At 37.1% G+C, this 57,671-nt stretch carries 50 protein-coding genes (1 of these 50 only partly in view); 4 read left to right on the top strand and 46 right to left on the bottom strand.

Features of this window, described 5'->3' with window-relative positions; all coding sequences use genetic code 11:
* From QKW49_RS25355 to lepB, 13 genes are all read right to left on the bottom strand, one after another.
* Positions 1-714, bottom strand: the 5' portion of a protein-coding gene (locus QKW49_RS25355; protein WP_282865423.1) for a TRAP transporter large permease. The gene continues 567 nt to the left of window position 1, outside the view; the window shows 714 of its 1,281 coding nt (coding positions 1-714); its start codon is at positions 712-714; the stop codon falls past the left edge of the window.
* The gene (locus tag QKW49_RS25350) at positions 714-1,181 is read right to left on the bottom strand and encodes a TRAP transporter small permease (RefSeq protein WP_282865422.1); all 468 of its coding nucleotides are present in this window, start codon (positions 1,179-1,181) and stop codon (positions 714-716) included. Before QKW49_RS25350 ends, QKW49_RS25355 begins: the two co-directional genes overlap by 1 nt.
* A gap of 62 nt (positions 1,182-1,243) precedes the next feature.
* Positions 1,244-2,320, bottom strand: a complete 1,077-nt coding sequence (locus tag QKW49_RS25345) for a sialic acid TRAP transporter substrate-binding protein SiaP (protein WP_282865421.1) — start codon at positions 2,318-2,320, stop codon at positions 1,244-1,246.
* A 496-nt stretch (positions 2,321-2,816) separates the two neighbouring features.
* Positions 2,817-3,899, bottom strand: coding sequence for a TRAP transporter substrate-binding protein (locus tag QKW49_RS25340; protein ID WP_282865420.1), 1,083 nt, complete (start codon positions 3,897-3,899; stop codon positions 2,817-2,819).
* A gap of 26 nt (positions 3,900-3,925) precedes the next feature.
* A complete protein-coding gene (locus QKW49_RS25335; protein WP_282865419.1) occupies positions 3,926-6,247 on the bottom strand; it encodes a helix-turn-helix domain-containing protein in 2,322 nt (773 codons plus the stop codon).
* A gap of 450 nt (positions 6,248-6,697) precedes the next feature.
* Positions 6,698-8,362 carry a nucleoside kinase gene (locus tag QKW49_RS25330; protein WP_282865418.1) on the bottom strand — a complete coding sequence of 555 codons (1,665 nt, stop codon included), beginning with the start codon at positions 8,360-8,362 and terminating at the stop codon, positions 6,698-6,700.
* A 70-nt stretch (positions 8,363-8,432) separates the two neighbouring features.
* Entirely contained in the window at positions 8,433-9,917 is a 1,485-nt protein-coding gene (gene hemZ, locus QKW49_RS25325; protein WP_282865417.1) for a coproporphyrinogen dehydrogenase HemZ, read from the bottom strand.
* Between the two features lie 282 nt (positions 9,918-10,199).
* Positions 10,200-10,817 carry an MBL fold metallo-hydrolase gene (locus QKW49_RS25320; RefSeq protein WP_282865416.1) on the bottom strand — a complete coding sequence of 206 codons (618 nt, stop codon included), beginning with the start codon at positions 10,815-10,817 and terminating at the stop codon, positions 10,200-10,202.
* Between the two features lie 9 nt (positions 10,818-10,826).
* A complete protein-coding gene (gene dtd / locus QKW49_RS25315) occupies positions 10,827-11,279 on the bottom strand; it encodes a D-aminoacyl-tRNA deacylase (RefSeq protein WP_282868238.1) in 453 nt (150 codons plus the stop codon).
* A 21-nt stretch (positions 11,280-11,300) separates the two neighbouring features.
* Complete coding sequence (locus QKW49_RS25310) at positions 11,301-13,475, bottom strand: bifunctional (p)ppGpp synthetase/guanosine-3',5'-bis(diphosphate) 3'-pyrophosphohydrolase (RefSeq protein WP_282865415.1); 2,175 nt, start codon at positions 13,473-13,475, stop codon at positions 11,301-11,303.
* A gap of 54 nt (positions 13,476-13,529) precedes the next feature.
* Complete coding sequence (locus tag QKW49_RS25305) at positions 13,530-14,042, bottom strand: adenine phosphoribosyltransferase (protein WP_282865414.1); 513 nt, start codon at positions 14,040-14,042, stop codon at positions 13,530-13,532.
* A gap of 60 nt (positions 14,043-14,102) precedes the next feature.
* The gene (gene recJ / locus QKW49_RS25300; protein WP_282865413.1) at positions 14,103-16,184 is read right to left on the bottom strand and encodes a single-stranded-DNA-specific exonuclease RecJ; all 2,082 of its coding nucleotides are present in this window, start codon (positions 16,182-16,184) and stop codon (positions 14,103-14,105) included.
* A 25-nt stretch (positions 16,185-16,209) separates the two neighbouring features.
* Positions 16,210-16,728: a signal peptidase I gene (lepB, locus tag QKW49_RS25295; RefSeq protein WP_282865412.1), complete on the bottom strand. Its 519-nt coding sequence runs from the start codon at positions 16,726-16,728 to the stop codon at positions 16,210-16,212.
* Positions 16,729-16,895: 167 nt separating this feature from the next.
* On the opposite strand from lepB, the gene QKW49_RS25290 reads away from it, so the two are divergent.
* Positions 16,896-17,342 (top strand): DUF523 domain-containing protein, encoded by a 447-nt coding sequence (locus QKW49_RS25290; protein ID WP_282865411.1) that lies wholly within the window; start codon positions 16,896-16,898, stop codon positions 17,340-17,342.
* A gap of 188 nt (positions 17,343-17,530) precedes the next feature.
* Here the strand turns inward: QKW49_RS25290 and QKW49_RS25285 are convergent, their stop codons facing one another.
* Both QKW49_RS25285 and QKW49_RS25280 read right to left on the bottom strand, forming a co-directional pair.
* Complete coding sequence (locus QKW49_RS25285; RefSeq protein ID WP_282865410.1) at positions 17,531-19,300, bottom strand: S-layer homology domain-containing protein; 1,770 nt, start codon at positions 19,298-19,300, stop codon at positions 17,531-17,533.
* Between the two features lie 36 nt (positions 19,301-19,336).
* Positions 19,337-21,718 carry an endonuclease MutS2 gene (locus QKW49_RS25280; protein ID WP_282865409.1) on the bottom strand — a complete coding sequence of 794 codons (2,382 nt, stop codon included), beginning with the start codon at positions 21,716-21,718 and terminating at the stop codon, positions 19,337-19,339.
* 122 nt (positions 21,719-21,840) lie between these two features.
* Between QKW49_RS25280 and QKW49_RS25275 the strand changes: the two genes are divergently transcribed.
* A complete protein-coding gene (locus QKW49_RS25275; protein WP_282865408.1) occupies positions 21,841-22,482 on the top strand; it encodes an HAD-IA family hydrolase in 642 nt (213 codons plus the stop codon).
* Positions 22,483-22,572: 90 nt separating this feature from the next.
* Here QKW49_RS25275 and QKW49_RS25270 read toward each other — a convergent pair whose 3' ends face one another.
* Positions 22,573-22,902 (bottom strand): DUF6514 family protein, encoded by a 330-nt coding sequence (locus tag QKW49_RS25270; RefSeq protein ID WP_282865407.1) that lies wholly within the window; start codon positions 22,900-22,902, stop codon positions 22,573-22,575.
* 227 nt (positions 22,903-23,129) lie between these two features.
* Positions 23,130-23,921, bottom strand: coding sequence for a sugar phosphate isomerase/epimerase (locus QKW49_RS25265; protein ID WP_282865405.1), 792 nt, complete (start codon positions 23,919-23,921; stop codon positions 23,130-23,132).
* A 114-nt stretch (positions 23,922-24,035) separates the two neighbouring features.
* On the opposite strand from QKW49_RS25265, the gene QKW49_RS25260 reads away from it, so the two are divergent.
* Positions 24,036-24,296: a hypothetical protein gene (locus QKW49_RS25260; protein ID WP_282865404.1), complete on the top strand. Its 261-nt coding sequence runs from the start codon at positions 24,036-24,038 to the stop codon at positions 24,294-24,296.
* 46 nt (positions 24,297-24,342) lie between these two features.
* Here QKW49_RS25260 and secF read toward each other — a convergent pair whose 3' ends face one another.
* From secF to QKW49_RS25190, 14 genes are all read right to left on the bottom strand, one after another.
* A complete protein-coding gene (gene secF, locus QKW49_RS25255; protein ID WP_282865403.1) occupies positions 24,343-25,227 on the bottom strand; it encodes a protein translocase subunit SecF in 885 nt (294 codons plus the stop codon).
* A 14-nt stretch (positions 25,228-25,241) separates the two neighbouring features.
* The gene (gene secD / locus QKW49_RS25250; RefSeq protein WP_282865401.1) at positions 25,242-26,504 is read right to left on the bottom strand and encodes a protein translocase subunit SecD; all 1,263 of its coding nucleotides are present in this window, start codon (positions 26,502-26,504) and stop codon (positions 25,242-25,244) included.
* Between the two features lie 89 nt (positions 26,505-26,593).
* Complete coding sequence (locus tag QKW49_RS25245; RefSeq protein ID WP_282865400.1) at positions 26,594-27,259, bottom strand: HD domain-containing protein; 666 nt, start codon at positions 27,257-27,259, stop codon at positions 26,594-26,596.
* 67 nt (positions 27,260-27,326) lie between these two features.
* Entirely contained in the window at positions 27,327-27,827 is a 501-nt protein-coding gene (locus QKW49_RS25240; RefSeq protein WP_282865399.1) for a gamma carbonic anhydrase family protein, read from the bottom strand.
* 323 nt (positions 27,828-28,150) lie between these two features.
* Positions 28,151-30,229, bottom strand: coding sequence for a methyl-accepting chemotaxis protein (locus tag QKW49_RS25235; protein WP_282865397.1), 2,079 nt, complete (start codon positions 30,227-30,229; stop codon positions 28,151-28,153).
* Positions 30,230-30,310: 81 nt separating this feature from the next.
* A complete protein-coding gene (locus QKW49_RS25230; protein WP_282865396.1) occupies positions 30,311-31,450 on the bottom strand; it encodes a glycerate kinase in 1,140 nt (379 codons plus the stop codon).
* Between the two features lie 253 nt (positions 31,451-31,703).
* A complete protein-coding gene (locus QKW49_RS25225) occupies positions 31,704-32,978 on the bottom strand; it encodes a TRAP transporter large permease (protein ID WP_282865395.1) in 1,275 nt (424 codons plus the stop codon).
* A 3-nt stretch (positions 32,979-32,981) separates the two neighbouring features.
* Complete coding sequence (locus QKW49_RS25220) at positions 32,982-33,473, bottom strand: TRAP transporter small permease (RefSeq protein WP_282865394.1); 492 nt, start codon at positions 33,471-33,473, stop codon at positions 32,982-32,984.
* A 95-nt stretch (positions 33,474-33,568) separates the two neighbouring features.
* On the bottom strand, positions 33,569-34,630 hold the full coding sequence (locus QKW49_RS25215; RefSeq protein WP_282865393.1) for a TRAP transporter substrate-binding protein: 1,062 nt from the start codon (positions 34,628-34,630) through the stop codon (positions 33,569-33,571).
* A gap of 48 nt (positions 34,631-34,678) precedes the next feature.
* On the bottom strand, positions 34,679-35,866 hold the full coding sequence (locus tag QKW49_RS25210; protein ID WP_282865392.1) for a thiolase family protein: 1,188 nt from the start codon (positions 35,864-35,866) through the stop codon (positions 34,679-34,681).
* A gap of 20 nt (positions 35,867-35,886) precedes the next feature.
* Positions 35,887-36,729, bottom strand: a complete 843-nt coding sequence (locus QKW49_RS25205) for a 3-hydroxyacyl-CoA dehydrogenase NAD-binding domain-containing protein (RefSeq protein ID WP_282868237.1) — start codon at positions 36,727-36,729, stop codon at positions 35,887-35,889.
* 26 nt (positions 36,730-36,755) lie between these two features.
* Positions 36,756-37,493, bottom strand: a complete 738-nt coding sequence (fabG, locus tag QKW49_RS25200) for a 3-oxoacyl-ACP reductase FabG (RefSeq protein ID WP_282865391.1) — start codon at positions 37,491-37,493, stop codon at positions 36,756-36,758.
* Positions 37,494-37,514: 21 nt separating this feature from the next.
* On the bottom strand, positions 37,515-39,092 hold the full coding sequence (locus tag QKW49_RS25195) for a CoA-transferase (protein WP_282865390.1): 1,578 nt from the start codon (positions 39,090-39,092) through the stop codon (positions 37,515-37,517).
* 123 nt (positions 39,093-39,215) lie between these two features.
* Positions 39,216-40,853 (bottom strand): AMP-binding protein, encoded by a 1,638-nt coding sequence (locus QKW49_RS25190; protein ID WP_282865389.1) that lies wholly within the window; start codon positions 40,851-40,853, stop codon positions 39,216-39,218.
* 563 nt (positions 40,854-41,416) lie between these two features.
* On the opposite strand from QKW49_RS25190, the gene QKW49_RS25185 reads away from it, so the two are divergent.
* On the top strand, positions 41,417-42,427 hold the full coding sequence (locus tag QKW49_RS25185) for a LacI family DNA-binding transcriptional regulator (RefSeq protein ID WP_282865388.1): 1,011 nt from the start codon (positions 41,417-41,419) through the stop codon (positions 42,425-42,427).
* Between the two features lie 138 nt (positions 42,428-42,565).
* Here QKW49_RS25185 and QKW49_RS25180 read toward each other — a convergent pair whose 3' ends face one another.
* The 15 genes from QKW49_RS25180 to QKW49_RS25110 all read right to left on the bottom strand — a co-directional run bounded on the left by QKW49_RS25180 (position 42,566) and on the right by QKW49_RS25110 (position 57,604).
* Entirely contained in the window at positions 42,566-43,567 is a 1,002-nt protein-coding gene (locus QKW49_RS25180; RefSeq protein ID WP_282865387.1) for an ABC transporter permease, read from the bottom strand.
* A gap of 27 nt (positions 43,568-43,594) precedes the next feature.
* Entirely contained in the window at positions 43,595-44,545 is a 951-nt protein-coding gene (locus QKW49_RS25175; RefSeq protein ID WP_282865386.1) for an ABC transporter permease, read from the bottom strand.
* Positions 44,542-46,041: a sugar ABC transporter ATP-binding protein gene (locus QKW49_RS25170; RefSeq protein ID WP_282865385.1), complete on the bottom strand. Its 1,500-nt coding sequence runs from the start codon at positions 46,039-46,041 to the stop codon at positions 44,542-44,544. The genes QKW49_RS25175 and QKW49_RS25170 overlap by 4 nt, the downstream gene beginning before the upstream one ends.
* Before the next feature lie 123 nt (positions 46,042-46,164).
* Complete coding sequence (locus QKW49_RS25165) at positions 46,165-47,352, bottom strand: ABC transporter substrate-binding protein (protein WP_282865384.1); 1,188 nt, start codon at positions 47,350-47,352, stop codon at positions 46,165-46,167.
* Between the two features lie 82 nt (positions 47,353-47,434).
* Positions 47,435-48,193, bottom strand: coding sequence for an N-acyl homoserine lactonase family protein (locus QKW49_RS25160; RefSeq protein ID WP_282865383.1), 759 nt, complete (start codon positions 48,191-48,193; stop codon positions 47,435-47,437).
* Positions 48,194-48,532: 339 nt separating this feature from the next.
* Positions 48,533-48,802, bottom strand: a complete 270-nt coding sequence (locus QKW49_RS25155) for a hypothetical protein (protein ID WP_282865382.1) — start codon at positions 48,800-48,802, stop codon at positions 48,533-48,535.
* 287 nt (positions 48,803-49,089) lie between these two features.
* A complete protein-coding gene (locus tag QKW49_RS25150; protein ID WP_282865381.1) occupies positions 49,090-49,437 on the bottom strand; it encodes an AMP-binding protein in 348 nt (115 codons plus the stop codon).
* 790 nt (positions 49,438-50,227) lie between these two features.
* Positions 50,228-51,211: an aldo/keto reductase gene (locus tag QKW49_RS25145; RefSeq protein WP_282865380.1), complete on the bottom strand. Its 984-nt coding sequence runs from the start codon at positions 51,209-51,211 to the stop codon at positions 50,228-50,230.
* 57 nt (positions 51,212-51,268) lie between these two features.
* A complete protein-coding gene (locus QKW49_RS25140) occupies positions 51,269-52,279 on the bottom strand; it encodes a LacI family DNA-binding transcriptional regulator (RefSeq protein ID WP_282865379.1) in 1,011 nt (336 codons plus the stop codon).
* A gap of 356 nt (positions 52,280-52,635) precedes the next feature.
* Complete coding sequence (locus tag QKW49_RS25135) at positions 52,636-54,027, bottom strand: aldehyde dehydrogenase family protein (RefSeq protein ID WP_282865378.1); 1,392 nt, start codon at positions 54,025-54,027, stop codon at positions 52,636-52,638.
* A gap of 479 nt (positions 54,028-54,506) precedes the next feature.
* A complete protein-coding gene (gene scfB, locus QKW49_RS25130; RefSeq protein WP_282865377.1) occupies positions 54,507-55,856 on the bottom strand; it encodes a thioether cross-link-forming SCIFF peptide maturase in 1,350 nt (449 codons plus the stop codon).
* 116 nt (positions 55,857-55,972) lie between these two features.
* The gene (gene scfA / locus QKW49_RS25125; RefSeq protein WP_349239064.1) at positions 55,973-56,110 is read right to left on the bottom strand and encodes a six-cysteine ranthipeptide SCIFF; all 138 of its coding nucleotides are present in this window, start codon (positions 56,108-56,110) and stop codon (positions 55,973-55,975) included.
* 65 nt (positions 56,111-56,175) lie between these two features.
* Positions 56,176-56,610 (bottom strand): TIGR04086 family membrane protein, encoded by a 435-nt coding sequence (locus QKW49_RS25120; protein ID WP_282865376.1) that lies wholly within the window; start codon positions 56,608-56,610, stop codon positions 56,176-56,178.
* 62 nt (positions 56,611-56,672) lie between these two features.
* A complete protein-coding gene (gene yajC, locus QKW49_RS25115) occupies positions 56,673-56,948 on the bottom strand; it encodes a preprotein translocase subunit YajC (RefSeq protein ID WP_282865375.1) in 276 nt (91 codons plus the stop codon).
* A gap of 149 nt (positions 56,949-57,097) precedes the next feature.
* Positions 57,098-57,604 (bottom strand): hypothetical protein, encoded by a 507-nt coding sequence (locus QKW49_RS25110; protein WP_282865373.1) that lies wholly within the window; start codon positions 57,602-57,604, stop codon positions 57,098-57,100.
* Positions 57,605-57,671 lie beyond the last annotated feature (67 nt).

The raw sequence follows: 57,671 nt of genomic DNA, 5'->3' as shown, positions 1-57,671 counted from the left end.
GGCTTCGGTAGGCGTAAACACACCTATCAGAATTCCTCCGATAATTACTACCGGCGTCAAAAGCGGAAAGAAAGATGATTTTGTCGCAGATAATATCTCTCTGAAAGTAGCCTTGCGTTCTTTCGGATAATTCCTCTTTTTACTTTGATGATATACCAAACCGGCCATGACCAATCCCATAAATAGTCCGGGTAATACCCCCGCAATAAATAGCCGTCCTATGGATACACCGGCAATAACGCCAAATACAACAGCTGGTACACTAGGCGGGATAATCGGACCAATGATGGACGACGCACCGGTGACAGCCAAACTAAAATCTTCATCATATCCGGCATCCTTCATTGCTTTTAATTCTATAGCTCCTAATCCTCCCGCGTCAGCAATTGCCGTACCGGACATACCGGAAAAAATAATACTCGCAAGTATATTCGCATGGCCTAAACCACCGGTAATATGCCCTACAAGCTTATTTGCAAATGAAAATAATCTTTCGGTAATTCCGCCCGAGTTCATAATAGATCCTGCCAAAATGAAAAACGGAACCGCCATTAACGGAAAGGAATCCCCTACCCCCATCGCCATTCTTTGTACCGCAATAAGGGGAGATATATCTTTAGTTATAAGATAGAATAATGAACTAATAAATAACGAGAAAGCTACCGGAACCTTAAGTATTAAAAGAAGCAACAATGTTCCCAACAGTGTAAGCATTATATATTTCCCCCCTTCTTCGGAATAAATACACCAATTGTCTCAATAAGCAGCCGTAAAACCACGATAATACATCCAATGGGCACAGCCGCTACTACATAGCTCATAGGAATCCCCATTGCAGACGATGCTATGCTATGCTGTTCTATCGTAAATTTTATCCCGTATGGAATAATATAAGCAAAACAAAAGATCGCTAATGCATTAGTAGTAACTGTTACTATTTTCTTCATGGTTGGAGGAAACTTATTATAAAATGCCTCCATCTCAATGTGGATATGATGTCTTACACCATAACCCGCACCTATAAACGCAAGCCATACAAAAAGATATCTGGCAAGCTCTTCACTCCATACTAAGGGGTAATTAAATATATATCTCATAAAGACCTGAACAGTCAAAACAATACCCATGACAGCAAGGGTACTGAGTACGAACCATTCCTCAATTTTATCCCAAATCTTCATATTTGCCTCCTAATTTAATAAATGGGAGGATCACTCCCCCCATATTCATTTTTACCGTATTATTATTTTACAGCCTGTATTTTCTCAAACAAACCTTGGCCCCATGTGCTTTCAAACTCTTTGATGACTGAAGCAGTGGCTGTTCTAAATGCTTCAACATCCGATTCAATAACTTCCATTCCACCCTTTTTGAATTCTTCAAGTGTTGCTTTTTCATTATCCGCAATTTCTTGATTAATGGTAGGTGCTATTTCTTTTACTGCATCCATAAGGATTTGTTTTAAATCGTCAGGCAGCTCTTTTAATTTCTTTTCAGACATAACGATTGGCGTTACTTGGACAACATGTCCTGTTAAATTAATATACTTTTGAACTTCATTAAATTTTTGGCTGGCGATTGTTGGAATAGGGTTCTCCTGTCCGTCAACAACACCTTGTTGTAATGCAAGATATACTTCCGATAATGCCATTGGAGTAGGATTGGCACCCATTGCTTTAGCATTGGCAACACTTAAAGGTTGGTCAGGAGCTCTAAGCTTTAATCCTTTTAAATCGGCCGGAGTCTTTATAGGCACCTTAGAAGTGGTTACATATCTGGTGCCATAGTACAATGCAGCTAATTCACGAATACCTGTTTCAGATGCCATTTTTTCCCACAACTCGTTCCCTACATCTCCTGTGGTTACTTTTTGCATATGATCTACGTCTCTAAATACATAAGGCGCATCAAATACCAATATAGGCTTAAATCTCTTTCCTAATTCTCCAGGTCCGATAATCGCCATATCAACGATACCATTTACGATGCCGTCTGCAATATCTTTTTCACTACCTAATTGTGCTGCAGGATAGTGATTAATCACAAGCTTTCCATTTGATTTGGTCTTGACTGTTTCAGCCAATTTGTCCATACCTTTTGAGAATGGATGATCAGGAGCATATACATGCGCGAGTTTATAAGTTACAACTTTATCTGCTGCTTTTTTCTCATCTTGCTTAGGTGCCTCTTGTTTAGGTGCTTCTTGACCTGGTGTATCCTTTGCTTCTTCCTGTTTGGGGGCACATCCTGTAAATGCAAGCGTTAATACGAATACCGCTGCAAGCACAAGTGCTAAAGTTTTTCTGGTTTTTCTAGACATCTTAATTCCTCCTTAAAATTATATATATTTATTGTAATAATCCGGCATTTAAAGGTACTATTGCAATCTCTTTAAATACTGAATTAAATTACCTTAAAAACTTTTCTGTTTTATGATATTATAATCAAAAGAAATATTAACTATACTTTCCTTTGGAATCAGTCAAATACTAATGGTTACTTTGAACAATTTTCTTTTTTTTTATAATTTTTTTTGTTGCATATTCACCAAATCCTTAAGTCAAATATATAATAAAATGCCGCATTAGTAAATTAACACTTTTATAAAGCCGCTAACCTTTTTTATTACATTCTGCTTATCTCTAGGTGTTTATACCATTTTTTATAATGATTTTTTTGATTAAAATTTATAAAAACCATGTGAATAACATTTTTTATGATTTATTAACATCTTTTATTAAAAGCACTCAAACCCGCTATTATCAAGGAATTTAAAAAATGCCCTAAGGCATTTTTTGAATTCTGCGAAAATGATATTAATTGGAGTGGTTATCTAATTTTTCTTTTTCACTTATAATTTCGTCTAATAAATCTCTCATCGTATTATTACTTGCCCACTTATCATATAAAGGCATAATTTCTTCTTTATAAGCAGCTATATCCGGATACTCCATCTCTACACCTTTACTTTTTAACGTATTAAAGATGTCTTTTTCAGCATCTTTCAATAATTCCGTCTCATAGTCCGCTGTTTCCTTAGAAGCATTTTTTATCAATACTTTATATTCTTCGGGCAGAGAAGTCCAAAACTTCTCACCCACGAGGTACATTGTAGGACTAATTATATGATTGGTAATAAAAATATATTTTTGCGTTTCATACCATCCGTTATAGTAGCTTAAAAGAGGAGGGTTATCGTGTCCGTCAACGGCTTTTTGCTTAAGGGTAATACTCATTTCCTCTACATGCGTAGGTACAGCATCAAATCCTATCACTTTAAGTGCTTCAGCATTTTCTGTTGAAAAAGTAGTTGCAATCTTATTATTCCCTTGTGATTCAAGTTCTTTCGATGACTTATCATAAGTTGATATCTGACGGAATCCGTTAAGGCTCCACGCCAAACTGTAGACCCCCAGGGCATCCAATCCCTCGGTAGCCTTATTTCCGATATCACTATTCAATATACGTTTCGCCTCGTCATAGCTGCTAAATAAGTAAGGGAACTCTATCACTTTAAATCCCGGCAGCAACTCTGCCAAAGACTGCCCCCCTATTCCCATTTCTATAGTGCCGTTTCTCACTCCTTGAATATATTCTTTCTCTCCACCTAATTGACTGTTTGGATACACTTCAACTCTTATTTTCCAATTGCTACCCTCCTCAACAAGAGGTATGAATTTCTGTACTAATGCAATATGCTGTGGATGAGACTCAGGAAAATAATGTGCGATTTTTAATATTATTAAATCTACTTTTTCTTTGTTACTTGATACGGTAATATTATTTACTCTTTGTAAGTCGGGTTCTTCTTTTTTGTAATGCGCAAGCATATTTGGAACCAAGTATGCACTTATTAATATGAGTAAAAAGAAAATGAACAGCAACCTTTTTTTTGCCACAACTATGCCTCCCTTCACTTTACACACTACATTTTATCCCTAAATTGACCTGGGGTAATTCCTTCATATTTTTTAAAAGTTCGCATAAAAGTCTGGATCGTATTAAATCCTACTCTAAAACCGATTTCTTTTACTGCCAATTGTGTATTTTTTAAAAGCTGTTTCGCTTTCTCTATACGGCTTGCATTAAGATAATCAACATAGTTCTTACCCATACTATCTTTAAATATTTTGCTGACATAGGTGGGACTAAGACCTACATAATCCGCTATATCATTTAAAGATATTTCGCTGCTAAGATTTTCGTCAATATACTCTAATATCTTTTCTACATATTTTTGAGATCTTGTTTGATTCAAATTATTAACATTGTCAATAATGGTTCCGCATATCCCCGATAACCAGAATTTAATATCTTCTATTGTCTCTTTATTAGAAAAGTCTTCATACATATTATAACCCGGCTCAAAAACCTCATCCGTTGTCATACCAAGATTTATAATTAATTCAATGATTGAACTGATTACTCTTATAAATACTTGCTGTACATAGGTATATGAAATATTTCTATTGTCCAATATTTCCTGACATAATTCATCAATTAATTGATCAACCTCTTTTTGGTGACCCACCTTGAGATTATTTATTAGCATTCTTTCTTTTTCCGAATCATAATAATACAATTCTTCAGTCTGCTGCTCTACATCATCAATATTAATTATTTCATTCTTTCCTTGATAAATCTTGTATTTGAGTGCATTTACCGCCTCATTATAAGATAATTGAACATTTGTAATTTCCTTATACATCCTGCCGATCCCAAGCGTAATGGTAAACGGAAAATGCTTTTCCACCTCATCTTTTATGTGTGCCGCCATGATAGAAGATTGTTTTTTTGCCTCTATCAATGTAATCTCTTCATTGAAATTGATAATCGCCGCCACCTTGTCAGATTCTACTTCAATGCAAACGCCCTTATGCTCACCGGATAGTCTCTCTTCTATAACATTCACTAACTGGGCTGTATACAAGTTCCGGTCTACCTCATTGAGGTTGCTGCAAAATTCGCTGTAATTGTCTATCTGCATGACGATGACAACATAGTTCTTCAAACTAAAATCCAATTCCAAAAAACTAAGCTTTTCACTTATTTCTTTCAAGCTATCCACTTTACCTAATAGGAGGCTGGTTAATAGCTTTTCTTTCATTACAGGTTTCATACTTGTGATGATATCTTCCATACTTTTATTCTTACCTACTACTTGATTATAGGCATATCCTAAGAATTCATACTCATCCTTTCCATCAAAATTTTCTTCATAGAAAGACTGCTTGGACTCTGCCAACACTAAATTCATTAGTTTTTCTATAGGATTGTACACCCCTTTTGAAATTAGAAAAGACAGTATCAAACCCAGTAAAATATATATCAGCGTCGTAATCACAATTAACCTGGAAATAATCGCAGAGTCAGTCTGCAAATACTCCAAAGGAATAGCATAAAAATATTTCCACTCGTTATAAGGAGAAGTAACATAAGTGAATAGTGTTTGCTTTCCTCCAACCTTATTAATAAAAAAGCCTCTATCATCTACTAATAACGATACACCGTTGCGATCATGTATATCTATGTTAGTATATAACTTGTCCTTTTCTTCGTGAATCAAGATCTTTCCTTCTGCATTCGCCACATAAAATTGACCCTTTACTTCCATATCCAATCCGGCAATAGTCTCATATAATTTATCTTCGCTAACATTGATAATAATGGCTCCTAATTTGCTCCATGACGCATAAGGCAGATTTCTAAAAAATGTAATACCATTATACTGATTTCCTAACGCATCTGAGATTTTACGTGTTTCCATTTGATGCGTACCTAAAATAAAATTATCATATTCCTTCAGCCATTCTTTATCATAAAACTCTTCCAGCTTGTAGACGCCTCCGCTGGAACTAATAATTGTTTGATTAAAAGCTGAGTATACATATATCGACAGTATATAGTTATTGGTTGATGCAATATTTTTCAGATTACTTATAATTTTACTATTTCTCCCTATAGAATTGATATCAGGATTAATAATTGAATTCACGATACTAGGATCTTTTGCGATTTGCTGCATTGTCTGGTCGATTTGTTTAAAGACCAAATCAACGGTTTCACTGGTCTTGCCTAACATATTCATATTTGTATTCCTGGTTTGTTTCTGGATGGTCATAGTGGATTTTCTATAAATAATTGTATTTGCCGCAACAACAGGTATAATAGAAGTCAAAATGAGTATTACAAAGGTCTTGATAAATACACTGTTAAACTTATAATTATAAATAAACCTTTTTTGCACCCAAACTATTCCCCCTTATCTATACAGATACTCCTATAAATAACTTAAAGAAAGCTTTTCCATTTAGAATCATTATAGCAAACAGCTATAGATTATAGCAATGGATTAAATGCCCATTTATTCCAATATACTTAGTGGGGAGTGGATAGTGGGGAGAGTACAAAATCTCCTCACTCTATGATGCTGATATAAATTGTTAGTCGCTATTTATAGGAGGATGTGAAAAAGTCCGATTTAGCACGAAGAGGAAATCGGACATGGGGACTGGTCTGCTGTCAGGCCTGGTTTTTGGCCGGACTGCGGCCCTGTCCCCGTGTTAGATTTCCGAATGATTAAGCACTTTTTCACATCCTCTTATATAACATATATAATAATAAAAAAGATCATGAAACGATATTCTTTCTAGGTATCACGATCTTTTAATTCAAAATATATCCACTTACAAAAATATTAATATAGCGAACTTCCTCCTATAAATTCCCGCATAATAGATATAGTCGGTATATCATCCGGTTCTATAGGTAAGAAATAGCTCAAAAAGTCTAATAATCTTCTCGCTTCAGAATAGAATTCGCAGCTTCTATCAATACTCTCTAACAAGGGCATTGCATATTTCTTCAACACTGAAAGCTCATAAACCAATGCAGAATTAAACATCACGTCTGCCTGTTCCTGAAATGGAAATATATTTCTTGTTTCTCCCCTTCTTACAGACCCCCACATTTCCAGCGTCCTTAACGCAGAGTTAGAACGGAAATTATAATCTCTTACCATCCTTCTAATCAACCGGGTATCTGTAGTGGAAATAGGATTATAATTATCCAGCCCCAATTGTGTAAGGGCACTTACATATACCTTAAACTTGTTTTTTCTGGGAATCGAAGCAGTAAGCTTTTCGTTCATTCCATGAATCCCCTCGATAATGGCTATTTGGTTGTTATCCAACTTCAGTTTTCTTCCGTGTGGCTCCCGACGCCCCAAGTGGAAATTAAAAATAGGAATTTCTACTTCCTGACCATTAATCAGCATGCTTAATTGCTTATTAAATAGCTGAATATCAATCGCTTCCAATGCCTCAAAATCCGGCTTCCCATCTTCATCTATAGGCGTATGCTCTCGATCTACAAAATAGTCGTCCAAAGAAATGGTAACCGGTTTAAATCCATTAACTTTCAGATGTATGGCAAGCCGATGTGCAAAAGTTGTTTTTCCTGAGGAAGATGGTCCGGAAATCAATACCACTTTGATATCCTCACGCCCTTTTTCTATCATATCTGCAATATAAGCGATTTTCTTTTCATGCAGGGCCTCAGAGATATGGATAACGTCTCTTGCACCTCCTGAATCAATAGTCTTATTTAATGAACCCACATGTGACACATCAAGTATTTCTCCCCACCGCTTATACTCGTCCAGCACAGTGAACAGTTTTCTACTTTCCTCAAAGCTCGGAATATCATTGGGCGAATGCATATCAGGATACCTTATTATAAATCCCGGTGTATAAAACATAAGATCAAATTTCTTAATATAGCCGGTATGCGGAACAAGATACCCATATAGATAATTTGACATATCTCCACACTTGTACAAGCTTATGGTGTCTTTTTTACAGTGCTCCAGTAAACTTACTTTATCATAGTCTTCACTCTTATAAAAGATTTCCTTTGCTTCTTCAAGGGTAATAACATTCTTATAGATTGGTATTTCCTGGGAAATCATACTCTTCATTTTCTCTTCAATTGCGTGAACTTCTATTTCAGTAATGGAACTCTCTCCATATATTTCACAATACGTGCCTCTACTGATGGAATGACGGATACTCAATTTTCTATCAGGATATAATTCCCTTACCGCCATTTTCAGTATAAAGAACAGACTTCTTTTATATACACGCACGCCATCACCGGAAGACAAGTCTACAAATTGCACCGTACAATCATTATCCAATTTATAATGAAGGTCCTTTATCTTATTATCCACTTTACCGGCCAGGATGTCCAATGGAGTGTCGTGTTTATAAAGCCTTCCCAGTTCTAAAAGAGTTGTTCCTTTCTTCACTTCAATTTGCGTCTGTTCCAAATTTACTTTGATTATATCTTCTTTTTGCAGCATATGGTTCAACCTCCATTTTAGTGTTGCTTGATGTCCAGCAATGATATTTATTTTTATCTGTATTCTTTTATTATGCAAAATAGTGGTAAATTTTATTTTTCCTCTCCAGCATTTCATCTATTCTTTGTATATACTCTTCCACATCCTTAACATTAAAAATGCGGTCGATGCGATTTTCTCTCTGATTCACCAACTTGGTTACCCCACCACAGCCCAATGCGATAATACTCTGCCGTTCTTCCATAATCTGAATGTTATAAATGCATTCATAACCAGGCTTACAGTACCCGACATTTTCAAGGTTGCCTAGTATATTTTTCTGCCTGTACATATAATAGGGGAGCATGGTATTGTCTTTCATAAACCGATGTGTAAAGTCCAGCATTCTATGAACAGCTTTTGCTTGGGTTATCGCATATTCATCTTTTTTTTCATTCAACCGTGAGGCTCTTTTAATACTCATAGTATGTACGGTAATGTTTTCCGGCGCCATGTGTTGAATTCTATTTAATGTATCTTCATACATTTCTACTGTTTCATCAGGCAGTCCTGCAATAACATCCATATTTATATTTGAAAAGCCTAATTCCCTTGCCAATTCAAAGGAACGTACGATATCTTCAGGTGAATGGCACCTGCCAATGGTTTTTAAAGTTTCTTTATGCATGGTCTGCGGATTGATGCTGATACGGTTTACAGGATAGTTTCTTATAGTTAAAAGCTTTTGCCTGTCAATAGTATCCGGCCTTCCTGCTTCTATGGTAAACTCTTTAACCTTAGTTAAATCCAGTTGCTGGAATAAGGTAAACAACAGCCTATCCATCATCTCGGGCGCCAGTACAGTAGGAGTACCTCCACCAATATATACGCTTTCTACTTTCCAGTTCAACTTGTCAATGATTGTTTTAGTGTACTCTATTTCTTTTATTAATGCATCCATATATGGCTCGATTAACTTCTGCGCTCTATGAACGGAATTAGATACAAAAGAGCAATACAGACATCTGGTAGGGCAAAAAGGGATCCCTATATACACGGCTACAGCATCCGGTGCAGACTTCTTTAGAATCTTTAATTCGTTTTTTGCAACTTCCAGCGCCAAGTCTATCTTTTGAGCGGTTACAGCATACCTCTCTGATAAAATCTTTTTTATCTCTTGGTCTGTTTTCTGCTGTTCCATTAAGTGATGTACGATTTTAGTAGGCCGTATTCCTGTGAGCGTACCCCACGGTACCTGTACAGAGGCAACCTCTTTTGCAGCATTGAAAAAAGAGAGTTTTATAATTGCCTTGCATAGCTTCACATATTCCACTTCGTCTAATTCTGTATCGTATTGTTTTTCAATCTTATATTCTTTATTTTTACCATCATATTCTATATATGTAACAGCTACTATTTGACTGCTGCTTTCTTGTAACATACTTATGATATTGAACTCTGCGTTTTCTACCTCATCTTTATTCTCAATGTATTCAATCTTCTGTTGTTCGAAGAAAATACGTACCATCTGCTCGATTTCATATCGATAGTTATGGCCTCTTAATAAGATTTTCATTTTTGCTTCCACCTCGATGGTTCATTCTGCCCTATTGTAAAAGGACAGGGAAACCTGTCCTTTTATAGGATTATTAAAAATAAAAAACTCTAAAGCTATTATCAACTAATGTGTTAATTTCCCCTTGACAATATATCTGTTTTGTATGATAGGAGTGGACGCCCCTGTCCACCCGATGTACTATCGCCATATCTACGGGCGGACAGAGTCGTCCGCCCCTACAAAATCTTAACTGTTAGCGTGATATATTACTTGGTAAATTATAAACCTAGAGTTCGTTATCTATATAAATGGATTCGATTCTTTTTCTTTCTTTATGGTTGTTTTCGCTCCGTGCCCCGGGTATACGATCGTATCATCAGGTAATGCCAGCAGCTTTTGTCTAATCGAACCAATTAACTGCTGGTGATTCCCCCCTGGGAGATCTGTCCTTCCTACCGACCCATTAAATAGTGTGTCTCCCGAAAACAGTATGCTATTTGTTAAAACACATACACCTCCCGGTGAATGCCCCGGAGTATATAGCACTTTAAAATCATATCTTCCAACAGTAAAGGTCATCGAATCTTCTAAAATGATATCGGCAGCAACCTGAACTGATTCAACCCCCATATATATGGATAGGTTTTTTTTACTATCTATTAGGCATTCACTATCGTTTCCATGAATCATCACAGGTGCTAAAGTGTGTTGTTTCAAATACTTCACTGCGCCTATATGATCAGCATGTCCATGGGTAGCAATAATATACTTCGCTTTATAACCTTTTTTCTGTAACCCATCAACAATCCTATTCCCCTCTTCACCAGGGTCAATCACCGCTACTTCATTGGTATCCTTATCTCCCACAATATAACAATTTGCTTGGATAGGTCCAACCGGTATCACTTCCAGTATCATATCATCACCTCAAAACAATTTTTCGCTGTCTAACAACAAGGTTACCGGACCATCATTATAAATATCAACATACATGTGCGCACCGAATACACCGGTTTGAACATTCTTGATGCCACGACCTCTGCATGCTTGTACAAATTCTTCGTAAATACTGTTAGCCATGTCCGGTGGTGCGGCGTTTGCAAAACTCGGCCTTCGTCCCTTCCTGCAGTCACCATACAATGTAAACTGTGAAACTACCAAAAGCTCTCCATCTATATCTAAAACAGATAAGTTCATCTTTCCTTCATTATCTTCAAATATTCTTAAATTTATAATTTTATCAACCATATATTCTATATCTTTTTGTGTATCGGCAGGGCCAACTCCCAGCAAGATCATAAGACCTTTATTGATTTGCCCCGTCGTATTGCCTTGAACCGCTACTTTAGATTGGCTTACTCTCTGTACCACCGCCCGCATCATGGCACCTCCCATCTTATATTACTGCCTGCTTCGTGTTACCTGGAATACTCCATCAATTTTACGCAGCCTTTTGATAATCTTATCCAATTGCTCCGTATCGGAAATTTCAAGCGTCAAATTAATCACAGCAACTCTATCTTTTGAAGTTCGGGCATTCATCGCTTTAAGCGGTATCTTTGAGTCTGCTGCGCTATTGGTGACTTCAACCAATAATCCAACCCTATCATTGGCCAGTATTTGAACATCCGACAAGTATGACGCATTTTGCGAAACTTCCCAAGCTACCTCTATCAAACGATTCTGCTCATTTTCCTCACTGCTTACATTGGAACAGTCCCGCCGATGTACCGATACGCCCCTGCCCCGAGTGATGTATCCGATCACATCATCCCCGGGAACCGGATTGCAGCATCGCGAAAGTCTCACCAGACAGTTATCAATACCTTTTACAATGATCCCGTTATTACTCTGCTTTCTTTTCCTGGTATTTGCATAATTCTCTGTATCTTCCGGCAATACTTCTAAAGCTTCAGGTTTTATAGTCTTTTTATATTCTTCCCGCAGCCTTGAAATAATCTTGGAGGCCGTCATCGCACCATGACCGATACTGGCGTACATATCCTCTATACTTTGGTAACTGTATTTCTTTAAGACAATTTCCACCCATTCATTCTTAAATAACTGATTATGCTGTAATCCCAGCTTTTTTAACTCCTTTTCAATCTGTTCTTTACCACGGGCAATATTCTCATCACGCTTGTCTTTCTTAAACCATTGGTTAATCTTGTTTCGAGCCTGGGAAGTTTTAGCGATTTTAAGCCAATCCCTGCTAGGGCCGTGGACTGAAGACGAAGTCAATACGTCAATAATATCTCCATTTTTGAGATTGTATTCAATAGGAACGATTTTGCCATTTACTTTTGCTCCCATCATTTTATTTCCAACTGCGCTGTGAATGGCATAAGCAAAATCAATGGGCGTGGATCCTGCCGGAAGATTGATAACATCCCCTTTCGGAGTAAATACAAAAACTTCATCGGCAAACAAGTCAATTTTAAGCGTCTGCATAAATTCTTCCGCATCTGTCAGATCACGTTGAATTTCTAATAGCTGTCTTACCCATGCAAGCTTGGAATCCAAATCGTTTTCTCCGGCTCTGCCTTCTTTATATTTCCAATGTGCGGCAATACCATATTCCGCCGTTCTGTGCATATCCCAGGTTCTAATTTGTATTTCAAAAGTTTTTCCGGTCGGCCCCATTACCGTCGAATGCAAAGATTGATACATATTCGGTTTAGGCATAGCGATATAATCCTTAAACCGACCCGGAATGGGTTTATAAAGCTCATGAACCGTTCCAAGCACACCATAACAATCTTTTACACTATTCACAATGACTCTCACCGCAAATAAGTCATAGATTTCTTCTATCCCTTTCCCTTGGGCGAACATTTTTCTGTAAATACTGTAAAAATGCTTTGACCGTCCGTCAATTTGACCTTCTATATTCAATTCTTTCAACCGTTTACTGATTGCATCTATAATAGAGCTGATATAAGCGTCTCTTTCCTGCTTCTTTTGGTCGATACTTTCAACGATTTCGTAATACGCAACCGGATCAAGATAACGTAACGATAAATCTTCAAGCTCCCACTTAATCTTTGTAATCCCCAAACGGTGGGCTAACGGTGCATAGACCTGCAGTGTTTCCCGCGCTTTCTCTCTCTGTTTTTCTTCCGGAACACTTTTTAAGGTTCTCATATTATGAAGCCGGTCTGCAAGCTTAATCAGGATGACTCTAATATCCTTAGCCATTGCTAAAAACATTTTTCTCAGGTTTTCTACCTGTTGCTCTTCTTTCGTCGTATAGGGGATTTTCCCCAGTTTTGTAACCCCTTCAACCAGCAGCATGACCTGCTCCCCAAACATCTGCTTGATCTCATCACGATCATGACTGGTATCTTCTATGACATCATGCAAAAGCCCCGCTACAATGGACTCACAGTCCAGCTCCATATCGGCGAGTATATGTGCAACTTCCAAAGGATGCATAATATAGGGTTCCCCCGAGATTCTATGCTGGCCTTCATGCGCAGTTTTTGATAAATCATACGCCCTGCTCAACATATCCCAATCACATTGAGGATTATACTTATTTATTTTTTCGACTAGTTTTTTATACGCTTGGTCCATACTCTTCCCCACTTTTACCATTTAGCTATCTTGAACCTATCATCATATCCTATATTAAAACTTTACAACAGATTGCACATTGTACCCCTGAAGTTTATCTCTGCCATTTAGAAACTCAAGCTCCACCAAATATATGATATCGGTAACGATTCCTCCTACCTGTTCGATTAACTTAATATTGGAGACAGTGGTTCCTCCGGTTGCCAGCAAGTCATCCACAATCACTACTCTTTGCCCCGGCTGTACCGCGTCTTCATGCATTTCAAGAACATCGGTACCATATTCAAGTTCATATTCAACCTGGATGGTCTTATAGGGTAATTTCCCTTTCTTCCTGATAGGTATAAAACCTTTATTGAGTGCATATGCCAAAGGTGCGCCAAAAATAAACCCCCTTGACTCAGGTCCTATGACCAGATCAAAATCTTTGTCTTTCAGCATATCACATAAAGTATCTACCGCATATTTAAAAGATTCTTTATCCTGCAGTACAGTAGTAATATCGATAAAATCAATACCTTCCTTTGGGAAATCTACAATATGCCTGAACTTTTCTTTTAGGTTCATAACCATCCTCCTTAAGATTATTCCGTCATTCCTTAGTATTATTTAAATATATTCTTTCATTCATCTGGCTGTTTTTTTCATTCTTCTTAAATTAATAAGTTTATTAGAGCTTTCGATATTCACTTTTTTACCTTTTTGTTCACAAATCAATATGTATATTTGTTCCCCTTCTATTGAATAGCGTAATAGGCCTAGCTCCTGAAAAATTTCTAAAATATTTATCATTTTTAAATAATTAAGGGGTGTATTATAGCTTTTAGCTATCCTTCTATTTAATAAAAATTCATGATCTGAATAACTGCCATTGACACTGCGCGTTTTTATATATTGATATACCATCACAAAATCCTGTCTTTCAGGAATAATGCGGTGTAATAGTTCTTGTGAAACCTCTTCTCGATCCATATGAATGTCCTTTAAATATTTATACTCTTGCAATTCTTGATCATTAAGCTTAATATCCTTCATTACAAGTTGAACTTTTTCTTGACCATTATATGCGTTTATGTCCAAACAACATGCTACATCTATAATATCGCCGTTAATAAAGTGTTGCGCGTATTCACCCATATTAAAACCTATTGCATCAACAAGCCCACCATTCTTTTCCAAAATCACCTTTAAATGTTTATTATCTCCTACCGTCCTAATATCCGCGACAACAGCATCCGTAAATGAAAAAACAGGATTCGCGTTGCCCATCCCAAAAGGTTCCAGTACTTCAAGGTCTTTAATGGTATCAATGTTAAGATCTTGAATACCCACTTCATAATCAATTTTTATGCGTGGAATCAAGTCATCTTCATTCATGTTCTTATCTGCATACTCATTAATATGCTTGATAAAGTCATCAATTTTTTCCCTTTGAACACTTAAACCGGCCGCTAATTCATGTCCTCCATATTTCACTAAATCTTGCTTACATTCATCCAATGCTTTGAATAAATTGAATCTGCTGACGCTTCTGCCTGAACCCTTTCCTTCATTCCCTTCAAATGAAATAAGGATAGAAGGCCTGTAAAATTTTTCGGTGATTCTGGACGCAACTATGCCTATCACTCCATGATGCCAGTTTTCACCGGCTAACACAATTACTTTTTTGTTATTGAAATCAAATTCTTTCTGTACAGTCTCCAAGGCTTCTTGTAAAATATATGCCTCTGTCGCTTGACGATTTTTATTCTCTTCATTTAGTTCATTAGATATCTCATCCGCCAGCTCCTCATCTTCTGTTAGAAACAAGTCTACAGCTCTTAAGGCGCTTCCGATTCTCCCGGCAGCATTAATTCGCGGCGCTACCATAAATCCCACTACACCGGTAGTAATCTGCTTGTCCTTCAGCCCTGCTATTCTAATTAATGATTTCAGCCCTATATTGCATGTGTGCTTCATCTTTTTTAGACCGTTATTTACAATCAGCCGGTTTTCTCCTAATAACGGAACAACATCCGCAATGGTTCCTAAGCATACGATATCACAATACTCATCTATGATGGAAGGCATGAACGATTGATCTGATAATCCTTGAATAAGCTTAAAGGTAACACCCACACCTGCTAAATCTTTAAAAGGATAGCTGCATTCCTTCTGTTTTGGATTTAAGACAGCGCAGCATTGAGGAATATCCTCTTTACATTCATGATGATCCGTTACAATGACATCCAATCCCAATTGCGCAGCATATTTTATTTCTTCTATTGCCGTTACCCCGGAATCTACGGTGATCACCAAAGAAGTCCCGTTATTCTTTATGATTTGAAGCGCTTGCATATTCACACCATATCCTTCATCAATTCTATCAGGTATATAGTATCCGACATCCGCTCCGCAGCTTCTTAAATACTTTACCAGTATAGCAGTACTGGTAACTCCATCCACATCATAATCCCCATACACAGTAATTTTTTCATTTTTATGGATGGCATCTTTGACCCTCTTCACTGCTTTATCCATGTCCTTCATTAAAAAAGGGCTATGAAGATCGGTAATTTCTTTTTTTAAAAAAACTTCTATATCATCATCCGCCCGGATACCTCTGTTATATACAACCGCAGCAGCGATCGGAGAAACTCCAAACGTATCGCTGATTTTTGTAATTGCCTCTATATTCGGTTGTTGATAAACCCATTTTTTATAATTCATGATTCCCACCTATATATTTTTTGTATTACTTCAATCCTCCAAATCGGTATACTGCTTTTCCGATAACCACTTTTCTCGTTATATACTTCTTGTCGGGCCACTTTCTGCAATCATAGGAATCATTCCTGTTATCACCCATTACAAAGTAACCATCTGTCGGAACAAGATAAGGACCGAAATCATCTTTCATATCTTCATAAATGTAGGCCTCTCGATATTCGTGCCCATTAATATATAATTTGCCATTTTTGATAAGTATGTTATCGCCACCTAATCCTATAACTCTTTTAACCAACTGCTTATTCTTTTCTAAAGGTGACTTAAATACCACGATATCTCCACGCTTTACCGGCTGAAACCAATAGCTGAATTTAAGTACTACAATAACATCTTTTATCTGTATCGTTGGAACCATGGAACCTGTAGGTACAATGGATAGATTAAAAATAAAAAAACGGATAAATAATGCAATTATAATATATAAAATGATGGTTTTAGACCAACTCTTCACTTCACTGATAAGTACCTGATGACTAACTTTCATAATTATAACCTCTTTTTTTATTGATAACCGTTTCAGCAATATAAAAATTATAGCACTTGCATAAAATATGTTCAACCTAAACTTTCAATCGGTTATGGATTTCTTAATGTGCAGCACATTTACAATATCCGTTTCATCTAATATAATAATCATGGAGGTGATGATGGATGATACTAGTAAGCGCGTGCTTATGCGGCCTTAATTGTAAATATAACGGTAAAAACAACTTGCATCCGAAAATCTATGAATTATTTCAAAAGGGTGAGCTTGTTCCTATCTGTCCCGAACAATTAGGAGGTATGTCAACCCCACGGGCTCCCCATGAAATCATCGGCGGAAATGGTGCAAATGTACTGGATCAGAAAGCAAGAATTGGTGATAAAAGCGGCCTTGCAGACAATACCATGAAATTCGTTACCGGCGCACAAAAAGTTCTTAAGATTGCTGAAGCACTCAATATAAATGAAGCAATCCTTAAGCAGCGCAGTCCGTCCTGCGGTTTCGGCAAGATATATGATGGAAGTTTCTCGGGTAACATCGTCCCTGGGAACGGTGTTACCGCTGAGTTGCTGCACCGTAACGGGTTTAAAATATTGACCGAGGAAGATTTTTAATTGTGAATGATGATAGTATCCGCGGGCAGACACAAGGCCTGCCCCTACAGACGAACATTAGATTTATGATCTGGGAATTCGGATATAGAATAATTTAATTTTGGCTATACATAACTCCCCCAATATACTCTTAGTATATCGTAGTGGCAGGCCTTGTGTCTGCCCTTGTACCATATTCTGACTTTCTCTTATTTCGAGATCCCCTCAAATAAAGGCATCACGTCCAAATAGTAAGGTTGTTGTCCCGGTACATCCCCCATATCCGGAATGATTCCAAGCCTCCATACCGATATCCCATCGATCCCAAACATCTCGGCTAATTGTATCTTCGCTTTAACACTCCGTACATCTTCATACCATATTACCTTTTTCACACCGGAAGACGGATCGGTAAACGTAAAGCTTGGTGATTGAAGGTTATTCCAGTATTCAAACTGCTTATCTGTTATATTCGCATCCGACATTCGATCTCGTAATATTTGATAAGAAGAAAGGGTATAAGGTATACTGTTTTCCAATGCTCCATCTTTAAAATTCCATTGCGCAGAGCCAAAGTTAATCTGCAGCATGAGTTTCTCTTTGGGTATCCCCCATTCTTGGGAAGCAACATATTTTAACGCAAAATAAATATCCTTCACAGGCGCCAATGGCGTTGGTGTTTCCGCAGTAAATGCTGATTGCTCTTCCGGCCTTATATTTTTCGGTTCATAATCATGAGCCATTAATATAACTTTATCCGCTATTTCCCCTATCGCTTTAAAGTCATACCCGTCATAATAAGCTTGCCCCTTTTGTCTAATGGGGTTTACACATACAATAAGATCTTTTCCTTCTTGTTTCAATTCTTTTTGTAATATTCTTAGAAAATCAACAAACGCTTGCTTATCTTTTCCCGAATCTCTTAATCCTTCGAAATCTACCACAATCCCATCGAAACTAATCTTAAAGCCATCTTTTTCAATATTCTCGGTCATCTCTACCATTTTTGAAATTACCTGTTGTGTAGATTGATCGTCCGAAAGCATGAACGATATTAGTCCAACTTTTTCATCGTCTACAGGAATACTCGTGTCATTGTTGGCAAAAATCATCATATATTTCTTTACATGGTTCTTCTCTGCTTCATTTACAGGTTTTTCTGCTCCTTCCGGAACCCTAAATTCCTTATTTGGAGCCTCCTTGGTATTGACTTCAACCAGGTTGGTTTGATCATTATATTCTAACCGGCTCCATCCAAAACCGACAGTATCGAATATTTTTATCTTGTCCATTTGCGTAGAAGCCTTAATAGCATAAAACCCATTCAAACTGCTGATTTTGTGATTCATGGTTTCATACATTCGTATAAGCATAGCGGCAGCTTCCTGTCTCAACGCATTCCCCTCAGGTGCAAAAGATTCTGAGCTCCTTCCGCTGATGATACCGAAATCCTTTGCAAGAGCGATATAACCTTTGCTTGATTGAACATCACCGAATTGTATCACGCCCGGCTCATCTTTCACCAGTTTTGCCAAATAATCATACCCAAGTGCCCGTATAATCATTACAGCCATTTCCTCACGTGTAATTTTTTTATCGGGCTGAAATCTATTATCCGGGTATTCTTTCGCGACAATGATGGAATTCTCTAATCCGGCACTAACATAAGGATAGTGCCAGCGGTCCGCCCCAACATCACTGAAAACTTGCTGATTGTTCGGTTGTTCCAATTTTATGTCCGCATTCAGTACTCTTATAAGAAATGTAAGAAATTCAGCACGGGAAATATTACTGTTGTAGCCGAACAGCCCATTTCCCTGCCCGCTTGTAATCCCTAATTCTTTCAGTTTATATATATATTCTTTTGCCCAACTATCTTCCGGAACATCGCTGAACATGCTATAATCCGGCACCTCCGCATAAACAGCAGTTGAAAGCAGCAGCATCAATATAATAAACAATACACCATACTTTTTCATAAATATGCCCCCAAATCAAACAAATATGTTTTGATACTATTTTAACTCCACAACGGTTACTCCTGACTCTCCTTCGCCGTATTTACCAAGACGAAAAGATTTTACATGCCTGTGACTTCTCAACATCCCGTGGACCCCGCTTCTCAACGCGCCGGTACCTTTTCCGTGTATAATTGTAACCTGCTGCAGTCCTCCTAGTGCAGCGTCATCCAGGAACTTATCGGAATTCAGCAATGCTTCATCCAGTAACTGTCCTCTTAAATCCAACTCGGTTGATACGGAAGCCGCCTTTTGCATGCGTATTTTCCCGGCACCGGTCCTACTAACGGTATGGTTGGACTCGTCTTGCGCCAGGTTCAGATTCGACACATGAACGTTGATTTTCATGATACCCACTTGCACCAACACCTCTCCGTTATTATCCGGAGGTGTAATGACATTCCCTTTCTGATTTAGGTTTAGAATGACTACCGGGTCCCCCGGCTTCAAGTTCGCAGGTGGTTTTGAATACCTTTTTTTAGGAAGAACGGAAGCCGTCAACGAATTATCCAGCTTGTTCAATGAATGCCTGAGCTTATTTTTCGCTTCTTCAAGGGCTTTATTTCTTTCCTTTTCTTCCGTATCTTGCTGAATTCTTCTAATTTCATTAATAATATCATCCGATTCTTCCTTGGCTTGCTGAACGATTTTTCGTGCTTCACGCCGCGCTTCTTCCAGCATTTTCTCTTTTTGCTTTTCAAGTTTTTCTTTTTGAATGGTCAACTGATTTTTTAAAACTTCGGTTTCCCTCTTATACCTTACAGCCAGTTCTTTTTCTTGTTCCGCGATCTGCCTGTTCTTTTCCAGATTAGATATAATGTCTTCGAATTTAACATCCTCTTGGGAAATAAATTCCTTCGCACGCTGTATGATATGATCATCAAGTCCTAGTCTGCCGGAGATGGCAAATGCATTACTTTTTCCTGGAACCCCGATTAACAACTTATAGGTAGGACTAAGCGTCTGCACGTCAAACTCGCATGAAGCGTTTTCTATTCCATCGGTAGACAAAGCAAACAGCTTCAACTCGCTGTAATGAGTGGTTGCCGCTGTTCTTGCACCTACTTGCCGGAGGTATTCAAGGATAGACATTGCAAGTGCAGCCCCTTCTACGGGATCGGTTCCTGCCCCCAATTCATCAAAAAGTACAAGCGAATGTTCATCAACATGGTTTAGTATGTTGACGATATTGGTCATGTGGGAAGAGAAAGTACTTAGGCTTTGTTCAATGCTTTGCTCATCCCCTATATCTGCAAATACTTTTTTAAATACTGCCAGTTCGGTACCGTCATTTGCAGGCACATGAAGTCCTGACTGTGCCATTAACGTAAATAAGCCAATCGTTTTTAAAGTAACAGTCTTCCCGCCTGTATTAGGTCCTGTAATCACCAGCGTATCAAAATCTCTTCCCAAATAGATATCCGTTGCTACGACGGTTTTAGGATCTAATAACGGATGTCTGGCCTTTTTGATATCAATATGCCCTTTATTGTTGATAGCAGGTTCAACAGCATTCCAGTCCAGGCTAAGCTTTGCCTTTGCAAAGATAACATCCAAGTCTATGATAATTTTAACATTGCTTTTGATTTCTTCCTTGTGTTGTTGAACCATGATGGTAAGCTCGTACAATATCCGCTCAATTTCTTCCTTCTCTTTTACCCTGAGCTGCCGTAACTCATTATTTGCTTCCACTACTGCCATAGGTTCAATAAATAGCGTTGCACCACTGGAAGAGGAATCATGTACCACACCGGCTACATCCCCTTTATGATCGGATTTAACCGGAACAACATATCTTTCGCCACGTACTGTTACAATCGGCTCTTGTAAATACTTCTGATACTTAGCCGAATGAACAATATTGTTTAATGTGTCTTTGATCTTATTATTTACATTTCTTATGTGACGCCGTATATTGCTTAATTCCGAACTCGCATTGTCGGCAATTTCTTCTTCATTTAGTATACATCCGGTGATCTCGTCTTCCAGCTTTTTTATTATTTCTAAAGCATCAATCAGGTTATCCAATATCGGATATACCTCTTCTCTTCTATCCTCTCCCGCATATCTTTTGGTATTTCGTGCAATTCTAAGTGATTGTGCAATCTCCAATAACTCTTTAGGGCTCAGTACGGAACCGATTTCCGCCTTCTTTAAGGCCCCCCTGATATCGCTTAGACCACCAAGAGGCGCATTTCCTTTTTTCACAATCATACTTACAGCTTCTGTAGTTTCCTTCTGCAGATAAGCAATCTCATGTATATTGGTGATGGGACTTAGCTTTGTTATCCTCTCTTTGCTCATCACTGAGTTTGCCAACTCTGCCAGTCTATCCAGTATCTTGTTATATTCCAGTACTCTTAGTGCTTTATCTTCCATTGGTTTCCCTCATTTTGTTAATTAATCATTTCACCTTATACATTATAACATATTTATTGTAATATTATCTAACTTGAAATATAATTTATGGGAATATTAATAAAAGTAGGGAGATGAATTTTTTGATTAATCATGTTTTATTCGACTTTGACGGCACATTGATAGATACCAACGAATTAATTATTTGCGCGTTGAAAGAATCTGTAAAAAGCGTACTTGGAAAAGAAGTAACACATGATGACTTAATGGCCGTTTTAGGAAAATACCTGGATGAACAAATGAAGTATTTCGATGAAGAAAAACACGAGAAAATGGTACAACTTTACAAGGAATACTATCGTGCTCACCAAGATACGATGGTTAAAAAATTTTCAGGCATTGACGAGCTGCTAATGAATTTAAAACAGTCGGGGCGCAAGATCGCAATTACATCCGCTAAAGGCCGCGGAGGAATCATGCATGGACTGGAACTGTTTAATATAAAGCAATACATTGATTTTATTGTTAGCGCCTATGATGTGGAAAATAACAAGCCCCATCCCGAGAGTGTCTATAAAGCCTTGGACTTCTTCAAGTGTGACAAAGAAAATATGATACTTGTCGGGGATAGCCCTTATGATATCCAATGCGGTATTAACGCAGATATTAAAACAGCATTAGTATCATGGACTATTTTCTCTCCGGAAAAGTTTGAAGGTATTCGTCCTGATTATATTTTACAAAAGCCTTCTGACCTTATTGAAATTGTAAAAGTCAAAATATAAGTTAAACTATCACTGCAACACAATTGAATCGGATAGGAGGCTGAGGCAATTTTGCCTCAGCCCCCTATGTATTCTTTCATCCAGTATATTCTAAATAATTTCTACCAGGTCTTCAATAACATTATTCAAACCTATCGGGGTAACTGTGTGATGTACTAGTTTGTCCACTAATTTTTTAATCTTGCTTTCACTGCAGTAAATATGATTTACCCTTCCATTTTCCATTACAACATTATCATTATCCGCTAGTTCCTTTTTTACAATTTCCACACCATAACTTTTTCCGCTGTAAGAAAGTTCTTCATCCACCAATTCATTTTCCAGAATATAGTACTCTAAATAAAGCCCTTTCAAATCATTTAACATAAATGAACCATCATTATTGATACTAACAGTAGCTTGTAGTTTTTTATTATACATAATAGCACCCCTTTTGTATTGATATATAAACCATCTATTCGCTGAATGGTATTATTTTCATGCCTTATTATACAAAAGGATGGGTTACTTTTCTATAGAAAAATATCGCAGTATTCACTGCTATTCGGTATTTAATGACAACCCAAGAGAGATTTTTTATCATTTATTGTCGATTTTTGTCTTTTTATAGGCTAATTTGTAAAACGAAAGTTTTTTTTCGACATGAGTTACGCGTGTATTAGACCTTCTAAATACGTTTGCGCTTTTTTAATTTGTTTTATGTCATTAAAATTATGACCGTATACCTCAATGATAAAATCACCGGAATACTCATATTTCTTTAACAAATTAATGATTGCCTTCAAATCAACTTTTCCCTCCCCCGGAAGCAAGCATACATTTTCACTGTCGGCATCATTGATATGTACATTCGCCACTCTGTTCTTCATAACATGTATATACTGGGTAGGGTCTACACCCGATTTATTTGCCTGTTTTATGTCAAGGGTAAATTTTAAATTATCCGACCGGATATGTTGTAAAGCCTGCTCTACAAAGCTTGGACATCCTGATTGACACCAGAATACATTTTCCCAAGCTAAGATTATATTATATTCCCTGGCCAATTCGGCTAAATACGTCATTTCACTGCCAAAGCGGGCATAGTCGTAGTGATCTGTGGTCATATCTCTTCGACTTCCATGAAAAGTGAAATATTGGGCGCCAAGTATCCTAGATGCATTCAATGCTTTTTTAAAGATTTGTATTGAATCCTCTTTTCTTCTATCATATTCTGAAAACAGAAAAGGCTCATAAACACTGCCAAAAGCATGAGTGGATATTACCTTAATTCCTAGTCGGTCCACTTGGTCTTTTAACTTAATGCAAAAATCTTCTTTATATTCGCTATATGATTCCATAAAAACTTCAATTTTCTTAAATCCCAATTCCGATATAATAGGTATAGTCTTCTCTGTAGGAGTGGGATAAAAACAAGCAGTAGAAATTCCGATATCCATAACAACCCTCTATCATTATTTATTTTATATTGGAAATCATTTATGGTTGAAGTCAACCGTAATATTATGTTAATATATAATCGTATCTTTAGGCGCGGGATAAGGGGGTATACAATGAATAATAGCATAAAAAAAATATTTACAACCATGGACAGCATAGGATTTCTGCCTAAAAGAATCATTATGCATGGTGTCCAATTAGCTACCGGGTTACTGTTGATTGCACTTACACTGCATTTTATCAATAACAATATCTATCATTTTGATTATAACATAAATATCATCATGTTTGCCATGGCGAAAACCGGATTGGTTATTTTTGCCGAAGCAGTCATAGGCGGTCTGGTTGTTGATTATTTATCTAAAAAAGCATAGCGATACGTTTTTAAACGGTATCGCTATGCTTTTTTATTTCACTTCACTACGCATTCTTTAGTTTGGTCTTTTTATCCTTCTGCCATTCTTTCCACATCACCCATACAGGGCTTGCTATAAAAATTGAAGAATAGGTACCGCTTAAAATACCGACAATAAGTGGGAAAGCAAACTCTTTAATTGACTGAACTCCTAACACATATAGTGCTGAGATTGTCAACAATGTTGTAAGAGATGTATTGATAGAACGCGCCATTGTTTGCCATATGCTCTTGTTTACAACATCACTGAATGCTTCTTTCCTCATGTATTTTCTGTTTTCTCTGATTCTGTCAAAAACGATAATAGTATCATTAATGGAATAACCTAAAATCGTCAGAATCGCGGCGATAAAAGAGGTATTGACCGGCACCTTGAATACCGCATAAACCGTAAGCATTACAAGAATATCATGTATTAGCGCGATTACAGCCGCAATCCCGGATTTAAACTCAAACCTTATCGTAATATAAGCCAACATCAACACCGATGCAATTAACGATGCAAGAAACGCCTGAGAACGCAGTTCACTACCAATGGTAGGACTTACATTATCGGTTGAAAACAAATCATCCTGCTGCAAGTTGTATTTTTCTTTTAAAGCTTGAAAAACCTTATCTCTCTGTACCGTATCAATTTCCTTTGTTTTAATAATTACCTCAGTTCCATCCCCAACCTTTTGGACTGTAGATGGATCAACTCCGATAGTATCCGAAACAACGGCACGTATTTCCTTATTATCAAATGTTTTTCCGATATTTACATGCATCGCAGTACCGCCTGCAAAATCAATATCTTGATTTAATCCGGTTACTAGCATGGTGACAAGACCAATGATTATAATAATGGAAGATATGGAAAAAAATGTTTTTTTCATCCCCATAAAGTTCATGTTAAATTCCCTCCTTATGCTCCATACAGCTTCGAATTTTTGATATTCATTCCAACGGTTTGTTTTAACAAGAATCTTGTTATAACGATTGCCGTAAACATACTGGCAATAATACCGATGGAAAGGGTTACTGCAAAACCTTTGATAGGGCCTGTACCAAATTTCCATAATACAGCCGCAGCAATGAGGGTAGTAATGTTCGCGTCAATGATTGCTGTAAAAGCTCTGGCAAATCCCGCATCTATGGATGCACGCAAAGTCTTTCCTAATTTTAATTCTTCCTTAATTCTCTCAAATATGACCACATTGGCGTCCACTGCCATACCTACCGCCAAAATTACACCTGCGATGCCCGGCAGACTTAGATTGACTCTGAATCCTGCCATAATAATCGCTACAATGGCGATATACGCAACCAACGCGATGTCAGCCACAAAACCGGGTACTCTATAATAAAGTATCATGAATAAGAAAACAAAAAGAATTCCTATTCCACCCGCCATAAGGCTTGTCTCCAATGCTTTTTCACCAAGCGTAGGACCTACGCTTCTAAGTTCTACATCTTTCAGAGAGAACGGCAGTTTCCCGGCATTGATCAGATTCGCCAGCCATCCTGATTCTTCTGCAGTAAAAGCACCTGTAATCACTACGTCTTGTGTAGTAATTTTTTCCTCTACACGTGGCTGTGAGATCACCGCTTCATCCATCTTAATGGCAATATAGTTCTTGCCTTCTCCTAATTTGCTAACCCGCTCTGTCCCTTCAGCAAATTTTTTGGTACCTTCATCACTGATGGTAAGAGAAACAAAGTTACCTGCCGGTTTAGCCTGATCATATTGTCCGTATTGTGCCTTGGCGCTTACAATTTCTTTTCCTGTGATAATTACATTTCCTTCCGCATCCACAAACTGCAATTCCGCTGTCGCACCCAATTTCTGAACCGCTTCTTCAGGGTTTGAGATTGCAGGAATTTCTATGCGGATTCTTTTTTCACCTTGACGTGTAATGGTCGCTTCAAAATATGTCAAATCATCTAAACGTTTCCTCAACATATCAATAGCTGTACTCATTTCTTCATCGGTGACGGTCTCAGCCATTGCTTCATAAGTAATAACCGAGCCTCCCGTTAAATCCAGCCCTCTTCTGATTCCGTTTTCAGGGTCCAATGCACTTGGAATATTCATTCCGAATAATGTAAGACCATAAAATGCTACATAAGCCAAAAAAGCAATGATAAGTGCTGCTAATCCAAATTTTACTAAACTTCTGGCCATCATTGGTATAATTCCTCCTTTTGTAAAATCACATAAAGTATTATATATCTCAGCTATAGTATAGTCAATACTTTAGAACACTTTAGAGCCTATTAGAGCAATTTTGTTCCATTGATCACTAACTCAAAATTCACATTTAAAAAGTCCGCTGCTCTTCTGCACATCAACATACGCGCAAGGAAAATCTCAAAATAATCCATCAGTGATACGATTTTGGTATCGATGGCTAATTCCAACAATACAGCGTTACGTTCGGCAATAATATGGGTATAAGATTTTTCAACGGCATAATTCACCCGATCATGAATATCAAAGGTCGCAAAGTCATTGTTTCTTACGCGGGTTCTTCTAACATCGGTCTTATCTGCCAGAATTAGCGCTGCTGAAACATTATTCACTGCCGAACCGGTGCCCTCATCATGGTTGCCTATTGCAGCAACGATGGTTGCTACTTCTTCAGCGTCCATCCCCATCCTTGTCAGCAAATTGAACGCCAATACTGCTCCGGTTTGAGCATGATCAACTCTGTTAACAACATTTCCTATATCATGCATAAACCCTGCAATTCTTGCTAATTCTGCATCTCTTTCACTATATCCGAGTTGCAGGAGGATATTGGCAGCGATTTCCCCTACCTTTACCGCATGGGCGATGGAATGCTCGGTATATCCCAAAACTCCCAAAAGCTCATTTCCTCTCTGAATATAGGTTCTAATTTCATGGTTATTCGAAATATCGTTATATGTAATATTAGGCACTTATACTCCCCCCACTCAAAATGTCTCTTAACATTAGATTTTTTGTTACTTTATAAAAAAATATTCGTTACTTATATTCCCTGCCAAGCATGACATACCTTTGCGCATTTTGATAGATTGACTCTATCTCTTCCGCAGTTAATTCCCGAACGACTTTAGCAGGGCTGCCCAATACCATCGAGTTAGGAGGTATTTCTTTACCTAACGTAACAAGTGCACCGGCGCCGATGATGCAGTTCTCTCCAATCACTGCTCCATTAAGAATGATTGCTCCCATCCCGATTAAACAGTTATCTCCGACCCGGCACCCATGTATGATAGCATTATGGCCTATAACAACATTATTCCCTATGATAGTATCCAAATTGTACCCACAATGTACGATGGACCCGTCTTGAATATTTGAGTTTTTTCCAATAATAATAGAAGCTACATCTCCCCGTAGTACTGTTTTAAACCAGATGCTTGAGTCTTTTCCAATTTGCACTTTGCCTATAACATCCGCACTAGGCGCGATAAAACAGGATTCGTGAATCTTTGGTAAAGTGCCGCTATAATTAAGAATCATGTGACTTTCTTCCTTTCATTGGTTTTTGAAGTGTCATATAACCGTTTTTGTACTACATAATGTCCCCCCCCCCTTGATTTTATACGCATTACAACAGCCCAGGCATAGCCTGGGCTGTTCATACTGCTCTTTTTTATTATTTATACTGATAAACGGCTATAGTATAATGTTTAAAATTATTTTACACATAATCCTCAATCATTATAACATATAATTTTTCTTATATAAAGTATTTTTTTCCAACTCCATATCTTAAATGCATGCTATGTTCTAAGTTATGCTTTTTAATATCTTGAGATCGACTCCACCATATATTTCTTACTTCAAACCTTAAATTTATCCAGAGATTTATTTAGTTGGTCTACTAACCCAGCAAACTGATTTGAAAGTTCTGCTAATTGCTGTGAGGCTACTGTTTGCTGCTCACTGGTTGCCATCACTTCTTCGGTAGATGCAGCAGCTTGTTGTGCTACTGTTGCTATACTATTAATAGTATTTACCGACTTCTCTTTATAGGTATCGATATCCTGCACAGCTATACTTACATCTTCAACTTGCTTAACCACTATTTCCATGGCATTCTCAATCTCCACAAATGCGTCATTAGTCATAACAACTGAAGCTTCCTGTTGTTTTAGTTTTTTATTAGCTCTATTTACTATCTCAACAGTACCTTGTGTTTCTGCCTGAATGTTTTTAATAATATTACCGATGATTACTGCAGACTCTCTAGATTTCTCAGCAAGTTTTCTTACCTCTTCCGCAACAACTGCAAATCCTCGTCCTGATTCACCTGCTCGTGCCGCTTCAATGGCAGCATTTAGTGAAAGAAGATTTGTTTGCTCACTAATTCCTTCTATAACCTCAATGATAGTTTTTATTTCTTTAGTGCTGCTGTTTAGTTGGTTAGCATGATTTTGTATATCGCTGAACATATATACCATGTCTTTTGTATTTTGGTTCAAATCATCAATTATTGTTACTGCATTATTTCCTATGGCATTTGTCTTGACAGTAATATCTATAATTCTTTTTATTGTTGCATTTACATTGTCAATTTTACCAGCCAGCTGGTTCATGATATCTGTACTATTCTCTGCTTCTTTTGCCTGTTCATTAGCACCCTTTGCAATTTCTTCTACTGCAACAGAAACTTGTTCAGCGGCTAAAGCAGATTGCACCGCTACTTGATTAATGATACTTGTATCTTTTACTACGAGTGCCAGTACTTGGCGGGTATTGATAATTAATTGCCTGATATTCTCTATCATAACATTAAAACTTTTTCCAAGCTGTCCTATTTCATTTTTTTCCTTAATTTCCGATACTGCGTTTAAATATCCCTGCTCGGCTTTCCCCATAAGGTCCATAATGTTTTGCAGGGGTTTTGAAATGCTCTGTGAAATTATCACTCCTATGAATATTGCTAATAATATAAATATGATACCTATCATTGCTGTCCATCTTCCGACTATATGCATATTTGTCATTAGCGAACTTATAGGTATCATGTTCACAATCTTCCAGCCATTTATGCATGAAGCATAGGCAACAAGATAATTATTCTTCAATATTGTTCCGTATTCATTTTCAGTAAAAATGTCTTTCTCATACTCGTCGGAAAACTGTTTACCTATTTTTTTAATATGAGAATGGGAAATAATTGTTTTACTTGTATCCAACATTATCATTTCCGTATTTTCACCTAAGCTTACATTGTTATAAATAGTTTCTATTGCGGATTTATTAATTACGAATATCAGAATTCCTACTGTCTTTCGTGTGCGGACATTTATCAATTTTCTCATTAAGTATATTTGATCGTATGATTCTTTTAAGCTTGTTACCCATACCGGTGCATTATCACCATTATATATCTCTTTGAATACTTGAGTGTTCTGGAACTCTTCTGCTCCTAACAAATCGGATATTCCTTCAAAAGATACATTAGAAAATGTCTCACCATCAGGTTTATATAGAATTATATTTTTGATATCGTGATTAGTTAGAGCAATAGATCGTAATATACTCTTTATTTCAATTGAATCTTGTAGCTTTTCCGCGCCATCGGAATATTTATCTTTGGAAATAATATCAATAAGTTTCGAATTTGTCACTAACATTGTCGTTAGCTTTTCCAGCTCCGTAATCTTAAAATTAATATTTTCTGCAGTTTGTTTTAATAACTCCTTAGAAAACATACCTATTTGATCTTCCACTGTATTCTTAGCACTATAGTATGAGAAACTACCTATTACTATTACTGGTATTATACTTAACAGCAGAAAGAATGTTATAAGTTTTGTTCTAATTGCTGTATTACTCATGAGTTTAAAATTAGAAAGTTTTACACCATTCAAGACCTTAAGCAATTTATTCACTTGGTAATATATTTTTTTCATATTTTACCTCTCCCGTACTTTATGTACATCTAGTTTTTATTTATAGGAAAAATTTCTTTTTGCTTAAACTCAATAATAATATTATGAGATATCCATACCCATTTTAATAATACGCATTATTCTTTCAGCCGCGTCTTCTAGAAGTTCAGATGATTTGGCCATTGCTTCACTAAGAGGCATTGCTTTATTTACTGTACTCATGATACCATCCACACCGTATTCGTATACCGCTGAAGCACCTTCACCAATATCTCCAACAATAGCTAAAACAGGTACACCGTATTTTTTTGCTCTTTGCCCTACTCCAACCGGAACCTTTCCATAGATGGATTGTCCGTCAATTTTTCCTTCTCCTGTAATAACCAAATCAGTTGTAGGTAAATGTCTATCTATATTTACTACATCTAATATTGTTTCAATTCCCGACTTAAGCTGGGCATTGCAGAAAACCATTAGTCCTGATCCTAGTCCTCCAGCCGCTCCTGCTCCCGAAACATCTTTAATGTCCTTTCGTAATGTCTGTTTGATAATATCGGCATATTTTTTTAGATTTCCATCCAGCTCTTTTATCATATCTGGTGTCGCACCCTTTTGCGGACCATATACCGCTGAGGCACCTTTTTCACCGCACAGCGGATTGGATACATCGCAGGCTACGATAATTTCTGTTTGGTTTATTCTTGAATCTAGATTGGAGACATTAATAGCTGCAAGCTTGCCAAGTTCTCCACCACCATACCCAAGCTCATTTCCATCTTGATCTTTAAAGGATACTCCTAGTGCCTGTGCCATTCCCAATCCTCCATCATTGGTCGCACTGCCACCAATACCAATTACAATTTTTTTGCACCCTTGGTCTAAAGCCGCTTTAATTAACTCTCCGGTACCATATGTAGTCGTTAACAATGGGTTTCTCTTCTCTTCCGAAATTAACGGTAGTCCTGACGCCGCTGCCATTTCAATTACTGCAGTGCCATTTTTCAGCACACCATATTCAGCATATATTTTTTTGCCTAACGGTCCTGTAACGTAAGCTTTCTTGATCTCTCCTCCAGTACCTATAACTAACGCATCTACTGTTCCCTCTCCACCGTCAGCAATAGGTATTTTAACTACTTCTGCATTAGGAAATACTTTCCTTATTCCTTTTTCTATCTTATTTGCAACACTAATGGTTGTATTACTTCCTTTGAAAGAATCAGGAGCTATTAATATCTTCATTGGATCACCTCTATTTATTAGTTTAAAATAAATGGCTTAATAATAATGTCCTCCATATATGAGATTAAAGTACCATAGAATTGATTCTATGGTACTTTAATACTGCTAAATCTGTTAACTTTATTAGCCTAATTTTAGATCTCTATTGCTAGTAGTCGTTATGTTAAATTGAATTCAATTTATAATAAGTCACTCATTAAGAAATGGTTTTGTTAATAATTCTTATTGCAAATAATATTAAGATCTGTTTTTACTAGCGTAGCAGTGAAGGCAGCCATGTTGATAGTGCTGGAATAAAGCTAATAATTAGAACATCGACCAATAAAATTGCAACAAATGGCATAATCGCTTTTGATATTCTTTCTATCTTTATATTGGCAATTCGCGATGCTACGAATAGATTAAGTCCTACAGGAGGCGTAATCATTCCCATTGCTAAATTCACAACCATAATGACACCAAAATGAATCGGATCAATTCCTAAAGTTTCAACAACCGGCATTAAGATTGGAACAAAAATCAGAATGGCCGCAGCTGCTTCCACAAACATTCCCGTTATCAAAAGTAATATATTAACAACTATAAGGAACGCAATCTTACTTGATGTAGCGCTTAAAACTGCTTCTGAAATCATGTTTGGCACATCTAGTAAGTTTATAATATAGCTAAATAATCCAGCGGTTCCGATAATAATCATAATTACGGCCGTAGTGACAGCAGATTCTTTGAAAATCCCTGGCAAATCTTTAATTCTCAATTCTTTATAAACAACAAAACCTATAAATAATGAATAAACTACAGCTACTACCGCCGCTTCTGTAGGTGTAAATATACCACCGTAGATACCACCTAATACAATAAGCGGCATCAATAATGAAAAAATTGCTCCTTTAAAGGCTTTCCAAATATCTTTAAGCGTGCTCCTTTCAACACCAACATACCCTCTTTTTTTAGCTACAATATAAGCTGCTAAAAGTAAAGTAACAGTGACAAAAACTCCTGGCAAAACCCCTGCCATAAATAGGTCTCCAATAGATTGCTTCGCCGCAATACCATATAATATCAGAGGAATACTTGGTGGAATAATTACCCCTAACGCTCCTGATACTGCCTGATTTGCACTAGCATAGTTTGCATCATATCCCTTTTTAATCATAGCGGGTATGAGAATAGAACCTACTGCTGCTGTTGTAGCAGCGCCGGAACCGGATATGGCTGCAAAAAACATTGAGGTAACAATAGCAACCATTGCAAGTCCTCCAGTAATATGTCCTACTAAAGTATATGCAAAGTTTACTAATCGCTTTGAAATTCCTCCAGACTGCATTAGATTTCCGGCAACCATAAAAAACGGAATGGCCATAAGAGGGAAGGAGTTAAGAGAATTAAATATTTGTTGTGCAACAATCTGTAAAGATCTTAAATCTCCCAAATATACAGTTAATGCTGTTGATAATCCTAGGGCAAGTGCAATAGGTACGCCTATTAGAAAAAAGATTAATAATGAAATAAACATAAATGCAACCACTTTTTATTCCTCCTTCCCTATAAATTCTTCTATAATTAATGCTACCGTATTAAGAAGCATCAGTAAACCACCTGCAGGCAGTGCTAACATAGGCCAAAACATAGATAATCCGGTACTAGGTGCTTTTTGACGAGAAATCGCCTGAGCCATCTCGTATCCGTTCATGATAAGAAAATAAAATAAGATTGAACATAATAAATAAATAGTAACTTTTAGTATTATCCGTGCTTTACCTTTCGCTAGATCAGGTAGTATGTCAATTGCAATTAGCGCACCTTCTCTCATTGCATATGCTGATCCTAATAAAGTCATCCATATCATTACAAAACGAGAAACTTCCTCTGAAAAAGTTAGTGGTGTCCCAACTACAAATCTAGCGAATACTTGCCAGAAAATCAGGACTGTCATTAGACCGACTATAGCCGCTAATATATAGCCGTTAATCTTTTGAATAAAGTCAATAAATCGAATATACTTTCTCAAAATTGCCTGCAATGTGTATTCCTCCTTACAAACTAATCAACAAGCTCTTTGAACATTATTGTCTAACGGGGTAGCAAATGCTTATCCGTGCTACCCCTTTAAACTAATTATTCATATTTGTAATTTCTCACGCGCTCTATTAAATCTTTATCAATTCTTGGTGCCCATTTTTCATATACTGGTTCAACTGCTTGTCTAAATGGCTCCAAATCAGGTCTGGTTACTGTCATGCCTTTTGCTTCTAAATCTTTTATGATTTCTTCTTCCTGTGCCTGATTAAATGCACGCTGAACCGGTACCGCAACAGCTGCTGCTTCAAACATTGCTTGCTGATCTTCCGGAGAAAGGGTATCAAACAATTGCTTGCTAATCATAAGTGGTGCAGGAGAGTACACATGCTGAGTCAGGTTTAAATATTTCTGAACTTCATCAAATCTTACTTCACGAATTGTTGCCAGTGGATTTTCTTGGCTATCGATTACCCCTTGCTGTAAAGCAGTAAACACTTCTGTCCATGCCATAGGTGTCGCACTAGCTCCTAAAGCTGTCCAGGTATCTAACTGAACCTCACTTTCCTGTGTACGATGTTTTATTCCAACCAAATCAGACGGTGTATTAAGCGGTCGAACATTATTGGTATTATTTCTCACGCCATTTTCCATCCAGCCAAGAACAACTATATTCGCATCTTCTGCAATTCTCTCTTCTAAGAAATCTCCGATTTCACCATCTAAGACTGCATAGGCATGATTAACATCTTTAAATAGATATGGCAAGTCAAACATAAAGATTTCTTTAACAAATCCTCCTAACGGACCAGTAGAACTAATTGCCATATCTATTGTGTTAACCATCATACCTTCTATTGCTTCACGTTCTCCGCCTAAAGCGTTATTGTAATGTGGCTTTACTGATAAACGGCCGTTTGTTCTTTTTTCAAGTTCTTCTCTGAATTTTTGTATTCCTACATCATGGTGTGAATCTTTACCCAGTGGAAGACTTACATCAAATACCTTTTCAGGCTTTTTCGCCGAATCATTATCACCTGCATCTGCATTACTTGGTGTGCCTGAATTATTCGGTTGTTTTGACCCACAACCAGTTAAAGCAATAGATAGTACTAATATTAATAAAGTAACGCATGTAAATAATTTAAAACCTTTTTTCATTTCTTAACTCCTCCTTAGTAATTAATTGATTTTGTTTACTGATTACACTTAGTTACGTTCAAAAACCATTGATATTCCCTGTCCACCCCCTATGCACATTGTTACCAGACCTAATTTTGCATTCCGCCTTTTCATCTCATACATGAGTTTTACAGGTAGTATCGTTCCACTTGCACCTACCGGGTGCCCCATTGCGATAGCACCACCATTGACATTTACTTTACTCTCATCAAGTCCTAAATCTTTTATAACTGCTACTGATTGAGATGCAAAAGCTTCGTTTAACTCGATTAGGTCAATATCTTCTACTTTTAGATTTAATTTTTCTAGAAGTTTCTTTGTTGATAGAGCCGGTGCAAATCCCATAATTTCCGCTTCATTACCTGCTACTGCAAATCCTTTTATAGTTAACACCGGTTTTAGTCCCAGCTGCTCGGCTTTTTCTCTCGACATCAATACTACTGCTGCTGCACCATCATTGATTCCTGAAGCATTTGCTGCTGTTACGGTCCCATCCTTTTTAAATACAGTCTTTAACTTTGCGAGTTTTTCAAGTGACAGGCCTCTTCTTGGATGCTCATCGGTATCAAAAACAACAGTTTGTCCTTTTCCGGCAGGAACTTCAATAGGAAGAATCTCATCTTTAAACTTTCCTTCATCGATTGCTTTGATAGTTTTCTCCTGACTGGATAAAGCAAAAACATCCTGTTCTTCTCTTGTTATGTTAAATCTTTCGGCTACATTTTCTGCGGTAACTCCGTTATGGTAAGGTCCCATTGGCCAGGTAAGAATAGTTAACAGTCCATCTTCAAACTGTCCATGTCCCATCTTATATCCAAATCTTGCACCTTTAACATAGTAAGGTAATTGGCTCATATTTTCTGTACCGCAGGCTACGGCTACTTCCGCATGTCCTGTTTGAATTGCCATAACTGCATCAGCAACTGCCTGCAATCCTGAACCACATTGCCTGTTAACAGAATAAGCTGTTGTTTCTAACGGCAGTCCTGCTTTTAGAGAACACATACGTCCTATAAATCCGCTTTCTGCAATCTGTCCTACATTTCCTACAACGACTTCATCTACTAATTTGCCGTCTATGCCTGCTCTTTTTACAGCTTCCTTTATTACGAGGCCTGCTAAATCTGCTTGGTGTATATCTTTTAAACTCCCCCCAAAAGCTCCTATAGCTGTCCTTACTCCACTTACAATCACTACTTCCTTTAAATTACTCATTTTGTATCCCCCATTTACTGTTAATTGTATTTATAAAACCCTTTTCCGCTTTTTCTTCCCAAATGGCCGGCGCTTACCAGCGTTTTAATAAGTGGACATGGTCTGTACTTTGAATCAGCAAAACCTTGATATAGTCCTTCCATAGTAGCAAGCATAACATCCAACCCTACAAAATCTGCTAACTCTAAAGGACCCATTGGTAAATTTGCACCTAATTTCATTGCTTTGTCCACATCTTCTGCTTTCGCGCCTTCCATCACGCAAAAAGCTCCTTCATTCATCATAGGCACAAGTATTCTATTTACCAAAAATCCCGGTAATTCCGGTGCTTCTACCGGTTCCTTATTTATTTTCAATGAAAATCCCTTTACAACATTAAATGTTTCTTCAGTTGTTCCTATTCCTCTGATCAGTTCGACTAATTTCATAATAGGAGCTGGGTAGAAGAAATGAACCCCCATTACTTTACCAGGCCTTTTGGTAACTGACGCCATTTCTGATATGCTAAGACCTGACGTATTTGAAATAATAATTGTATTCTCGTCTGCTATTTTATCTAGTTCACTAAATACCTTCTTCTTCAAATCCATTTTCTCCGGTACCGCTTCTATAATTAAATTAGCTTCTTTGGCATCTTGATAACTGCTACTGTATCTTAACTTGCCCAACATATCTTTTACTTCTTCAGGTGACATCTTGCCCTTTGACACCAATTTATCTAGAGTTGCAGCTACTTTTTTTTCGGCGTTTTTTATTTGCTCACCGGATATATCGATATTAGTAACTTCAATTCCAGCTCGCGCCACTGTCTGTGCAATGCCGCTCCCCATTAAACCGGCCCCTATAACAGCAACTTTCTTAATTTCCATTTGTGACTCCTCCTTCTGATTTATAGAATCATTCCACCTCCGACATTGATCACTTCACTAGTAATATATGCTGCCTCATCTGAAGCTAAAAAAGCAATGAGATTTGCTACATCCTCCGGCTTTCCAGCTCTTCCTGCAGGAATTTTACTAACCATGATGTCCCATACCTTTTCGGGTACTCCTCTTGTCATATCGGTTTCAATAAATCCCGGGCAGATTGCATTGACGGTTACATTTTTTGAAGCCAATTCTCTTGCCGCGGTTTTAGTAAGACCCACTACACCTGCTTTGGATGCTGCATAGTTGGCTTGCCCGATGTTTCCTAGCCAACTGGCTGATGCTATGTTGATGATTCTGCCGTATTGCCTTTCCCTCATTACTTTCGCCGCAGTCTGTGTGCAGTAGTATGTGCCTGTTAGGTTTACCGCTATTACCTGATCCCATTGTTCATCAGACATCTTATGCAGCATACCGTCTCTATTGATACCGGCATTGTTTACCAATATATCCACTTCACCAAGCTTTTCTGATGCTTCTTTAAACATTTGCTCCACATCTTCTCTTTTTGCGATATTGGTCTGAACTGCTATTGCTTGCCCACCGCTTTGCTGTATTTCCTTGCATGTTTCACTGGCATTATTGATATCAATATCGCTTACTACCACTTTTGCCCCTTCTTGAGCCAATTTCAACGCAATGCCTTTCCCTAAACCCCGTCCTGCTCCGGTAACAACAGCTACCTTATCTTTTAACCTCATTCAAAACCCCTTCTTTCACTTTTATTTTTTATTGATTATTTCTTTTAAACCAAACTGACCTTCTTCAAAAATCCTTGCATCCATCACTTTTAGGTTTCTATCAATAACAGGCGTAAATTCCATCAAGCTGAGCACATCTTTTTGTAAATCTATACCAGGTGCAATTTCAATCAACACGGGGCCTTCCTTTCTTAATTCAAATACGGCTCTTTCGGTTACAAAAATCATCTTTTGTCCTTTTTTTCTGGCAATCGACCCATTGTATGATATTTGACTAACTTTCTTAACCAGCTTTTTAACAGCACCTTCCTTGATAATGTGTAGTTTTCCGTCCTTAAAATCCACTTCCAATCCCTTTGCTGTAAATGTAGAACAGAAAATAACATACTTTGCATTTTGAGTGATATCTATAAATCCACCGGCACCTGTACATCTATCGCCCATTTTGGTGGCATTTACATTTCCCTCTATATCCATCTCTCCGGCTCCCATAAAGGTAAAGTCCGCACCGGCACCATTATAAAAGTCCATCTGGGCGTCATGGCTGATCATTGCGTATAGGTTTTTTCCTATTCCAAAATCTATTCCTCCGGCCTGAACACCTCCATAAATACCTGATTCCACTGTGATCATAATGTCATCGGTGATCTCTTCTTCCGCCGCGATAGACCCTATCACATCATTGGGGATCCCCGTACCAAGATTAATAATCGCATTTTTTTCAAGCTCCATCATAGATCTTCTGCCGATTACTTTTCTAATATTGAGCGGAAGAGGCTTGATGCTGCTCATTGGTACTCTAATATCTCCACAGTAAGCAGGGTCAAAGAACCATGAGGATGTTTGTTTATGATCTTCCATTGGGTTTTCACAAACTACTACTGCATCTACAAAGACTCCCGGTACGATTACCTGCTTGGGATGAAGTGTCCCGGTTTGCGCCACCCTTTTGACTTGTGCAATGACTTTTCCGCCAAAACGTTTTGCCGCTAAAACCGCAGGCAGCATTTCAAGTTTCATCGCTTCTTCTTCAGTTGTAATATTGCCCATTTCATCGGCAGTGGTTCCCCGGATGATCACTACATCAAGAGGGATCGCATTATAATGTAAATACTCTTCTCCTTTTAGTTCGACTACATCTACGATGTCAGGAAGCTCTTTTGTTCTTGCATTCATTTTTCCTCCTTCTACTCTTGGATCAATGAATGTCCCCAGTCCGACTTTGGACAGTTTCCCCGGAAGTCCGCAAGCCATCGAACGATACAGTTGCGCTATTTGTCCCTGGGGCAAGCAGTAAGCCTCTACCTTGCTGCCGGATATCATTTCCATCCATCTTGGCTGAAGGCCCCAGTGTGAACCAATAATCCTTTTTACAAGTCCTTCATGTGCAAAATGTTGAATACCAAATTTTCTATCGCTCTGCCCGGCAGAATGAACCAATGTTAAATTATTCGGTTTTCCGGTTTCTAAAAAGCTGTTTTCTATTGCTTTTAATATCGATTCCGACGCACCTATTAATGTCATTCCTATGGTTGCAATCGTATCACCATTTTTTATCATTGCAGCTGCTTCTTTATCACTAATAAAATTTGCTTTCATTCTTTCACCTCGATATTTAAAAAACTTTAAGAAATACAAAATATTAAATAAGTTCTAAAATCCCAATAAAATTATAAGATGTTTTTTGGTACCGATCCCAATTTTAATAATAGTTCCATTACATTATGCGGAACCATATAGCTCTCTAACCATTCTCTTGCTTATTTTTCCACTGGCTGTGTGTGGTAAGCTATCAACAAACTCTACATATTCTGGAACTTTATATTTTGCCATGTGTTCACTTGCCCACTTTTTAATCTCTTGTTCCGTTAGTGTATATTGTTCATTTAAAGCGGTAACCGCTTTTACAATTTCTCCATATAGAGCATCCGGGATTCCTATTACCGCTACCTCTTTAACGGCAGGATGCCTATATAAGACATTCTCAACTTCAAGAGAATAGATCTTCTCACCCCCTCGGTTAATCATATCTTTTTTCCTGTCTACTATATAGAGATATCCATCATCATCAATTCTGGCTAAGTCACCTGTCTTAAACCATCCATCCTTTATACTGCTGTCGGTAACTTCGAGATTATTCCAATACTTTTCCAACACGACTGTCCCTTTTACTAAAAGCTCACCGACTTTATTAGGAGGAAGCATATTTCCTTGCTCATCAACAGTTTTTATACTTAACCCCGGAATGGGTAATCCAGATGAGCCAATCTTACCGCCGCCGTATACATCTACCGGAAATATTGTAGCAGGGGAACTTGTTTCTGTAAGTCCGTAAACAGTATGGAAATCCATACTGGGTAACCATTTCTTAATTTTGATCAAAACTTCCGGAGGCATATTTGCACTCCCACACGCTGCCTTTTTTAAACTTCTTAATTCACCAAAATGTTCTGACTCTTGAAGTAGAAGTATAAACACCGTCGGCGATCCATGCAAAAAAGTGATATTATGTTTCTCAACACATTGGAGAACTTTTTCAGCATTAAAATACGGTTGAAGGTATATCGTACCTCCTATATGAACAAATAATCCCATAAGTGCTGCCAAACCTGTTATATGAAATATAGGAATTGCGATAACTGTGCTGTCAGCATCCGTTAAACCAAAGATTCTTTTATAACTAATGATACCATGCAAAATATTAAAATGAGAAAGTAGAACTCCTTTTGGTGCTCCGGTCGTACCGGATGTATACATAATTACAGCATGATCATGTACTTTTGGTAAATCATAACCATTTAAGATATCTAACGATTTTTCTTTATAGAGTGCCCCCAATGCGTTTGCCTCTATATCATGGCAGCACTCGCTCCCCGATACTATACAATGTTCTATACGTGTTAGATGTATGATATCTTCTACGTTTTTCCACCATTGCCTATCCAGAACTAAAAGTTTAGCTCCTGAATGCTCCAAGGGGTGAAGCAGTTCCTCACTTTTAGATTTTGTATTCAACGGTACTGAGATCGATCCCAATTTTGCTAAAGCATAAAAACATATACAAAAATCAATACTATTCACCATTAGTAGCGCCACTCTGTCTCCTTTTCTTACACCATATGTAGAATAAAGATTTGAAGCGGTCCTGTCTACTATTTCTTTGCATTGTTTGAAAGTTACCTGTCTCTCCTGCTCCACAAGAGCTGGCTTTTCCGGAAAAAGAGCTGCTGTATTGCAAAGACTTATATATAAATTCTCCGGCTGTTCTTCAAAAATATCATATTCTTTATTGCTATAAACTTCTTTCTTCATTCCCTTCACAGCTTCAGAAAGCCAAATACTGTTATCTGCTGGATTCATCAAGTTATCCCTCTTTCTACTAAAAGAAATTTAATCACTTTAAACATCTGAAACTGTTTTTAAAAAATAATACTACCTCAGATATTTAAATAATAGCCAATGAATTATTGATTGTTATAAGAGACATACAACCCTAATAAATATATTGGAATCGATCCCAATATGTTGAATTATACCTTTTGAAAACTATAAAAAATATACAAAACGGTGTTGTTTTTATATATCAAATTATACACTTCTGACCACTATTAATGCAAATATTAAAATTTGCCATTATAATAGATCTTAATGGTATCGCTCCCAATTTCTCTTTTATTCTTTAGAAAACTTCGTCATATATTTTTTTTCATCCACATCTCTATAAATGCACAATTATTTACAATGGACTGTTGAACTTTTTCTATATTTTATGATATTATTTTATAAAAGGTTATCTGAATACGAGATCGATTCCAAACTTTGATTCATTTGTATTTATAGGTAGTTTTAATTCCAATAATAAAAAACCTTTTTTCTGCAGATAGTTCTAAACATAAACTATATTTACAAAAAGGAGTATCTTAATGAAAAAAAATACTATTAACGATATTGCTAAATTAGCTGGGGTATCAAGGTCAACCGTGTCAAGAGTACTGACAAATAACCCTAATGTAAATCCAATCACTAGGGAAAAAATACAGAAAATAATAGACACTTATAACTATCATCCCAATTCTCTAGCTAGAGGCTTAGTACTTGGAAAAATAGATGTTATTGCACTCATCATCGGAGATATCCGTAATCCGTTTTACTCTGAAATGACTTGGGTCATTGAGAACATTTTAAATCAAAACGGATATATGGTTGTTCTTTGCGATAGCGAATATATGATAGAGAAAGAAGAGTTATATCTTGAAGCTGCAAAACAATATGGTTTTGCAGGTGTTGTTTTGACATCAGCTCTTGAAAATGACCGCATCAATGCCGCCATAAAATCTCTGACCTGTCCAGTTATACTTCTGAACAGATATATCAAGTCATTTGAAGGTGATGTCGTAATTACTGATAACTTTCAAGGAGGCTATATAGCCACCAAACATTTAATAGAATTGGGACATACAAAAATAGCCATTCTAACCGGTCCTATTAATTCTACATCCAGCTTAGAAAGATTTAATGGATATAAAAGCGCATTAGAAACCTTTGGCTTGGAATATTGTGAAGATTTGGTAGCCTATGGGGACCTCAAGATGGAAACGGGATATAAATATGGGTGCACCTTGCTAGAAAAAGATAAAGATCTGCCAACTGCTGTAGTCGCCGGAAATGATTTAATGGCTATCGGAATTATGGAAGCATATCAAAAAGCAGGTATGAGCATCCCTGAACACTTAAGCATCATCGGATACGATGATATTCCTATATCATCTATAACCAGTATTAACCTCACTACCGTCAGGCAGCCTTTTTATCAAATGGGTGAGATAGTACCCGAACTCTTGTTAAAACAAATTAATAATGAACAGTATAGTCATAGAAAGATTATTTTAACGCCCGAACTGATCGTTCGGGAAACCACAAAGTCACTTTATTAAGGATACCTTGCACTATGTCATTCTTTAATAAGCACTTCACGCTAGCTTTTAAATACTATGGGGAGTGGCATTATATTTGAAGAAAGTACCATAGAATAAACTCTATGGTACTTTAATACCTCTATATTTCCCTAAATCTTATTGACGTAATTTCGGAGCTCTACTATTGGAAATAAGAATAATTAATAAAGTCATTCCTTGAATAAATGAGCGCACTCCCGCAGGCATGCCGATTGCTACCAATATACTGGTCAGTAATATCAATACAATCGCACCTAAAGCACCTCCAACCAGCGTACCTTTTCCCCCGGTTAGTTTAGTTCCCCCAATAACTACAGCTGCAATGGATAATAATGTGTAATCACTGCCCATTTTAAGCTGACCGCTTCCTGTATAACCTACCAGAAGCAATCCGGCTAATATGCTTATGATTCCTGCTGCCATATATGTCGTTATTACGATACTATTTACATGAAGACCACATAACTGCGATGCTCTTCTATTACAACCGGTTAAATACAGTGATCTCCCATATACAGACTTTCTAAGAACTAGCTCCATAATGATTATTAAAATAACCGCTATAACCAATAACGTACGAATGGGACCTAGAAGCGGTTTTCCAACAGCTAACAGCAATGTGGGAATTGTAACCGAAGGTTGTCCGTGAGTAAAGCCCAATGTAAAGCCATCTACGACACTTGCCATAATTAATGTTGTTACCAATGCCGGTATTTTTAGCTTTTGGATTACAACGCCATTAACTAATCCCACAAAAGCTCCTAGAATTATTAACACGAATAATGCAAGCGGTAGTCGGGATACTTCACCTCGCGTTACCATGGGGCCTATTAAAGCACCCATTGTCATTATCGCTCCAACCGATAAATCAATCCCATCTCCTCCAGATATAATTACGATTGACTGACCAATGGTTGCAATCGCAAGTATACTGGCCATAGTAAGAATATTCCCAATATTATTAATGGATGCAAATCCCGGACTTAATATCTGCCCCACGATGATCAGAACAATACTTGCTATAATAGATGGAAAGTACGCTTTATACTGCATCAAACAAGTTTTAAAGTTTTTAACTTTTCCATTTATTTTATATCCTCCAACAGATAATTGTTCCATTTTTTCACCACCTATTATTTTATAATATTATTGTATATTTAAAGTTTTTCTTCCAACGATGGTTGCCCCGAGTACTCCGACCAGAAGAATCAAACCTTGTACAAATTCTTGATAAAAAGGGTCCACGCTTACGGATAAAACAGTAGTAATTACTAAACCTAGGAACAAAGATCCGAAAACTGCTCCCGTTGTCTCACCAATCCCTCCTGATAGAGTGATACCTCCAATGACACATGCTGCAATGGAACTCATTGAGAATGACAGACCGATTAATGGATCACCGGCTCCAACACTTCCTGTCAATGCAATAGCACCGATTCCGGAGGCAAAGGCCGCAAAAGTATATATGAAGAATTGAATCCATGTAACAGGAACCGCTGATACGTATGCTTTATTCTCATCTCTTCCGATGGAGTACAGCCATAACCTGACAGGACTGTACTTTAAGAATAGCCACAATAAGAATGAGACTAAAATAAACAGGATAGAAATAGGTATCCCCAGCCAAGTATCATTGTACCAAGTAACATAATCCATCGGAACTGCTCCCCCCGGTGTTGGCATAATCCATAATGCCAAGCCACCGAATATGGAAGAGGTTGCAAATGTCGCCAACAGTGGAGTCACACGCAAAAACCCTACAATAAAGCCATTGATAGCACCCAGTATGATAGATATGACTAAACATAGCATGATCGCAGCACCTAAATTCCACCCTAAACCAATAAGTGTTACAAATATGACATTAATGAGGGATACAACCGCACCCAGGGAAATATCTATCCCTCCGCCTATCAAAACAACAGAAACACCTATCGCAACACAAACAAGGGGAACATTGGATGAAAGGAATCCCGTAAAAAATCCTAGATCTAGAAATCCCGGAGTAATAATAGCATTTAATACTATAAAAGCCATCAATAAAAGAAATGCAGGAAATGGAGGCCATTTTAAAATATTCTTCGCGGTTTGTTTCATGCGGAACACTCCTTTTCTATCGGCATTGAAGCTGCAGCAATATTTTCTTCGGTAATATCGGCACCTGTTAATACTCTTACAATTTTGCCTTCATACATAACGATTACTTTAGAATATTTAGTGATCTGGGTTAGTTCTACTAACTCTTCATCATCACTGGATACCATAATAACAACAGAACCGCTCTCTGCTAATTGACGCATGATTTGATGTACATCCCGCCTGGCTTGAACATCAATCCCTTTTGTGGGATCATCAGCAAGCAATAATTTAGGAAGTGTTGATGTCCACCGACCAATAACAACTTTTTGCTGATTTCCTCCACTTAAAGCAGTAATCTGCTGCTTTGGCGTGTCAAATTTTACCCCGTAATCCTTCAGCAGTTTTAATTCATCAACTTTCTCTTTCTTAAGCACCAAATTCGAAACAGCCCTAAGATTTTCAGAAACCGACCGTTCTCTAAATGTGCCTTCTTGCTCTCTATTTCCCGATATAAATGCAAAACCTGCTTTCACTGCTTGGTAAGGTGATGCAATATGTCTTTGTTTTCCATGGACAGATAAATCAACAGGTCCTTCCATACCAAAAAGTTTTCTAACCAAATCTGATTGCCCATGTCCTTGTAGGCCTGCAATCCCAATGATATCGCCTTCTTTTAACTCCAAATCAATTTTGCTGTGAAACTGCGGCAACTCTATATCATTGATTGATATCACTATCTCACGTTTATCTGCTTCTTGAATTTCTATTTCTTGAACTTTATGTTGATTACTGCATATATTACGTCCGGTCATTAATGATAACAATTCATTTTCATCTTTTTCATCAATTCTGAAAGTACCGATTGTCTCTCCATTTTTCATTACTGTAACTGAATCACAGATAGAGTAGATCTCCGGCATACGATGTGAAATAAATAGTATTGAGCATCCTTTTTCTTTAAGTTCATTGATAATTTTTTTCACTACTTCAACATCTTTACGGTACAGCGCTGAAGTGATCTCATCAATAATCAAAATTTGGGGCTCTTGAACCAATGCTTTAGCAAACTCGATAAGATATTGTTCATTAGCAGGTAATGATGCTATACTTTTATAAAGTATTTCTTCAAGTCCCAACTTTTTAAGTATATATAATGCTTTTTCTTTGATTGCTTTTTTATCGGTAAAAATACTTCCGCTTACAGGAATATTGCATATGCATAGATTTTCTTCAACGGTCAAATTCATGAATAAACTCAGCTCTTGAGAAGTAATGACAACACCATTTTTTTTTGCTTCTGACGGTGACTGAACCGTATATGGTCTCCCATATACTTCAATATTTCCTGCATTAGGTTTAACAGCGCCTCCCAAAATTTTTGCCAATGTGCTTTTCCCCGAACCATTCCCACCTAGTATCGCACGTACCTCTCCTTTCTTTACGGAAAGATCGGCATTACTTATTGCAATAACAGAACCATATATTTTGGAAATTCCATCACAACGTAAATTCACTTGGAAACTCACCTCTTTTAAACATTAAATTGTGACGACTTTTATATCGGTTATTCTCTATATATAAAAGCCGTCTATACTGTTTATACTATTTATAATCTTTAATTCCCGACTCTATTTAACCTATTTAAAGAATGTACTAATCTGCTCATCAGTTAGAGATGCGTCCAATGCAGCTGTTGAAGCTTTTCCTTCACCAAGTTTTACAGCTTCATCAAGCGTAATTGCCTTTGTAAAATGAAGTCCTTCCATCCAAGGAGCATCCTGTTTTCCCTCTTTTGTTACAACATACGGAGGGTCAATCATAACCGCATTTTTCAATGACGGATTTAATGGATTTGGCTGATAAGTATCTTCTTTTATTTCTTTTCCTTGTAAAAGACCAATTGTTATTCTTAAAGCATCCACTGCGATTCCAGGTGCATAAGGTACGCCGATAGACTCCATCTCAGGTTTATCTTTCCATGCTCTTAAGAAGCTGAAGGTATAATCACCTGTCATTAAAGGCAGTTCTTTACCGACATTTTCATATGCACGAAGGACACCTTCTGCCATTACGTCTTGCATTAATATTCCATCGATCTTATTATAGGTAGATAAAAAAGTTGACATAACTTTTTGAGCTTCAGATTGAGACCAACCTCCGGGAACAGATGCAAGAACTTTAATACCAGGATATTCGCTTAGTACATCTTTTGCTGCTTCAACACGTAATGTATCAGCGGTATTTCCCGCAAGACCAGTGATTTGAACGATGTCACCTTTTCCCTCTAGTTTTTCAGCGATCCATTTGGCTTGAATACGCCAGAATGCATCATTATTACCAATAACTGCATACGTCCCTTCATATGCCGCAGGGTCATTCGTAATGACTACTAATATTCCTTTTTGCTTAGCTTTTGCCACAACCGAGCTTAAAGATGTAGCCGATACCGGATCAATCATCAAAGCATCAACACCGCTGTTAATCATTGAATTAAGCTGATTTAACTGTTGAGTAACATCTGCATTGCTATTTGCAACTTGAAAATCCTTTAGGATTCCTTCTTCTTTATATTTTTTTGCTGCATTTTCGAAATTTTCAACAAATTGTGCACGCCATGTATTTCCGATATACCCATTTGCAAATCCGATCACGAACCCATCTTTCTTTTGCTCCTTGTTATCCGCTTCTTTCTTATCATTCTGCGCAGTACCACCGGTCTCTGCTTTTTCGTTAGGCTCGGTAGCAGTTTTAGAACCACCGCATCCACCTAATGGAATCACTGACAACAATACAGCTAATAGAATTGCCAAACCCTTCACTCTCATAAAACATCCTCCTTAATTAGTTTAATATTTAGTATTTTAACTCACTCATCACGTTAAGCAATATTCTTGTGGAATGAGTGTATTAAAAACTCGTTATTGCAGGGAAATTGCTTGTCTGATATTTCCTGATAGCAGGCTCGTGCCCCGGAAGTATAAGTTGCGCCTTTTGCCTGATTTCATCCAGACTGCTGAACCATTGTTCGGTACTATTCAATATATTAGGTGGAACATTGTCGTTAATATTTTCTACCAAATTAGCGACATCCGCTGAGATGCACAGTACCCCTTCTTCCGTATTTACCAAGACTGATTGATGACCTGATGTGTGTCCTGGCGTTGTAAATACTTTAACCCCGGGAGCAACTTCCACTTCTCCTGTGACAAACTTCCAATTAAAATAGTTTACAGCTCTACAATCATATAGCTCTCTCAAATAGAATTGTTTTTGTGTAGGCAGCGAATGAAATGCATTCTTCCATTCTTCTTCCTGTAAAATAAACTGGGCATTTTTAAAGAGATGATTATTTCCGCAATGATCGTAATGCAGGTGCGTATTAATAACAATATCTACATCTTCCGGCAGCCAGTCAACCCCTTTTTTTAATGCACCAATCATTGTTTCATCATCAGCTTGCATACAGATAGTAATATTCTCGTTTACCCATTCTTGACTATGAATACCTGTATCTACAATAATCTTGCAATCTCCATTTTCAATTGCTGCTGCCCAAATTGGAATTGTAACTTGCTTGCCTAAATCTTTTGAGTAAGTGAGTGAGGACTTATCTACAACCAGATCACCCATTTTTAAAGCTGTTACTTTCCATACCGGTACCAACATTCATCTCCTCCTTCATACTTCTTTTTATTTTAAACAATATCATCTCGCAATAATATAAAAATAATGGCGAATATGCTTGATATAATAATTGTTATACCAAGCAGTTTTCAAACACTATTGCACCATCATTGATTGGTCTGAACTGCAATTGCTTGCCCACCGCTTTGCTGTATTTCCTTACACGTCTCGCTGGCATTGTTCATATCAATGTCACTGACTACCACTTTCGCCCCCTCTTGCGCTGGCTTTAACGCAATGGCCTTTGCCTAAACCCCATCCTGCTCCGGTAACACTAGCAACCTTATCTTTTAACCTCATCCAAAAACCCTTCTTCCTCTTTTATTTTTTATTGATTATTTCTTTTAAACCAAACTGACCTTCTTCAAAAATCCTTGCATCCATCACTTTTAGGTTTCTATCAATAACAGGCGTAAATTCCATCAAGCTGAGTACATCTCTTTTTAAATCTATACCGGGTGTAATTTCAATTAATACCGGTCCTTCTTTTCTTAATTCAAATACAGCTCTTTCGGTTACAAAAATCATCTTTTGTCCTTTTTTTCTGGCAATGGACCCGTTGCATAATATTTCCAGCTGCTTCTTTATCACTAATAAAATTTGCTTTCATTCTTTCACCTCGATATTTAAAAAACTTTAAGAAATACAAAATATTAAATAAGTTCTAAAATCCCAATAAAATTATAAGATGTTTTTGGTATCGATCCCAATTTTAATAATAGTTCCATTACATTATGCGGAACCATATATATCTCTAACCATTCTCTTGCTTATTTTTCCACTGGTTGTCTGTGGTAAGCTATCAACAAACTCTACATATTCTGGAACTTTATATTTTGCCATGTGTTCACTTGCCCACTTTTTAACCTCTTGTTCCGTTAGTGCATTGAGATCGATCCCAATTTTGCTAAAGCATAAAAACATATACAAAAATCAATACTATCCACCATTAGCAACGCTACTCTATCTCTTTTTCTTACACCGTATGTAGAATAAAGATTTGAAGCGGTCCTGTCTACCATTTCTTTGAATTGTTTGAAAGTCACTTGTCTCTCCTGCTCCACAAGAGCAAATTTTCCCGGAAAAAGAGCTGCTGTATTGCAAAGACTTATATATAAATTATCCGGCTGTTCTTCAAAAATATCATATTCTTTATTGCTATAAACTTCTTTCTTCATTCCCTTCACAGCTTCAGAAAGCCAAATACTGTTGTCTGCTGGATTCATAAAGTTATCCCTCTTTCTACTAAAAGAAATTTAATCACTTTAAACATCTGAAACTGTTTTTACAAAGTAAGTTCTCCAAGATATTTTAAGTAAAGATCAATTTATTATTATTGATTCCTATAAGAGATATACTACTTTAACAAGATTATTGTATTGGGATCGATCCCATTTAATTGAACTATAAAATTCAAGTACTGCAGATTAATACGTAATATACATTTATTTCAACTGTAAAATGTACTACATATAACTTATTATTTGAAAACTATGAATAATATACAAAACGATGTTCTATTTATGTATAAAATTATACTCTTTTAACGGATATTATTGCAAATATTAAAATACGTGATTATTGTAGATTTTGATGAAATTACTTCTAATTCCTCTCTTATTCTTTATAAAACTTTGTCATGTATTTTTTTACCGGTATATCTATAAACGTATAACTATTTCCCAAGTGTTGTTGAATTTTCTATATATAATATGATATTATTTTATAAAAGGTTATCTGAATACGAGATCGGTTCCAAATCATAATTTTTTATTTACAGATAACTTTGTATTTTTATGTATGATAAATAGCAAACATTAAAGTATTTAGTTTTATTTATTATAGATAGTTAAATGTTACGTTGTTGTATTATGTAGGGGTGGACAGAGTCGTCCACCCCTACATAAACTGGTATGATATATAAATTCCAAAATTGTACTGCATTTAGTTATCTATACCTAAAACCTTTCAATTTATTACAAACCTTTGCAGCCTCTAAAAGTCTAATAGATCTATTTAATACAGCTTTCCAATATCCATATTCATTTTTTCAATATCACTGTTTTCTAAAGCTACGTTTCCTGCTTTCGCATTTTCAGTAACATGTTCAGGCTTGCGACCGCCGCAAAGCGCATTGACTTTTTCAGACTGCGCTATTGTCCATGCAATTACTAGGTGGGAAAGCTCACAGTTGTACTTTTCACAGAGGCGCTTCCAACCGTTTAACATATTTATAACTTTAATACGTTTTTCAGGTTGGTACCATGAAATTTTGTTTCTTATGTCCGTATCAGGAAAAACGGAATCCATCGTTACTTTACCTGTTAAAAGCCCCTGCTCTAACGGCATATATGCCTGCATAGTAATATCATATTTTTCACAGAGAGGAAACAGATTTTTTTCTACATGATCTTTTGAAAGCATAGAATACTTCTCTTGTATGAGATCAATCTGTCCACACCTCACATATTCTTCAACCTGTTCCGGCGTTACATTTGAAATACCGATAGCCCTGATTTTACCCTCTTTTTTTAGTTCTAACAAAGCTTCCATGGTTTCACTGATGGGTGTGTTAAAGGGTTCTACTGACTGCCAGTGAGTAATGAAAATATCAATATAATCGGTACGAAGATTTCTAAGGCTTTCTTCAGCGCCCTTCTTTACGGATTCTTTTGACAGGTTGATATAAATTTTCTTACCATCTCTGGCAAACTTAAAACTTCCTTCTTCAGTATCCCAACGAAGCCCGCATTTAGTTGAAATGATGATATCTGAGCGTTGGCCTTCAATCGCTTTGCCAACCAGTCTTTCGCTATGTCCAAATCCATATGCAGGAGCAGTATCAATTAAGTTAAACCCACTATCAATACCTGTCTTTATAGCTTTTATAGCCGTTTCATCATCTCTGCCACCCCAAGCAGTGTCACCCCCTGCTGCCCAAGTCCCTAAGGAAACAACAGTAGCTTTAATGCCGGATCTTCCTATTTCTCTGTAAAACATTGCAAATGTCCTCCGATCATTTTTTGTTGTTTTATATGATATTCTCTATATTTAATATTATTCTGAATATTGCTTTACACTTTCTCTGACTATCATTTCAGGTGAAAAAACAAGCTTTTTATTTTCCACTTCACTATGCTGAATCTTACGAAGTAGCATGTCTGCGGCAGATTTTCCCATTGGATACGGATCCATACATACTGTGGTGAGTTTCACCATCCCCTGAACCGCAACAGGGGAATTGTCAAAGCAGATAACACTCACAGCATCAGGAACTCTCACACCTTCTTCATACAAGGCATCTATAAAGCCTACCGCCATGATATCATTAGCAACGAAAACTGCGCTAAATTTTTCTTCCAGTTTTAAAAAACTTTTTCCGAATTCATAAGCACTTTTTCTTTTTAAGTCTCCATAAAAAATTGCATTTCTAGATATACTCAAGTTAGCATCTTTCATTGCATCTGTATATCCTCTTAACCTATCTTGACTGGCAGTTGAGTTTTTCGGCCCTGCAATATGGGCTATATTTTTGTGCCCATTTTCAATTAAGTAACTGGTTGCCATATATCCACCCCGGTAATTATCAATACAAACTACATCAAGATCCATTGACCTTAGGTAACGATTAACCAGAACAACAGGACATCTTATCACATTAAGCAAGTTGATAAGTTCTTGTGATTCCATGGCGGTAACCATAATAACGCCTAGAAAATTACAGCTATCAGCATACTTAATGTACTCAACTTCCTTAGCTGCATTATATTCACTATTACAGAGTACAACCATGTTGCCGCTCGCATGAATAACATCACTAATCCCTTTGATCAATCCTGCGTAGAATTGATTGGTTACATCTCCTACAACAACCATTACCATCTTTATTACACTATTTTCATTCTCCTTAGCAGCTTGACTTCTGGGTGTATAACCTAGCTCTTTCAATGCTTTTTCAACAATACGTCTGGTTTCCGGGTTAACATTACTTTTTTTTGTCATGACTCGTGAAACCGTTGCTTTTGAAACACCTGCTTTTACGGCCACGTCTTCTACTGTTATTTTCATCTCTAACACTCCGCACTTTATTCATTTGCTTGTATGTCAAATATATCTTATTTCCAGTACAATATAAGGCAATATTATTATATACATAAATACGATAAAAAACAATTCGGTTATCCAACTTGTTTAGTATTTGCACATATTTATACGACAATGTGAAGAAGCGCTTAATCGTTTGGAAATCAAACATGTGGACAGTCCCTCTGTTATGCCAAAACCGCACAAACAGCAAGGACTGTCCCAAAGTTCCATTTCCTCTATATGCTAAATTCGACTTTGCCAAAGTCTCCTATAGATATCCTTTACTTCGATATCTTCATTAAGCCTTATCCGGAGACTCATTTGCATTGCTTCCATTGTCAATCCTTCATGATATCGCCAAACAATTCCTCATCGGTTGGAATAATGGCTTCAATAGGTGAGGCTACCCAAGTCGTATTGATAAAATGTTTCCATGCTATATTTTCTGAGGTAATATTGCCTCCCCATGTTCCGCACCCTAGTGTCATGGTAAACGGCATGCCATTTACCCAATCTCCTGTATTTCCATAACACTGCGGCTGTCTCACCATGATTCTGCTTACCTTTGTCTTTAAGCCAAGTTCTAAAATATGTTCCTCATTGTTGGAATGTATTCCGCAGGAATGACCTTTTCCCTGATAGCTGGTAATAGTATTTACCTTTTCAATGGCTTCTTCAAAAGCATTATATTTATACAGCGTAACCACTACCGATAGTTTTTCTCCTGAAAAAGGATATTCTTTTCCTATTCCTTGCTCTTCTACCATAATAAATTTGATGTCATCGGAAAGCTTCATTCCTGCTGCTTCACCAATGACTTGAGCCGGCTGTGCGATAATTTTCGGGTTCAAATGCCCATCCACCCATAGCGCTGCTTGAAGCCGTTCTTTTTCTTCTTTGTTCACCAGGTAGCCGCCTTCCTGCTTGAGTGCTTCAATAAACGAGTCATATATATCCTGCTGAATGAGCAGTGAATTTTCTGCTGAACAACTTGTCGCATAATCAAAGGTTTTACTTAACATGATTTTGTTTGCGGCATCTTTAATATCTGCGGTTTCATCAACAATCACTACGGCATTTCCTGTTCCTACACCATATGCCGGTGTTCCGGAACTGTAAGCTGCTTTTACCATTGGAGTCCCTCCGGTAGCTACAATAAGGTCACACTGTTTCATCACTTCATTGCTAATTTCTATCGTAGGTTCTTCAACTGTAATGATCAAATCTTCCGGTGCACCATGCTTTTTGAGCGCTTCTCTCATAAGGTCTACAACCATTTTATTTGTCTTCTTTGTTCTAGGATGCGGCGAAAACACGATTGCATTTCTTCCTTTTATTGCGCACATGGCTTTAGCCACCGGCGTACCTTCCGGATTGGTGCACGGAACCAACGCTCCAATAACACCTACGGGTTTTGCTATTTTGATGAGCCCTTTCTTTTCATCTCTTTCAATCACACCTACTGATTTCTCATCTTTCATATCCCGGAGCGCGCCCCTTATTTTCTTTTTGATCTTCGCATACTTGCCCTCATAGTTTCCCAGGCGGGATTCTTCCACAGCAAGGGTAGCTACTTTATGAGCGTTTTCTTCTTTTACAACCTCCCAGGCAATGGCTTTTATAAGCTCATCTACCCTTTCCTGTGTATAATCCTCAGCAATCTCCTGTGCTTTTCTTGCTCTTTCCACAAGGCCAGCTACATACTCTTTTGCACTCAATTCACTATTCATTTTCCAACCTCCTTAAATTTATAAATTTATTAGTTTTTACCTCCGCATGTAATGAAATCATTAGTTTTAAATCATTGCTCTTGGAAGTAGATAACTCAAATAAATAAATGTAATTTTCATAAATCTTCTGCATCGTTTCAAATGATTTATCTTTACATCTAGTTATTTACATACCTATATATAGCAATAATAAATAATATATTATTAAATGTCAATGAATATTAAGCGTTTCCATTAAATTTTCACAAAATATTCATGAAACGTTTCATAAATTATCTTATGACTATATTAGTTTAATTGAAACTGGTCACAAAAAAATATAATTCTTTGACGTAATTAAAATAAAACAAAAAATGAACCTGGTGAATAAAAACCCGGCTCATTTTTCTTACTTACATTTTCTACTATGAACATGTGATACATAAATATATGCTCTAAACAGCTAATTGTGCAACTGACTGTAAAACACAGATATTACATTACAATGCTAATGCTGCCTGTATCATCAGTGCGCATTCCACACGCTTTTTCTCAAGCTCACAACCTATTGAATAAGGTTGGTCAATATCGTTATTGAACTGGTATGCATTCGCAGGACATCCTCCACTGCAATAAAACATAGCCCAGCAATTTTTGCATTTGTCTTTTGTATAAACATTTGACTTTTGAAACATGTTCTTTATTTCTTCTTTCATTGTTCCATCTATGACATTACCCATCTTGAACTCTGAGTTCCCTACAAATTGATGACATGGATAAATATCTCCCTCAGGCGTTACTGCCACATACTCATGACCGGACCCACACCCGGAAAGTCTTTTTGCCACACAAGGCCCTTGATCTAAGTCAATCATGAAATGAAAGAAGTTAAAACCTTTATTCTCTTTTTTTCTGGCTAGATATTCTACCGCCAGCTTTTCATATTCTTCAAATAATGTTGGTAAATCTTCTTCTCTTAAGGCATATCCTTCACTTTCAGCTGCTACTACAGGCTCCACCGATGTTTGCTTAAAGCCAAGATCTGCAAGATGAAGCACATCCTTTGCAAAATCAAGGTTCTTTCTAGTAAATGTACCTCTTACATAATAGTTGTCCTGATTTCTGGATTCTGCTACATCAAGAAATTTGGGTACAATAGCATCATAACAACCACGTCCGTCAACCCTGACTCTCATGTTGTCATTAACTTCCTTACTGCCATCAATACTTAAAACAATGTTAGACATATTCTCGTTAATATATTGTTTTATCTCATCCGTTAGCAACAACCCATTGGTGGTAATGGTAAACCTAAACTCTTTCCCGTTTTTCACACCCTGAGTTTTAGCATATTCCAAAATATCTTTTACAACGTCGAAATTCATCAATGGTTCCCCACCAAAAAAATCAACTTCGATATTGCGGCGTTTACCGGAATTGTTAATAACAAAATCTATAGCCTTCCGTCCAATATCACTGCTCATAAGCAGTCTGTCTCCATGAAAGCTTCCTGTAGAAGCAAAACAATATTTACACCTCAAGTTACAATCATGAGATACATGTAAGCACAAGGCTTTTACCACGGACCGCTTGTCCCACTTATCAATATAATCTTGATATGGGTCTTCAGTAAACAGAAGCTCATTTTCCTTCAATTCATTTACCTCTTGATAGGCCTCTTCAATTTTCCCAATATCATATTTGTGCTTTAATAGATCAACAACTTCATGCTTGCTATGTACGCCATAGTACTCCAGAACATCATAAACAATGTCATCTATTACATGTACTGCCCCACTATATACATCTAGAACGATATTAATACCGTTCATTGAAAATTTATGAATCATTTATTTCCCCTCACTACCGTATTATCCCTTAGCTTTTTCCCTATCATTGTTATAGCCCAGGCAGTGCCTGGGCTACTAATAGTTATGTATACTTATTGATTATATACACACTTGCATTATTTTTCACACTTTTGATTTGCAACTGTACAGGAAGTTTTACAAGCCGATTGGCATGATGTTTGGCATTCGCCGCATCCGCCGTGAGCTGCGCTTTGCTTTAAAGTCGCACCGCTTAAAGTTTTTATATGCTTCACGATAATTCCCCCTCTGCTATTTATCAAAACGTATTATAACATATTATTTTTTTATTGAAAAGTATTTATCTTTTATTTTTAGAACTACCGCCTTTCAAATTGATACCTATAATCCCTCCAAAAGCACCGGTAAATAGCCCTAAAATAAGCATATAAATTACATATTTGTCAAACACAAACCCTGTTAAAGCAAGACAACTGATGAAATACAAGACGATCATATATGTAGCACCGGATATAGCGCCATTAAACCATCCTCTATTTCTTGCTTTCCTTGCAACATTGGCACCTGCGATCATTATGCTGAGCACTGTTGTTGCAACGACTACAGTTGGAATTGCACTTTCAGGAAAATTTGAGTAAGTAATTAATACTGCAAATATTAGAAAAATAATTAATGTAATAATATATGCTAGTATAATCCCTCTTAAAACAGTACCTATGTTTACATTATTCTCTGAAGTAAAATTCTGCAGTGATTCTAAACCAATTTTCGCCATTGCCATCCCTCCGAATTATTATTCCCTAATATAATTTATTCGAAGGAATGATATTTATGACTTTATTGTGCAGAACTTTCCATACTCCTTACAGACCAACGTGCAACTCTTAACTTGGTTTTATCCGCACCCACCTCTATTGTAAGAACGTCATCCTTAATACTTATTACTTTACCATAGATTCCGCCGATAGTTACAATTTCGTCCCCTACTTTTAGTGCTGCAAGCATTTCTTTCATCTTCTTATCTTTTCTTCTCTGCGGCAGTATCAATATAAAATAAAATACTGCAAAAATAAGGATGTAAGGTACTAAAATTGATAAAAAATTTTGTGGCATTCACTCCACCTCCATTCATCTTATGTGATCAATACAAATGATCATCGCCTTATCTTATTATAGCCTTAATATTCCAATCCTTCAAGCCTAAAAAAGCGATAAGAGTATATTTTCATCGATGATATGATTCTAGCTACCGAGTAATAAGACTATATATATATTTCTTCAATATACTTCTTCGCTCCTTCAAGCAGGATATGTCCCATTTGAAGACCTTCCACGTCTTTTAAAATCAGTTGCATGACTTCATCACACACATATATTTCCATATTCCCTGTTCTTAGCTCAGATTCTCCTAAATTGTTATCATCTTCGATAAAAATTCTCAAATACCAATCCAGCTCTTCTCCAAATAACCCTACCTTCATCCATTCATATTCATTACCCAAAAGGTATAGCCTCTGCTCATCTTCGAAAATCGCATACAAATCCGACAGCTTGATTTCCTCATGTTCTCTTACTGCTCTTCCGTCGTATTCCAGCCGGTCCTGCGCTTTATACACCACCTGTGAACAAAAACATTTCTCAATCTTTATCATCACTGTTTTCAGTGCCTTTCCAAGATGCTCTAAAGGTAAGTCATAATTGAATCTCAATACCTTATTATGAAAAGGAGTCATACTCCTTAATACACGTTCATAGACCTTATCGTACATTGCATATTCTCCTTATATCAGTTCACGGTTCACGGTTTACAGTTCACAGATATAAAACCCGTTAATA

Source organism: Petroclostridium sp. X23 (genome assembly GCF_030013905.1).
In the GTDB taxonomy this organism is placed as follows: Bacteria; Bacillota; Clostridia; order SK-Y3; family SK-Y3; genus X23.
The sequence above is the reverse complement of the archived record's forward strand: the minus strand, read 5'-3'. Positions and strand labels throughout refer to the sequence as shown.

Excerpts from the sequence above, each read along its gene's own strand:
- QKW49_RS25190 (WP_282865389.1), bottom strand. The coding sequence starts at position 40,853 with ATGAATCCAGCAGATAACAGTATTTGGCTTTCTGAAGCTGTGAAGGGA.
- QKW49_RS25260 (WP_282865404.1), top strand. The coding sequence starts at position 24,036 with ATGAATAATAGCATAAAAAAAATATTTACAACCATGGACAGCATAGGA.
- QKW49_RS25175 (WP_282865386.1), bottom strand. The coding sequence starts at position 44,545 with ATGAAACAAACCGCGAAGAATATTTTAAAATGGCCTCCATTTCCTGCA.
- QKW49_RS25265 (WP_282865405.1), bottom strand. The coding sequence starts at position 23,921 with ATGGATATCGGAATTTCTACTGCTTGTTTTTATCCCACTCCTACAGAG.
- QKW49_RS25180 (WP_282865387.1), bottom strand. The coding sequence starts at position 43,567 with ATGGAACAATTATCTGTTGGAGGATATAAAATAAATGGAAAAGTTAAA.
- QKW49_RS25185 (WP_282865388.1), top strand. The coding sequence starts at position 41,417 with ATGAAAAAAAATACTATTAACGATATTGCTAAATTAGCTGGGGTATCA.
- QKW49_RS25145 (WP_282865380.1), bottom strand. The coding sequence starts at position 51,211 with ATGTTTTACAGAGAAATAGGAAGATCCGGCATTAAAGCTACTGTTGTT.
- QKW49_RS25310 (WP_282865415.1), bottom strand. The coding sequence starts at position 13,475 with ATGGACCAAGCGTATAAAAAACTAGTCGAAAAAATAAATAAGTATAAT.
- QKW49_RS25165 (WP_282865384.1), bottom strand. The coding sequence starts at position 47,352 with ATGAGAGTGAAGGGTTTGGCAATTCTATTAGCTGTATTGTTGTCAGTG.
- lepB (WP_282865412.1), bottom strand. The coding sequence starts at position 16,728 with ATGAAAGTTAGTCATCAGGTACTTATCAGTGAAGTGAAGAGTTGGTCT.
- QKW49_RS25150 (WP_282865381.1), bottom strand. The coding sequence starts at position 49,437 with ATGAATCCAGCAGACAACAGTATTTGGCTTTCTGAAGCTGTGAAGGGA.
- QKW49_RS25140 (WP_282865379.1), bottom strand. The coding sequence starts at position 52,279 with ATGAAAATAACAGTAGAAGACGTGGCCGTAAAAGCAGGTGTTTCAAAA.
- secF (WP_282865403.1), bottom strand. The coding sequence starts at position 25,227 with ATGAACTTTATGGGGATGAAAAAAACATTTTTTTCCATATCTTCCATT.
- QKW49_RS25285 (WP_282865410.1), bottom strand. The coding sequence starts at position 19,300 with ATGAAAAAGTATGGTGTATTGTTTATTATATTGATGCTGCTGCTTTCA.
- QKW49_RS25240 (WP_282865399.1), bottom strand. The coding sequence starts at position 27,827 with ATGATTCTTAATTATAGCGGCACTTTACCAAAGATTCACGAATCCTGT.
- QKW49_RS25320 (WP_282865416.1), bottom strand. The coding sequence starts at position 10,817 with ATGATACTGGAAGTGATACCGGTTGGACCTATCCAAGCAAATTGTTAT.
- secD (WP_282865401.1), bottom strand. The coding sequence starts at position 26,504 with ATGATGGCCAGAAGTTTAGTAAAATTTGGATTAGCAGCACTTATCATT.
- QKW49_RS25230 (WP_282865396.1), bottom strand. The coding sequence starts at position 31,450 with ATGAAGATATTAATAGCTCCTGATTCTTTCAAAGGAAGTAATACAACC.
- recJ (WP_282865413.1), bottom strand. The coding sequence starts at position 16,184 with ATGAATTATAAAAAATGGGTTTATCAACAACCGAATATAGAGGCAATT.
- QKW49_RS25160 (WP_282865383.1), bottom strand. The coding sequence starts at position 48,193 with ATGTTGGTACCGGTATGGAAAGTAACAGCTTTAAAAATGGGTGATCTG.
- QKW49_RS25215 (WP_282865393.1), bottom strand. The coding sequence starts at position 34,630 with ATGAAAAAAGGTTTTAAATTATTTACATGCGTTACTTTATTAATATTA.
- dtd (WP_282868238.1), bottom strand. The coding sequence starts at position 11,279 with ATGCGGGCGGTGGTACAGAGAGTAAGCCAATCTAAAGTAGCGGTTCAA.
- QKW49_RS25110 (WP_282865373.1), bottom strand. The coding sequence starts at position 57,604 with ATGTACGATAAGGTCTATGAACGTGTATTAAGGAGTATGACTCCTTTT.
- yajC (WP_282865375.1), bottom strand. The coding sequence starts at position 56,948 with ATGCCACAAAATTTTTTATCAATTTTAGTACCTTACATCCTTATTTTT.
- QKW49_RS25270 (WP_282865407.1), bottom strand. The coding sequence starts at position 22,902 with ATGTATAATAAAAAACTACAAGCTACTGTTAGTATCAATAATGATGGT.
- QKW49_RS25120 (WP_282865376.1), bottom strand. The coding sequence starts at position 56,610 with ATGGCGAAAATTGGTTTAGAATCACTGCAGAATTTTACTTCAGAGAAT.
- QKW49_RS25280 (WP_282865409.1), bottom strand. The coding sequence starts at position 21,718 with ATGGAAGATAAAGCACTAAGAGTACTGGAATATAACAAGATACTGGAT.
- QKW49_RS25235 (WP_282865397.1), bottom strand. The coding sequence starts at position 30,229 with ATGAAAAAAATATATTACCAAGTGAATAAATTGCTTAAGGTCTTGAAT.
- fabG (WP_282865391.1), bottom strand. The coding sequence starts at position 37,493 with ATGAGGTTAAAAGATAAGGTAGCTGTTGTTACCGGAGCAGGACGGGGT.
- QKW49_RS25305 (WP_282865414.1), bottom strand. The coding sequence starts at position 14,042 with ATGAACCTAAAAGAAAAGTTCAGGCATATTGTAGATTTCCCAAAGGAA.
- hemZ (WP_282865417.1), bottom strand. The coding sequence starts at position 9,917 with ATGAAAATCTTATTAAGAGGCCATAACTATCGATATGAAATCGAGCAG.
- QKW49_RS25135 (WP_282865378.1), bottom strand. The coding sequence starts at position 54,027 with ATGAATAGTGAATTGAGTGCAAAAGAGTATGTAGCTGGCCTTGTGGAA.
- scfB (WP_282865377.1), bottom strand. The coding sequence starts at position 55,856 with ATGATTCATAAATTTTCAATGAACGGTATTAATATCGTTCTAGATGTA.
- QKW49_RS25330 (WP_282865418.1), bottom strand. The coding sequence starts at position 8,362 with ATGCTGCAAAAAGAAGATATAATCAAAGTAAATTTGGAACAGACGCAA.
- QKW49_RS25350 (WP_282865422.1), bottom strand. The coding sequence starts at position 1,181 with ATGAAGATTTGGGATAAAATTGAGGAATGGTTCGTACTCAGTACCCTT.
- QKW49_RS25345 (WP_282865421.1), bottom strand. The coding sequence starts at position 2,320 with ATGTCTAGAAAAACCAGAAAAACTTTAGCACTTGTGCTTGCAGCGGTA.
- QKW49_RS25210 (WP_282865392.1), bottom strand. The coding sequence starts at position 35,866 with ATGAGTAATTTAAAGGAAGTAGTGATTGTAAGTGGAGTAAGGACAGCT.
- QKW49_RS25290 (WP_282865411.1), top strand. The coding sequence starts at position 16,896 with ATGATACTAGTAAGCGCGTGCTTATGCGGCCTTAATTGTAAATATAAC.
- QKW49_RS25195 (WP_282865390.1), bottom strand. The coding sequence starts at position 39,092 with ATGAAAGCAAATTTTATTAGTGATAAAGAAGCAGCTGCAATGATAAAA.